36 protein-coding genes, 2 tRNA genes and 1 pseudogene are annotated in these 47141 nt (G+C 39.1%); 23 read left to right on the top strand and 16 right to left on the bottom strand.

Translation table 11 applies throughout. From position 1 onward, the window contains the following. A pseudogene (locus tag NK987_RS21435) lies at positions 1 to 60 on the bottom strand (GIY-YIG nuclease family protein); the annotation flags it as partial. Positions 61 to 164: 104 nt separating this feature from the next. After that, a tRNA-Met gene (locus NK987_RS00190) sits at positions 165 to 238 on the bottom strand. Positions 239 to 433: 195 nt separating this feature from the next. Between NK987_RS00190 and NK987_RS00185 the strand changes: the two genes are divergently transcribed. The 8 genes from NK987_RS00185 to bshB1 all read left to right on the top strand — a co-directional run bounded on the left by NK987_RS00185 (position 434) and on the right by bshB1 (position 9258). Then, a complete protein-coding gene (locus NK987_RS00185; protein ID WP_259262221.1) occupies positions 434 to 829 on the top strand; it encodes an START-like domain-containing protein in 396 nt (131 codons plus the stop codon). 76 nt (positions 830 to 905) lie between these two features. Next, the gene (locus tag NK987_RS00180) at positions 906 to 2774 is read left to right on the top strand and encodes an LptF/LptG family permease (RefSeq protein WP_259262220.1); all 1869 of its coding nucleotides are present in this window, start codon (positions 906 to 908) and stop codon (positions 2772 to 2774) included. Between the two features lie 65 nt (positions 2775 to 2839). Beyond that, entirely contained in the window at positions 2840 to 3115 is a 276-nt protein-coding gene (rpsO, locus tag NK987_RS00175) for a 30S ribosomal protein S15 (RefSeq protein ID WP_113922163.1), read from the top strand. A 109-nt stretch (positions 3116 to 3224) separates the two neighbouring features. After that, positions 3225 to 5366: a polyribonucleotide nucleotidyltransferase gene (gene pnp / locus NK987_RS00170; RefSeq protein WP_259262219.1), complete on the top strand. Its 2142-nt coding sequence runs from the start codon at positions 3225 to 3227 to the stop codon at positions 5364 to 5366. 85 nt (positions 5367 to 5451) lie between these two features. Then, a complete protein-coding gene (locus NK987_RS00165; protein ID WP_113922161.1) occupies positions 5452 to 6315 on the top strand; it encodes a sigma-70 family RNA polymerase sigma factor in 864 nt (287 codons plus the stop codon). Between the two features lie 195 nt (positions 6316 to 6510). Beyond that, on the top strand, positions 6511 to 7455 hold the full coding sequence (gene trxB / locus NK987_RS00160) for a thioredoxin-disulfide reductase (RefSeq protein WP_259262218.1): 945 nt from the start codon (positions 6511 to 6513) through the stop codon (positions 7453 to 7455). A gap of 9 nt (positions 7456 to 7464) precedes the next feature. Then, positions 7465 to 8499, top strand: coding sequence for a M23 family metallopeptidase (locus NK987_RS00155; protein WP_258424478.1), 1035 nt, complete (start codon positions 7465 to 7467; stop codon positions 8497 to 8499). 42 nt (positions 8500 to 8541) lie between these two features. Continuing rightward, on the top strand, positions 8542 to 9258 hold the full coding sequence (gene bshB1 / locus NK987_RS00150; protein ID WP_259262217.1) for a bacillithiol biosynthesis deacetylase BshB1: 717 nt from the start codon (positions 8542 to 8544) through the stop codon (positions 9256 to 9258). Between the two features lie 21 nt (positions 9259 to 9279). Here bshB1 and pdxH read toward each other — a convergent pair whose 3' ends face one another. Then, the gene (gene pdxH / locus NK987_RS00145) at positions 9280 to 9915 is read right to left on the bottom strand and encodes a pyridoxamine 5'-phosphate oxidase (RefSeq protein WP_258424476.1); all 636 of its coding nucleotides are present in this window, start codon (positions 9913 to 9915) and stop codon (positions 9280 to 9282) included. 90 nt (positions 9916 to 10005) lie between these two features. Between pdxH and NK987_RS00140 the strand changes: the two genes are divergently transcribed. The 6 genes from NK987_RS00140 (at position 10006) to NK987_RS00115 (ending at position 15384) form a co-directional block, all read left to right on the top strand. Further along, on the top strand, positions 10006 to 10575 hold the full coding sequence (locus NK987_RS00140) for a YqgE/AlgH family protein (RefSeq protein ID WP_259262216.1): 570 nt from the start codon (positions 10006 to 10008) through the stop codon (positions 10573 to 10575). Between the two features lie 54 nt (positions 10576 to 10629). Continuing rightward, entirely contained in the window at positions 10630 to 12483 is a 1854-nt protein-coding gene (locus tag NK987_RS00135) for a DUF349 domain-containing protein (protein ID WP_259262215.1), read from the top strand. Positions 12484 to 12610: 127 nt separating this feature from the next. Next, a tRNA-Thr gene (locus NK987_RS00130) sits at positions 12611 to 12683 on the top strand. A 127-nt stretch (positions 12684 to 12810) separates the two neighbouring features. Next, positions 12811 to 14358: a phage tail sheath family protein gene (locus NK987_RS00125; protein WP_275982491.1), complete on the top strand. Its 1548-nt coding sequence runs from the start codon at positions 12811 to 12813 to the stop codon at positions 14356 to 14358. A gap of 79 nt (positions 14359 to 14437) precedes the next feature. Further along, positions 14438 to 14890 carry a phage tail protein gene (locus NK987_RS00120; RefSeq protein ID WP_259262213.1) on the top strand — a complete coding sequence of 151 codons (453 nt, stop codon included), beginning with the start codon at positions 14438 to 14440 and terminating at the stop codon, positions 14888 to 14890. A 5-nt stretch (positions 14891 to 14895) separates the two neighbouring features. Continuing rightward, positions 14896 to 15384, top strand: coding sequence for a phage tail protein (locus NK987_RS00115; RefSeq protein WP_259262212.1), 489 nt, complete (start codon positions 14896 to 14898; stop codon positions 15382 to 15384). Between the two features lie 34 nt (positions 15385 to 15418). On the opposite strand, the gene NK987_RS00110 is transcribed toward NK987_RS00115, so the two are convergent. Then, positions 15419 to 16885 carry an SLC13 family permease gene (locus NK987_RS00110; RefSeq protein WP_259262211.1) on the bottom strand — a complete coding sequence of 489 codons (1467 nt, stop codon included), beginning with the start codon at positions 16883 to 16885 and terminating at the stop codon, positions 15419 to 15421. A gap of 384 nt (positions 16886 to 17269) precedes the next feature. On the opposite strand from NK987_RS00110, the gene NK987_RS00105 reads away from it, so the two are divergent. The 6 genes from NK987_RS00105 (at position 17270) to greB (ending at position 27941) form a co-directional block, all read left to right on the top strand. Next, a complete protein-coding gene (locus tag NK987_RS00105; protein ID WP_259262210.1) occupies positions 17270 to 20710 on the top strand; it encodes a hypothetical protein in 3441 nt (1146 codons plus the stop codon). Between the two features lie 60 nt (positions 20711 to 20770). After that, on the top strand, positions 20771 to 22516 hold the full coding sequence (locus NK987_RS00100) for a glycoside hydrolase family 3 protein (protein WP_259262209.1): 1746 nt from the start codon (positions 20771 to 20773) through the stop codon (positions 22514 to 22516). Positions 22517 to 22560: 44 nt separating this feature from the next. Then, the gene (locus tag NK987_RS00095; RefSeq protein WP_259262208.1) at positions 22561 to 23826 is read left to right on the top strand and encodes a glycosyl hydrolase family 17 protein; all 1266 of its coding nucleotides are present in this window, start codon (positions 22561 to 22563) and stop codon (positions 23824 to 23826) included. Positions 23827 to 23888: 62 nt separating this feature from the next. Continuing rightward, complete coding sequence (locus NK987_RS00090; protein WP_259262207.1) at positions 23889 to 26231, top strand: MFS transporter; 2343 nt, start codon at positions 23889 to 23891, stop codon at positions 26229 to 26231. A gap of 2 nt (positions 26232 to 26233) precedes the next feature. Further along, complete coding sequence (locus NK987_RS00085; protein WP_259262206.1) at positions 26234 to 27118, top strand: glycoside hydrolase family 17 protein; 885 nt, start codon at positions 26234 to 26236, stop codon at positions 27116 to 27118. 307 nt (positions 27119 to 27425) lie between these two features. After that, positions 27426 to 27941 carry a transcription elongation factor GreB gene (greB, locus tag NK987_RS00080; RefSeq protein ID WP_259262205.1) on the top strand — a complete coding sequence of 172 codons (516 nt, stop codon included), beginning with the start codon at positions 27426 to 27428 and terminating at the stop codon, positions 27939 to 27941. An 18-nt stretch (positions 27942 to 27959) separates the two neighbouring features. Here greB and NK987_RS00075 read toward each other — a convergent pair whose 3' ends face one another. Then, positions 27960 to 28844, bottom strand: coding sequence for a sulfite exporter TauE/SafE family protein (locus NK987_RS00075; protein WP_258424463.1), 885 nt, complete (start codon positions 28842 to 28844; stop codon positions 27960 to 27962). A gap of 77 nt (positions 28845 to 28921) precedes the next feature. Here NK987_RS00075 and NK987_RS00070 point away from each other — a divergent pair, with 77 nt between their 5' ends. Next, positions 28922 to 31585 carry a VPS10 domain-containing protein gene (locus NK987_RS00070; protein WP_259262204.1) on the top strand — a complete coding sequence of 888 codons (2664 nt, stop codon included), beginning with the start codon at positions 28922 to 28924 and terminating at the stop codon, positions 31583 to 31585. A gap of 94 nt (positions 31586 to 31679) precedes the next feature. Here NK987_RS00070 and NK987_RS00065 read toward each other — a convergent pair whose 3' ends face one another. From NK987_RS00065 to NK987_RS00015, 11 genes are all read right to left on the bottom strand, one after another. After that, entirely contained in the window at positions 31680 to 33317 is a 1638-nt protein-coding gene (locus NK987_RS00065; protein WP_259262203.1) for a M1 family metallopeptidase, read from the bottom strand. Between the two features lie 165 nt (positions 33318 to 33482). Further along, the gene (locus tag NK987_RS00060) at positions 33483 to 33950 is read right to left on the bottom strand and encodes a GAF domain-containing protein (protein ID WP_259262202.1); all 468 of its coding nucleotides are present in this window, start codon (positions 33948 to 33950) and stop codon (positions 33483 to 33485) included. 175 nt (positions 33951 to 34125) lie between these two features. Beyond that, positions 34126 to 34701 (bottom strand): hypothetical protein, encoded by a 576-nt coding sequence (locus tag NK987_RS00055; RefSeq protein WP_259262201.1) that lies wholly within the window; start codon positions 34699 to 34701, stop codon positions 34126 to 34128. Positions 34702 to 34788: 87 nt separating this feature from the next. After that, positions 34789 to 36306: a serine hydrolase domain-containing protein gene (locus NK987_RS00050; RefSeq protein ID WP_259262200.1), complete on the bottom strand. Its 1518-nt coding sequence runs from the start codon at positions 36304 to 36306 to the stop codon at positions 34789 to 34791. A gap of 143 nt (positions 36307 to 36449) precedes the next feature. After that, positions 36450 to 37448 carry a DUF922 domain-containing protein gene (locus NK987_RS00045; RefSeq protein ID WP_259262199.1) on the bottom strand — a complete coding sequence of 333 codons (999 nt, stop codon included), beginning with the start codon at positions 37446 to 37448 and terminating at the stop codon, positions 36450 to 36452. 243 nt (positions 37449 to 37691) lie between these two features. Then, positions 37692 to 38678 (bottom strand): SAM-dependent methyltransferase, encoded by a 987-nt coding sequence (locus NK987_RS00040; RefSeq protein WP_259262198.1) that lies wholly within the window; start codon positions 38676 to 38678, stop codon positions 37692 to 37694. 150 nt (positions 38679 to 38828) lie between these two features. After that, positions 38829 to 39665, bottom strand: coding sequence for an amidohydrolase family protein (locus NK987_RS00035; protein ID WP_259262197.1), 837 nt, complete (start codon positions 39663 to 39665; stop codon positions 38829 to 38831). 174 nt (positions 39666 to 39839) lie between these two features. Then, on the bottom strand, positions 39840 to 40295 hold the full coding sequence (locus tag NK987_RS00030) for a hypothetical protein (RefSeq protein WP_258424453.1): 456 nt from the start codon (positions 40293 to 40295) through the stop codon (positions 39840 to 39842). 90 nt (positions 40296 to 40385) lie between these two features. After that, on the bottom strand, positions 40386 to 43790 hold the full coding sequence (locus NK987_RS00025; RefSeq protein WP_259262196.1) for a T9SS type A sorting domain-containing protein: 3405 nt from the start codon (positions 43788 to 43790) through the stop codon (positions 40386 to 40388). Positions 43791 to 44093: 303 nt separating this feature from the next. Continuing rightward, positions 44094 to 44579 carry a hypothetical protein gene (locus NK987_RS00020; RefSeq protein WP_259262195.1) on the bottom strand — a complete coding sequence of 162 codons (486 nt, stop codon included), beginning with the start codon at positions 44577 to 44579 and terminating at the stop codon, positions 44094 to 44096. A 35-nt stretch (positions 44580 to 44614) separates the two neighbouring features. Next, a complete protein-coding gene (locus NK987_RS00015; RefSeq protein WP_259262194.1) occupies positions 44615 to 45076 on the bottom strand; it encodes a cold-shock protein in 462 nt (153 codons plus the stop codon). 270 nt (positions 45077 to 45346) lie between these two features. On the opposite strand from NK987_RS00015, the gene NK987_RS00010 reads away from it, so the two are divergent. Both NK987_RS00010 and NK987_RS00005 read left to right on the top strand, forming a co-directional pair. After that, the gene (locus tag NK987_RS00010) at positions 45347 to 46465 is read left to right on the top strand and encodes an XdhC family protein (protein ID WP_259262193.1); all 1119 of its coding nucleotides are present in this window, start codon (positions 45347 to 45349) and stop codon (positions 46463 to 46465) included. Then, entirely contained in the window at positions 46462 to 47061 is a 600-nt protein-coding gene (locus NK987_RS00005) for a nucleotidyltransferase family protein (RefSeq protein WP_259262192.1), read from the top strand. Before NK987_RS00010 ends, NK987_RS00005 begins: the two co-directional genes overlap by 4 nt. Positions 47062 to 47141 lie beyond the last annotated feature (80 nt).

The raw sequence follows: 47141 nt of genomic DNA, 5'->3' as shown, positions 1-47141 counted from the left end.
GAAACCTTTGATTCCTTTCTCGTTGTGAAACTTGAAACGGGTTATGAGATCTGAGGTCATTCCGGTGTAAAATCGGGAGGCCGAAAAAGAATATAGGACGTATACAGTATACATATTTAAAAATAATAGAAATAAAAAAAGCCTCTCAAAGGAGAAGCTTTATGTAGCGAGGAGGGGAGTTGAACCCCTGACCTCAGGGTTATGAATCCTGCGCTCTAACCAACTGAGCTACCTCGCCAGGTAATGAAATCGAAAAGAACAGGTACAATTAGTTAGATCGAAACCCCTGTCCGCCGCGGCGGATATGAATCCTGCGCTCTAACCAACTGAGCTACCTCGCCAAATCGGATTGCAAATATGAGGTCTTAAGTCTTGAATTGCAAACAAAATGCTCCAAAAAAAGTGACTTTTTGTTAACTAAATTAATGTAATAATGGTAAAAAATAAGTTTGTTGCTGATTATCAAATCAATACTTCAAGGAAAATTTTATTTCCATATTTAAGTACAGCAAGTGGATTGGCTGAATGGTTTGCGGATGATGTAAACATCAATGAGGATAAGACTTATAAGTTTCATTTTGATGGCGAAGATCATTATGCCAGAATCACAGCACTTAGGACAAATATTCATGTGAAGTTTGAATTTTTTGATCCTACAAATCCGGAGGAAAAGGACAATTCTTTTATCGAATTTAAAGTGGATGAAAATGAACTGACCCAAACCATGTTTTTGAAAGTCATAGATTACAGTGATTCTTATGATGATGAGGAGTTGGAGTCAATTTGGGAAAGTCTAATCCATACGCTCAAAGAAATTATCGGGGGTTAATTGGAGTATTTTCTTTTCTTTTGAAAATATTTTTAACCTTTGCCGTTAGAATCCTTTGTAGAGGACTTAATTGTTAATGAAAAAAATAGATAAATTGATTTTGGGGTCTTTTATAGGCCCCTTCTTTTTGACCTTTGTGGTGGTGGATTTTATTCTACTCACAGTAAATATGCTCAAATATTTTGACGAAATCTTTGGCAAGGGCTTAAGTTTTTGGATTTACATGGAGCTTTTTTCTTATTTTGTTATTAGTATTTCCCCTATGGCTTTACCATTAGCGGTTCTCCTTTCCGCTCTGATGACTTTTGGTAATCTTGGAGAACATTTTGAACTTACTGCTTTGAAGAGTGCAGGCATATCCTTGGTCAGGGCGCTATTGCCGATAGGTGTTTTTGTATTGTTCCTTACTGTTGCTGCTTTCCTTTCCAATAATTATCTGGTACCAAAAGTAAATCTTAAAACATTTGGATTGCTGTATGATATCAGGATGAAGTCACCTGCCCTTGATATTAAAGAGGGTGTTTTTTACAATGGAATTCCAAATTACAGCATCAAAGTGAATAAAAAACTTGATGAAGTAAGGCTTAATGATATCATCATTTACAACCATTCTGAAGGACAAGGAAATATAAATGTGATAATGGCGGATTCAGGAAGGATGGAACCATTTTTTAATGACAACTATATGAAATTGACTTTATATCATGGAGTCAGTTATGAAGAATCAAGATCCCAAAGAGGTATCAATGAAAAACCTGTAGACCTTAGCAGGACAACTTTTTCAGAGAATCAGATTGTATTTGACCTTGCCTCTTTTCAGTTAAATAGGACTCCCGAGGATTTATGGTCAACCAACCGATCAATAAAAAACATAGCACAACTCAAACTCGGGCTTGATTCCATGAATTCTGAAATCAACCAAATTGTCTATTATAATTTCCTGAATACTGAGTCCTCTTATCCGTATTTTACGAGGGACAGGAAATTAACACCTCCTGCGGAAATTGTAAGAAGAAAAGAAAGAGATGATTCTCTCAAAATAGCCAAGGCAGCTTTACAAAATAAAGCAGATCTCAGTATGAATTTGACTGCTTCTAAACCGCAGGATTCATTAAATCAACAAGCTTTTAATGGTGGATTTGATTCAGTTAATGTAATTGAAAGAGAATTGGTTTTTGAAAAAGATTCCATTCCTAACCTTTCTGATCCAAATCAATTACTTGCAGATGTTAATATTCCTACTTCAATGGAATCATTGGCAAATGATGCAGTCGTTCCAAATAAGAAGATCAATAGAAAAGTTTTAAAATTGAATAAACAGATCAGCAATGTAGATTCAATCCTCCAAAAATCTGAAAATGACAGCTTGGTTTCAAGAGAGGAAAACATTGAAACCTCAAATTCTCCCCAATTAACTTCCACTTTTACCATTGAAAAAAAGGCTGCTTTGGATTCAATAATCCTCAAAGGAGATTACAAATCAAAAGCAGCTACAGTCGGAATGAACAATGCCCGGACTATAAAGAATAACTTCAGTACCAAACTGACTCAAATTGATGCTTTGGAAAGGGAATTCAGAAGGTTTGAGATTGCCTGGTATCAAAAATACACTACCGCTTTTGCGTGTATTGTGATGTTTATGATTGGAGCACCTTTGGGAGCTATTATTAAAAAGGGAGGATTGGGTATGCCTGTTTTGATGTCAATCATTTTCTTCATTTTGTTTTACATGCTTACAATTACAGGAGAGAAATGGGCTAAAGAAGGAGTGACCAACTCTGTATTTGGAACATGGTTTTCCAATTTGGTATTGTTGCCTTTTGGCTTCTTTTTTCTCAGACAGGCAAGGAAAGATGCGAGATTGTTTGAACCGGAGACATATATTGAATTTTTCAAAAAGATTAAAGCCAAATTTGGGTTTAAAACTGCTAAAACTCAGAACTGATTTTTGAAATTCGATTATAAGCTTTACCTTTGTACCTGTTTTAAAATATAATTAATTAACTAGGCATGTATTTAACATCAGAGAAAAAAGCGGAGTTGTTTAAAAATCATGGCAGGTTAAAAGCTGAAACCGATACAGGTTCTCCGGAATCGCAGATCGCGTTATTCACTTTCAGAATTCAGCATTTGACTGACCACTTGAAAACAAACAAAAAAGATCACTCATCAAGATTAGGTCTTTTGAAATTAGTAGGTAAAAGAAGAAGCCTTCTCAATTACCTTGTTAAAAACGATATCGAAAGATACAGAGCTATTATCACCGAATTAGGAATTAGAAAATAACTCGATTCATTGTAAGGTTCTCATGGGAGAACCTTACTTTTTTATTTACCCCTGATATTAAGCCTTACTTTTATAACTATTCTACACCTATTACTATTTACAAAATTGTATGTTACCAAACGTAATTTCTAAATCTATTGTCCTTGAAGATGGTAGAGAAATCATTATTGAAACAGGTGCATTGGCAAAACAAGCTGATGGAGCGGTGGTAGTCCGTATGGGTAAAGCCATGTTGCTAGCCACTGTTGTTTCCAAAAAAGAAGTAGGCGAGGGAGTTGACTTTCTCCCAATGTCAGTTGATTACCAAGAAAAATTTGCTGCATCCGGAAAGATTCCCGGAGGTTTTTTGAAAAGGGAAGGTAGACTTTCCGATTATGAAATATTGATCAGCCGAATAGTGGACAGGGCAATCAGACCTATTTTTCCTGATGATTATCATGCTGACACCCAAATTGGAATTACTTTGATGTCTGCAGATTCTGAAGTCCTTCCTGACTGTTTGGCCGGACTTGCAGCTTCTGCTGCATTAGCTGTTTCCGACATCCCGTTTAATGGCCCGATTTCTGAGGTTAGGGTCGGAAAAATTGATGGAAAGTTGATTATTAATCCTACACCTGCTCAGTTAGAATTAGCTTCATTGGAGTTTATAGTTGCAGGTTCTGAGGAATATATTTTGATGGTGGAAGGTGAAGCTAATGAAATATCTGAGGATGAAATGGTAGAAGCTCTTCAGTTTGCCCATGAGGAGATAAAGAAACACTGCAAAATCCAGAAAGAACTGACTATTGCCGTTGGAAAAGAAAAGAAAAGAGAATACAACCATGAAAAATCAGACCCTGCCTTGTACGAAAAAATGCATACTGAGCTTTATGGAAAGTGTTATGATGTTGTTGCCAAGCTAATTGCCAACAAATCTGAAAGATATGATCTCATCAAAGCTGTAAAGGAAGAGTTTGTTGCGTCATTGGGTGAAGAACATGGTTTTGAGGCAAGTTTGATCGGACCATATTTTTCAAAAATCCATAAAGAAGCTGCCAGAAATTTGACTTTGAATGAGAAAAAGAGATTAGACGGTAGAAAATTGGATGAAATCAGGCCTATTTGGTCGGTTATTGATTATTTACCTTCTGCTCATGGATCTGCAGTATTCACCAGAGGTGAGACCCAATCTATAACCACTTGTACCCTTGGTACCAAGATGGATGAGCAAATGATCGATGGCGCGATGATTTCAGGTTATAATAAGTTTTACCTTCATTATAACTTTCCTGGCTTCTCTACCGGTGAAGTTAAGCCGAATAGAGGTGTAGGAAGAAGAGAAGTGGGCCATGGCAACCTTGCCATGAGAGCTTTGAAAAAAGTTCTTCCTTCTGGAGACGAGAATCCTTATACAATCCGAATTGTATCTGATATTTTGGAATCAAACGGATCATCTTCTATGGCAACTGTTTGCGCAGGTTCATTGGCATTGATGGATGCAGGTATTCAGATTAAAGCTCCTGTAACGGGAATTGCGATGGGAATGATTTCTGATGCAAAGACAGGAAAATATTCTATTCTTTCTGACATTTTGGGTGACGAGGATCACTTGGGAGACATGGATTTCAAGGTTACAGGTACAGAAAAAGGGATTACTGCCTGTCAAATGGACTTGAAAGTCGAGGGTCTTGATTACAGTGTTTTGAAAGAAGCGTTGTACCAAGCCAAAGAAGGTCGATTACATATCATGAATGAAATCAAAAAGACCATTTCAGCACCTAAGCCGGACCTTAAACCTCATACACCTAGGTCATTCATGATGAGTATTCCTAAAGAACTTATCGGAGCAGTAATCGGGCCTGGAGGAAAAGTCATCCAAGAAATCCAAAAAGATACCGGAGCTACCATCATCATTGAAGAAAAAGATAATATGGGAAAAATCAACATTTTCTCAAACAATCAAGAATCGATGAATGCTGCTATTTCAAGAATCAGGGCGATTGTTGCTCAACCTGAAATAGGAGAGACCTATACCGGCAAAGTGAAAAACATCATGCCTTTTGGAGCTTTTGTGGAATTCATGCCTGGAAAAGATGGTTTACTTCACATTTCTGAAATCAAATGGGAAAGACTTGAAAATATGGAAGGTGTCCTCGAACCAGGAGAAGAAATAATGGTTAAACTGATTGATGTAGATAAAAAAACAGGAAAGTTTAAACTTTCCAGAAAAGTATTATTGCCAAAACCAGAAAAATCTGATAAAAACGATTAAGTTCAATAGGGTATTTATTATTTTGAACTTTGTTTAATTGGATTCCTGTTATTAATTGAATCTTAACTGAAAATTGTATTCTTGAATGAGGCAGCTAAAAATTAGCAAACAGATCACCAACAGGGAGAGTCAGTCCCTTGATAAATATCTACAGGAGATTGGAAAAGTAGATCTATTGACAGCCGATGAGGAAGTGGTTCTTGCAAAAAGGATCAGAGAAGGCGATCAATTGGCTTTAGAAAAACTTACAAAAGCCAACCTCCGATTTGTTGTTTCTGTAGCCAAGCAATATCAAAACCAAGGCCTTTCGCTGGGTGACTTGATCAATGAGGGAAACCTCGGGCTGATCAAAGCAGCCCAACGATTTGATGAAACGCGAGGTTTTAAGTTTATTTCTTATGCGGTATGGTGGATCAGACAGTCTATCCTTCAGGCATTGGCTGAACAATCGAGGATAGTAAGGCTTCCATTGAACAGGGTTGGTTCATTGAATAAAATCAGTAAAACATTCAGTGAACTTGAGCAAAAGTTTGAAAGAGAGCCTTCACCTGAAGAATTGGCTGAGGTCCTTGAAGTTACCGCAGCTGAGGTCGTGGATACTATGAAAATTTCTGGAAGACATGTGTCTATGGACGCTCCTTTTGTACAGGGAGAAGAAAATAGTTTGTTGGACGTTCTTGAAAATGATGGAGATGAAAAGCCTGATGATGGCTTGATGACCGATTCATTGAGGAAAGAAGTACAAAGAGCACTTTCAACACTGACCCAAAGGGAAGCAGATGTGATTACACTTTATTTCGGTTTGAACGGAGAGCATGCGATGACTTTAGAGGAAATTGGTGAAAAATTTAATTTGACCAGAGAGAGGGTTAGACAAATTAAAGAGAAGGCTATCAGGAGATTAAGACATACTTCAAGAAGTAAAACATTAAAACCATATCTTGGCTAATTACTGAGGCTGAATAAGAATAATAATTAAAGGGGATTTGTCCCCTTTTTTTGTTTATTTACCACAATGAAGGGTTCGGAAAATTTAACTCACTGAACTTCATGGCATAGACCACAATTAGGGAATTTTAACACCCATTAACTTTGTTGTGAAGGGTATTTTAACAAAATTTGCCAACTTCAAAATTTCAACCAAATGACTTCCGAAATTGAAAGAATCAAAGTCTTGATAATTGGTTCGGGACCCGCAGGATACACTGCGGCAATCTATGCATCAAGAGCCGGATTGAATCCAATACTATACACGGGGGGACAACCCGGTGGCCAACTGACTATCACCACAGACGTAGAAAATTACCCCGGGTATCCTGAAGGGATTCAGGGACCTGAGATGATGGAGGATTTTAGAAAACAAGCTGAAAGATTTGGGACTAAAGTTAGGTATGGAGTAGTGACTTCAGTAGACTTCGATACCATTCCGCATAAAGTTATTGTCGATAACCAGTCCGAAATTCATGCGGATACAGTGATTATTTCTACTGGCGCCTCTGCAAAATGGCTTGGTTTAGAAAGTGAAACAAGATTGAATGGGAGAGGGGTTTCAGCCTGTGCGGTTTGTGACGGGTTCTTTTTTAGAGGTCAGGATGTTGCAATAGTAGGAGCGGGTGATACCGCTTGTGAGGAGGCTTCATATCTGGCAAATATTTGTAACAAGGTCTACATGATTGTCCGAAAAAGTGAAATGAGGGCATCGCTGATAATGCAGAGAAGGGTATTAAATAATCCTAAAATCGAAGTACTTTGGAATACCGAAACGGATGAAATCCTAGGTGAAGAAGAAGTCACCGGAGTAAGAATATTTAACAACCTAACCAAAGAAACCAAAGAACTTAAAGTATCTGGTTTTTTTGTGGCAATTGGTCACCATCCCAATACAGATATTTTTAGAAATGTTATTGATATGGATGAGAACGGATATATCAAGACAATCCCGGGAAGTACATGGACCAATAAGGAAGGTGTTTTTGCCTGTGGCGATGCCCAAGATCATATTTATAGACAGGCGGTAACTGCCGCAGGAACCGGTTGCATGGCGGCTTTAGATGCAGAGAGATACCTAGCGGCTAAAGAATCTGCTTAATTTGGAAAAATGAAAATAAAAGGTCTTTGGATATTGATAGCTTTACTTTTGGGCATGGGATCTATTCAATCCCATGCCCAAATTTTTCCAAAGATCATTAAGAAAAAGTCTATCGATCAGCCCAAATCCAATCCTTTATTAAGAGATTTAAGACTTTTTGATCCTGATAAATACCTACAGGATATTACCAAAACCACGGATTCTCTTCTTTTCAAAGATTATGTGGAATTAAAGAAAAGGCTGAGTATCGTAGCCGAGGATACAATTTCGCTTGATTGGGCTCCGACAAACCAATTGGTTCAGGTTTCTGAACAGGTTTTGATTGACAGCATCTGGGTGACTGCTTTTGAATATTATTCCTCTTGGGACAGCAAGAAAATTAATATATACGATTTTAACCCAAAGGAATTTAAGGATACAGTCCAAATTAAGTTATTCGATCCATTTTTTGGGACTGATTGGAAAATGCCTTTGGATGAGACCCGAATTACATCAGAGTTTGGATTTAGGAGATATAGGTGGCATCATGGTACAGACCTGAAGTTGAATGTGGGCGACCCTGTTTATAGTGCATTTGACGGGATAGTCAGAATTAGGTCTTATGATAGAAACGGGTATGGATACTATGTGGTAGTCAGGCATAAAAATGGGCTTGAGACACTTTATGGCCACTTATCTAAGTTTAGGGTAGAAGTTGGTCAGGAAGTAAAAGCAGGTGAATTAATCGGCTTAGGTGGAAATACGGGAAGAAGTACCGGCCCCCATTTGCATTTTGAGATCAGGTTCCAAGGACTTTCTATCAATCCTACAGAAGTATTTGATTTTAATATCGGAAGTATCAAAGGCCAATATTATGATGTTACTTCCTCAAGTTTTGATCATGTAATCAAAACGCAGGAAGCGATTTATCATCGGGTGAGGAGCGGGGAGACATTGAGTTCCATAGCCCGAAGATATGGGGTAAGGGTAAGCACCCTCACAAGATTGAACGGAATTTCAACAAATACCATTCTTAAGGTTGGCAGAAGATTAAGAGTGAAATAATCATTTGGTATTTTGCCTACAATACAATTAAATTCTGAAGTTATGAAATTGGATATCCTTGTTATTGCAGCACATCCCGATGATGCTGAATTGGCTTGCTCGGGTACTATTGCCGCACAGGTTGCCAAAGGGTATAAGGTTGGAATTTTAGACCTTACCAAAGGAGAAATGGGGACAAGGGGTACTCCTGAAATCCGGATGCAGGAATCTGAGGAGGCTTCTAAAATTTTAGGTGTTTCAATAAGAGAAAACCTTGGGTTTAAAGATATTTTTTACAGAGACGATGATAGCCACAGACTTGAAATAGTAAAAATAATAAGAAAATATAAGCCCGAGATAGTATTGGCAAATGCCGTAACGGACAGGCATCCGGATCATGGGAAAGGTGGTGCTGTGGCTTCCAATGCTTGTTTTATGAGTGGGTTAAGGAAAATTGAGACCCATTTTGATGGGATCGATCAAGCTCCTTGGCGACCAAAATATGTCTATCATTACATCCAAAACAATTACATAAAGCCCGATTTCGTCGTGGATATTACTGATTTTTGGGGTATAAAAATAGAAAGTATCAAAGCTTTCAGGTCCCAGTTTTATGATCCAAATAACAAGGAACCTCAAAGTTTTATTTCATCTGCCGAATTTTTAGACTTTGTAGAGGCCCGTTCTAGGGAGTTTGGTCACAGTATAATGGTCAAATACGGAGAAGGCTTCACAGTTGAAAGAACTTTGGGAATCACAGATTTATTTGACCTAAAATAAATCCGTGATTCTTTGTTGAATTTAAGGAGCAAGTCTTTCGATTTTCCACGAGGCTTCACCTTCTCTTTGATAGTGGATCCTGTCATGAAGCCTGCTTGACCTACCTTGCCAAAATTCCACTTCCTCAGGAACCAGCCTATAACCTCCCCAATGCTCTGGTCTTTTGATTGTATTTTCATCGGTTTTCTTCAGAAGCGCAGCTTCTTTTTCCTCCAGAAATGCACGGTTAGGTATTACCTGACTTTGAGGAGATGCCAATGCTCCAATCTGACTGGCGAAAGGCCTTGAAAAGAAATAGGCATCAGATTCCTCTATTTTGATTTTTTCTACTTCCCCGATAAATCTGACCTGCCTTTCCAAAACCGGCCAAAAAAAAGTAATCGCTGCAAATGGATTGTTTTCGAGTTCCTTTCCTTTGGCACTATTATAGTTGGTAAAAAAAACCAAACCTGTATCCACCTCTTTCAAGAGAACGATTCTTGAATTTGGCTTTCCATCAGGTCTTACTGTTGAAAGGTTCATTGCATTCCACTCATGAACTTTGGATTGATGCGCTTCCTCAACCCAGATTTTAAATTGATCTATAGGGGACGGTTTTACATCTTTTTCATCGAGGGATTTTAATGTATAGTCAATACGGATATCTGCCAGTTTCATAGGGTTTTTAAATTTTATTCTAAAATTACCAGACTTATTGCATTTATAAAATTTAGATATAACTTAAGAAAATTATCAAAGACATTTTTTATGAGCCAAAGTTTAAAAAAAACGCCTTCCGCCGGTCAGCTATTGATATCTGAGCCATTTTTACAGGATGAGAATTTTGTAAGATCTGTCATTCTTATTTGTGAAAATAATGAGAAGGGGTCTTTTGGACTTGTATTGAATAAGCTTTCGATATTAAAAATCAGTGAGCTTGTTGAAGATTTGTTTTTTTTAGACCTTGATGTTTACGTGGGAGGGCCCGTCGAACAGAATACCCTTCATTTTGTTTACTCAGGAGAAGAAGCCCTTACCGGCAGTATCCAACTTGGAGAAGGTTTGTGGTGGGGAGGAGACTTTGAAGCATTGACTCAAAAACTCAAAAATGGGGAGTTAAACGATGGCAATATCCGGTTTTTTATTGGGTATTCAGGGTGGACTGAAGGACAGCTTGATGAGGAATTAGAGGATAAAACATGGATCATTTGTGAAAAAATTGAACCCGAGAATATTTTCAATAATTCACCTGTAGAATTATGGAGAAATATCTTAAAAAACATGGGAGGGGAATTTCAACTATTGGCAAATTATCCTATTGATCCGAGGCTAAATTGATCCAATTTTATTACTTTTGTTTTAGACGTCCTGCAAAAAAGTATCAGTTTTATTATGAGCAATGAAAAAGAAGTGTCTGAAGAAGACAAGGTGACCCAAACCAATGAAGTAATTCAAGAAGTTCAGGGTAGTGTAATTATCGATGATAAAGTTTCAGAGACTGAAACAACAGACCATGATTCTGAAGAGGAAATTTCAGAATCTGTCGATTACTCAAATTTCTCCAAATCCCAACTTTTAACTGCTTTAAAACAGCTTTTAGAAACAGGCAGATATCTAAAGATAGACAGTCAGATAGCAGAAATCAAATCACATTTTGAAGAGATTTTTCACAAGGAAAAAGATTCTGCCTTAGAAGAATTTACTTCTAATGGTGGTTCTCCTGATGATTTTGAGTATAGACCTTCAGAAGAAGACCGTTCTCTATTTGCTGGATTAAATGAATTCAGAGAAAAAAAATCTGAATTTCTTAGAGAACAGGAGAAAAATAAGGAAAAAAACCTTTTGGCAAAGAATGCGATTCTTGACAGACTCAGAGAACTTGTAGATGGCGAAGAGACTACCCACAGTATAAATACCATCAAGCATATACAAGAAGAATGGAAGAAAATAGGATCTGTTCCTGCGGCACAGAATAGAAACCTTTGGGCCTCCTTTAATGCCTTGATGGATAGGTTTTATGACAATAGAAGTATCTACTTTGAGTTAAAAGAACTTGACAGGAAGAAAAATCTTGAGCAAAAACTTGAAATATGTGAAAAAGCGGAAGCTTTGGTTGACATGGAAGACCTTAAGGATGCTATAAGAATCCTAAATGATCTTCATGAAGAATTCAAGCACATGGGGCCTGTTCCGCGTGAAGAACAGGAAAACCTTTGGAACAGATTCAAAACGGCTTCGGATGCAGTATATTCAAGACGAAAAGAGTTTTATGACGGGCAAAAAGAAAGCTTGAAAGAAAACCTTCAAAAGAAAGAGGCCCTGATTAAAAAACTTGAGGCTGATTCTGAATATAAAGGAACCAAAATCAAAGAATGGAATAGTAAAACGAAAGAAATTTTAGCCCTTCAAAAGGATTGGGAAGCTATTGGTCCTGTTCCAAGAGAAAATGGAAAAGAGATCAACAAACAGTTTTGGGGTCTTTTCAAACATTTCTTCCAAAACAAAAATCACTTCTTCAAAGAACTTGACGAAATCCGTCATAAAAATAAAATCAAAGCGGAAGAGCTTATAGCCAAAGCTGAATCCTTAAAGGAAAATACAGATTGGCAGCAAACTGCTAATCAGATGATCTCGCTTCAACAGGAATGGAAACAAATAGGACCTACACCTGAAAAAGTTAGGGACGAACTTTATCAAAGATTCAAATTAGCTTGCGATGCCTTCTTTGAGAACCGAAGAAACTCAAACAAGCAAGTAAATAAAGAGTTTGAGCAAAATCTTTCTGCAAAGGAAGAACTTATCAAAAAAATAAAAGAAGAGGCCAAGAGCAATTCTGTTTCTGAAAGTTCACTAGAAGGGTATATTTCGAAGTTTAATTCTTTAGGATTTGTCCCAAGAAAAAACATGAAGGAAATTCTCAGCAAATTCAATGAGGCAGTCGATGAATATGTCAAAAATCTTGGTTTTGCAGGTGGGGAAAAAGACGATTTTCTTTTCAGGTTGAATTTGAACAAACTTCAGTCTGACCCTAACAGTAACCGTGTCCTCAACAAAAAAGAGCATGGGATCAGAAAACAAATCACAGATTTGGAAAATAATGTGACTTTGTGGAAAAATAACATTCAATTTTTTGCGTCATCCAAGACTGCCGACAAGCTCAAAAACCAATTTGATGAGAAAATTCAAAAGGCAGAGAGTGAAATCGAGAAGCTAAAGAAAAAACTGACCATACTCAAAGAATTTTAATACACTCATAAATAAGGAGATAACAATTGTCTCCTTATTTTTTTTGAAATTCTTTTTGCTCGATTCCATGATAAATCTATATTTGCACCACGATTTGAGACAACGGTCTTGAAAAGTTAAATAAAAGGCCTCCTTAGCTCAGCTGGTAGAGCAACTGACTTGTAATCAGTAGGTCGCTGGTTCGATCCCGGCAGGGGGCTCAAAAGGGTAGCAATAGCTACCCTTTTTTCATTTTGGCCTATTTCATTTTTTGTAGATATTTGATATATTGAATACTGGTAAAAAATCAACCAAATTTTTTTTCAACCATCCAATTTCAAATCTGTGTTGCCTCAAAATCTTAAAACTCCGGGAATTTACATTGAAGAAAAAAACGTCTTCCCCGGTTCTGTTGTAGAAGTCGCCACAGCCATACCCGCATTTATCGGGTATACCGAAAAGGCCTCCCGCAACGGTAAATCGCTTTTAAATATCCCCATAAGGATTACTTCCTTTGCGGAATATGTAGAATTATTTGGTGGTGCTTTTAATCCATTATTCAAACTTGAAACGCCACAAGATGGAGATAGAAGTAAAATTAATATTGGAGATACTGAATTTGCTATAAAATATGCGGAGGACAACCATTTACTTTTTTATAACAGCATCAGGCTGTTTTATGCCAATGGGGGAGGAACTTGCTATATAGTCTCAGTTGGTACATATGAGGTCACAGGCTCTCTAAAAATCCGTAAAGATCAACTTTTGGGAAAGGGTTTGCGCTCATTGGAAAAGGAACAGGAAGTTACTCTGGTAGTTATACCGGAGGCGGTTTTATTGGGAAAGGAATGCTATGAGGTCTACAAGCAAGTCTTGATACATTGTGGGGAAATGCAAAACAGAATCGGGATTTTTGACCTTTATGATGGGTATAGAAGTAGAGGAGAAGGAGACGATCCGATAGATTTTTTCAGAGAGAATATAGGTACGGATTTTTTGAGTTATGCTGCCGCTTATTATCCTTGGCTTCATACCACATTGGTCCAAAAAGGTGAAGTGAGTTTTAGAAACCTTGATCCTGAAATAGATTTGGAATCAATTCTTCCTGAGCCAAATGCAAAAAAATTGATAATGGAATTTCCAAAGAATGAAGCTGAATTTAGAATTGCCTTTCAAAAGGAATTTCCCAATATTTCACAAATACCTGAGGTTTTTCTCAATGACTTTGTCAATCAGAGAAAAGACCACTTACACTTGGGCTTGATAGCAACAAGTCCAAACTATGCCTCTATTTTGGAAGAAATAAGAAGCATGATGAATTTATTGCCAGCTGCAGCTGCTTTGGCAGGTGTATATACGATGGTGGACAATAACAGAGGAGTGTGGAAATCGCCGGCAAATGTTTCCCTGAATGCCGTGATTAAGCCTGCTGTGGAGATATCCCATGAAGGGCAGGAGAACTTAAATGTACATGTTTCAGGAAAATCAATCAATGCCATCAGAACTTTTACGGGTGTAGGGACTTTGGTTTGGGGTGCAAGGACCCTAGATGGTAACAGCCTCGACTGGCGATATATCAATGTCAGAAGAACCATCATCATGCACGAGCAATCGATCAAGCTGGCACTTCGTTCTTACGTCTTTGAACCTAATGATGCCAATACCTGGACCGCTGTCAAGAGTATGATTGTCAGTTTCTTGACAGAAAAGTGGAAGCAGGGTGCATTGGCAGGAGCTTCGCCTGAGGATGCTTTTGATGTTCAAATCGGCTTGGGTGCTACGATGACAGGTTTGGATATTCTTCAAGGCAAAATGCTGGTTTCAGTCAAATTGGCCATTGTCAGACCGGCAGAATTCATCGTGGTCACTTTCCAACAACAAATGCAGAAATCTTAATTTTTGAAAAGTTGATATTATCAATTTTTCTTCAAAGCGAAATTTAAAAATTTAATCAAAACCTTAAAATACTAATATCATGGCAGGAGATAAACAAGACAGCAATTGGCCTTTACCCAAGTTTTACTTCAAAGTAGATTTGGGAAGTACCACAGACGTACCTTTTCAGGAAGTTAGTGGATTGGAAGTTACAGCACAGCCGATAGAATATAGACATGGCAATAGCCCGGTTTTTTCAACCATCAATATGCCCGGAATTGTCAAAAACAACAATGTGACATTGAAAAAGGGCGTGTTTGCAAAGGACAATAAGTTCTTTGATTGGTACACCAAGATCAAAATGAATACCATCGAACGTCAAAACATGGTCATCAAACTATGTGACGAAGGGGGCAACCCAACCATGACCTGGACATTAGCCAACGCATGGCCAACAAAAATCAGCTCAACGGATATGAAATCTGATGCTAATGAAGTGGCTGTGGAAACCATCGAGATTTCGCACGAAGGGCTTACTATTGCTAACGGTTAAAAAGGATGGATTCCACAAGTTTTTTTAAACAAGGTGATATTCCCCTAAATGTATTTTATTTTGAAGTTGTTTTCTTGGGGAAAGGCAACGAAAAGATGAAAAGTATTTTCCAGGAAGTATCCGGATTGAAAGTAACAGTGGAAAATCCGGAGAAGAGGGAAGGGGGTGACAATTTCTTTGCCCACCAACTTCCAAAATCCATCAATTATGAAAACTTAGTCCTCAAGAGATGCCTAACAAAAAGTACGGAACTTGAAAAATGGTGTAGGGATGCCATTGAGAATTTTGAATTCAAGCCATTCGATATCAATTTGAGATTGGTATCTTCCAAATCAGAAGCAAATGAAGGTGTAGCCAATTTTCCGCTGGCCGTATGGTCTTTTGAACAGGTATTTCCTATTTCTTGGGAACTTGCAGCCATAGGATCTGAGAAAAATGAATTTACGATAGAGACCTTGACTTTGAAATATAGAAAGTTTACTAAAACCTTTTAGATTATTTTTCAAATTTTCGAATGTTCTAAAAACCCTAAAAAGGAAAAACCTTCAAATCAATCCCCCAAATCAGTGGCAATAGATAATAAGTAAATAGGGTAATTAAAAGAATCGAAACCATATTCATCCACAACCCTGCTTTGACCATATCGGGAATCCTGAGGTAACCCGAACCAAAGACCACGGCATTGGGCGGTGTGGCAACAGGAAGCATAAAAGCACAGCTCGCTGCCATCGTCGCCCCGACCATCAATCCAAAAGGATGAACGCCCATAGAGTAGGAGACAGCCGCCAAAATCGGAAGGATCATCGAAGCTGTGGCGACATTGGAAGTGATCTCGGTCAGGAAATTGACTGCTGCTATGATTACCAACAAAAACAACCCAAAGGCTATAAAATCAAGGAATACAAACTGATTGCCGATCCAGGAAGCCAATCCGGTGGATTTGAATCCTTCTGCCAAAGACAAACCCCCACCAAAAAGCAACAAGATTCCCCAAGGAATGCTTTCGGCAGTTTTCCAATCTAGTAGTTTAGTTTTCGGTTTGGAAGAGGGGAGAACAAACAATATCAAAACACCGGCAATCGCAATAATCGTATCATCCAAGGCAGGAATCAAATCTTGAAGCAAAAATGTCCTGCTGATCCATGCAAAACTGACTGTTCCAAAAACCCAAGCAACCCGCTTTTCTTCCTTTGTCATTGGACCCAATAGGGCCAATTGACGTTGAATTTCTTCTTTACCGCCTTCAATCTTAAAGTTTTTTTCAAAAGGGAAGGCATATTTCACCAAATAAAACCAACAAAAGGCCAAAAGCAATACTGCAACCGGAAAACCGTACAACATCCATTGCGAAAAACTGATTTCATAACCGTACATATCTTTGATGACACCGGCCAAAATGATATTAGTAGGCGTGCCGATCAAAGTTGCCATGCCGCCTATAGAAGCGCTGTAGGCAATTCCCAACATCAGCGCTTTCCCGAGGTTGTTTGGAAGGACTTCCTTGATGGCCGCACCAGGAGTCAACTGTGTCACTACAGCCACGCCGATGGGCAACATCATCAGGGAAGTTGCGGTATTCGAAATCCACATGGAAAGGAAGGCAGTCGCTACCATAAAACCTAAAATAATCTTTTGGATATCGGTGCCGATAAATGAAATAATGCTCAACGCAATCCGCTTGTGCAAGTTCCATTTTTCGATGGCCATTGCAATCATAAATCCGCCCATATAGAGTAAGACCATGGGATGGGAATAAGATGCAGCTGTTTCAGCTATCGGCAATACATTTAAAGTCGGGAGCAGTACCAATGGCAACAATGCTGTAGCAGCAATTGGGATCGCTTCAGTGATCCACCAAGTCGCAATCCAAACTGTCACAGCCATCATTGCCAAAGCTTCAGCAGACATTGCCTCAGGTTGTACAAAAAATAAAATCAGTAGAAATAAAACCGGTCCAAGAATGATACCGATCCGTGAAGTAGTGTTCGGGTTCATGTCAGCAATTGAAACTTCTAATTACCAAAAAAATCAATGAATTCAAATCAGAATGATTGGGGAGGTGGATTCTGTTCAATATCCTTGGGAATAGTAGTTTAAGTTGGTCCTCAATCTTTATTTAACATAATGTAAATTATATAACAAATTAAATCATTATATTATTTCCTACAGCTACATCCTGAAACCTTTTGATTTTTTCCATTTCAAAAAAATAATGAAAGATTTAAAGTAGTCTTCTTTCGGCCTTACCAATACATCAAAAATACACAAACCACCTTTGCTCTTGATTTCATCTTTTTGAATTTATAAAATACAATTATCTTCGTAAAGAGCCGGAAATTACATTCCAACCAAGAATTAGAAAAAAGAAATCAAGATCAAATGCAGGCAGTTTCAAAAGAAAAATCTGAATTGAGAATGGTTGAAGTTGACAACCAAACATACTTTCAAATCCTGAATGTCGATCAAATGCGGCCATTCTTTATGAGTATTGTCAGCAGTTCCAATCATTGGCTTTTTATTAGCAGCAATGGCGGGATTAGTGCCGGAAGAAAAAATTCCGATTTTGCCTTATTTCCATACTATACAGATGATAAAATTACTGAGTCTGCCGATATCACAGGATCCAAATCTATTTTTCAGGTTAAAACCGAAGACGGATTTTTGGTATGGGAACCTTTTTCTATCAGAAATGGTGGCAAATACAAAACACAGAGAAATCTATATAAAAGCCCTTTTGGTAATTCAATAATCTTTGAGGAGATAAATCATGACCTGCATTTAACATTCCAATACCAATGGAATTCAAGCCATCTTTATGGTTTTGTCAAAAAAAGCAGGCTGATCAACCACAATACCAAAACGGTAGAGGTTTCTTTGGTAGACGGAATCCAAAACATTGTACCCTGCGGTGTGGGCAGTTCGGTCCAAAATTCATTAAGTAACCTGGTGGATGCATATAAGCGCAGTGAATTGGATAAGGAAAGTGGGCTGGGAATATTTGCACTCAGTGTGATAATCGTAGATAAACCTGAACCAAGTGAAGCTTTAAAGGCAAATATTGCCTGGTCTCTTGGATTGGAAAACTGTAAGTACCTGCTTTCTGCATTGCAAATTGAAAATTTCAGAAAAGGACTACCTGTCCATGAAGAAACCGATATCAAAGCTGAAAAAGGGGCTTACTTTTTAAATGCAGATTTATCAATTTCTTCAGGTAATCAAAAGGAATGGCTGATAGTAGCCAATGTAAATAACTCCGTATCCCAACTCATTGAAATAGCAGAAAACATAAAAAATGACAAGCAGTTTGGTCAAAAGGTAATCGCAGATATTGAAGCAGGGACCAAGCAGCTGATCAAGCTCAATGCCGCTGCCGATGGCATACAAATGACAAATGATTCTTTGAAAGATACCCGGCATTTCGCCAATTCCCTTTTTAATATCATGAGGGGTGGGATATTCGATGAAAATTATGTCTTGGAGAAAATTGATCTTCAAAATTATTTCTCCAAAACCAACATGCAGGTTTTATCCTATTGGCAAAAAATCAGTGACAGCTTACCGGCTAAACTGACGCTCAGCAGTTTTAAGGATTTGGTGAAAAAATCCGAACATCCTGATTTCAGAAGGTTGGGATTGGAGTATTTGCCCCTGAAGTTTAGCCGAAGGCACGGTGATCCTAGCAGACCATGGAATCAGTTTTCTATTAATACATACAATGAATCGGATGGTTCAAAAATTCTTGATTATCAGGGAAATTGGCGGGACATTTTTCAAAATTGGGAGGCATTGGTACACTCCTACCCTCTTTTCATAGATGGCATGATTTTCAAATTTTTGAATGCTTCCACTTTTGATGGGTATAATCCTTATCGTGTCACAAAAAACGGGATTGATTGGGAAAGGATAGAACCTGATGACCCTTGGTCTTACATTGGTTACTGGGGTGACCATCAAATCATCTACTTGTTGAAGTTCTTGGAATTCAGTGAAATGCATCATCCCGGAAAACTGGAGACTTATTTTGACATCCATGACTTTGTATACGCCAATGTCCCGTATAAAATCAAAGAATATCAGGAGATATTAAAAAATCCCAAAGATACCATTGATTTTGACCATGCCCTTGATACCAAAATCAAAGAAACCTGGACTTCCTTAGGGGCAGACAGCGCTTTGTTAAAAGATAAGCAAGGATCGATATACCATGTCAATTTCATGGAAAAGATTTTGGCTACAGTTTTGGCAAAAATATCGAATTTTATTCCTGAGGGCGGGATTTGGATGAACACCCAAAGACCTGAATGGAATGACGCAAACAATGCTTTGGTGGGCAATGGCTTATCTATGGTCACATTGTATTATCTCCGAAGGTTCCTCACATTTTTTGAAAATCTTCTTCAAAAGTCATCCATCCAAGAATTCAAGATTTCTGAGGAATTGTTGACCTTTTTTAAAGAAGTGTCCGATTTGCTTTTGGAAAATAAAGGAATTTTGACGCATTCATTCACCAACAAGGATAGGAAAAGGATTTTGGATGGCTTGGGATTGGCGGGAAGTAAATACAGGACCCAAATCTATTCACATTCATTTAGCAACAAGAAGGAAGTTGTATCAATAAAAGAGTTGCTGGATTTCACCCGATTGAGCCTAGGCTATTTGGAACATACCATACGTGCCAATAAAAGACAGGATAGCCTTTACCATGGATACAACCTGATGACGGTTGAAAATCAACAGGAGATTTCAGTCTCTTACCTGAGCGAAATGTTGGAAGGACAAGTAGCGGTTTTAAGTTCAGGATACTTGTCGTCCGCTGAGGTTTTAGAATTATTGGAGGGCATGCGAAATAGTGCTCTTTACAGACCTGATCAAAACAGCTACATTCTTTATCCAAATAAAAATTTAAAGGGATTCCTTGAAAAAAATAATATTCCAAAGGAAGCTATATCTAGTTCACTGATCCTAAAGACTCTTATCGATGAAGGTAACACCCAAATCGTGGAAAGAGATGTCAAAGGTGCTTACCATTTCAATGGAAGTTTTAAAAATGGAAATGACCTGCGAAACGAATTGGATTTACTTTATCAAACCCGGTTCAAAGGGTTGAATGAGTCCGAAAAAATTAAAGTCTTGGAGATATTTGAGGATATTTTTAACCATAAATCCTTTACAGGAAGGTCAGGAACATTTTTTGGGTATGAAGGCTTGGGATCGATTTATTGGCACATGGTTTCCAAGCTGTTGTTGGCTGTGCAGGAATGTTGCCTCAGAGCAATCGAATCCAATGAAAATGAGGAATTGGTCAAAAAGCTCCTGAACCATTATTATGAAATCAACGAGGGGATCGGGATCCACAAGTCCCCTACCCTTTACGGCGCTTTCCCGACCGACCCATATTCCCATACACCAATGGGCAAAGGAGTTCAGCAACCCGGTATGACAGGTCAAGTAAAAGAGGATATTTTAAGCCGATTCGGGGAGCTTGGAGTATTTGTAAAAGATGGTAAACTCGGTTTTTATCCTTCTATGTTGAGAAAGGGCGAATTTCTTACAGAACCGAAAGCTTTTAGCTATGTAGATGTCAATTCTGAATTTCAGCACCTGAATTTGGAACCCGGATCACTTGCATTTTCATATTGTCAGGTACCGGTCATTTATAAACTTGGGGATATCACCCAATTAGATGTAGTGATGAGAAATGGCTCCATTTCGAAAAATGAAAGTCTTAGCCTTGACCTAGAAATGAGCAAAAATGTATTTGGACGAACCGGAGAAATTGTCCAAATAATTGCCCAGTTCAATAAAAATATTTTCGATTGATAGAAAACACCTAATCCCTGAATTGTTCTTGGCTTTTTGCTTGTCCTTTTGAAAAAACTGATGGATAAAAAATTGAAAAATGTTCAAATCATTGAGGAAAAAATCGAATCATTGATCGCAATGATGTCGGTTGATGAAATGATCGGCCAAATGACCCAAGTAAGGCATTTTGATGATATTTCAGGAGATGATGTGAGGACAAAATTCATCGGGTCCGTTATCCATACTCAGGGTCCGGTCCCGGGGCAGCATGCTTCTGAATGGCAAGCCAAATTTTTCGAATTACAAAAGCAGGCTTTGTCAACGCGTTTGGGAATTCCTTTGCTGTTTGGCGTAGATGCCATTCATGGCCAGAACACATTTGAAGGTGCCACGATTTTTCCACATAATATTGGTTTGGGGGCTACAGCAAATCCCGGCTTGGTCAGGCAAATTGCCGAAATTACAGCATTGGAGGCGCAGGCAACCGGTTTTAACTGGGTTTTTTCACCATGTGTGGCCATTCCATACAATGAAAAATGGGGCAGAGTTTACGAAGCTTTTTCTGAAAGGACGGATATAACCGTGGAATTGACTAGAGCTTCGGTCCGTGGACATCAAGGTGATCTCAGCAAAAGTGAAAATGTATTGGCAACAGCAAAACACTTCATTGGTGATGGTTCTACAGATTTTGGTGTCGAAGGAGGAAACTCCTCCTTATCCCTTGATGAGGTTAAAATAAGACTCCTCCCCCCCTATCAGGCTGCAGTTGATGAAGGAGTGGGTGCGGTTATGGCCTCTTTTAACAAAATGGATGGCATTTCGATGCACGCGCATAAAGCGTTGATCACAGATCTATTAAAGGGCGAAATGAAATTTGATGGAATCGTTGTTTCAGACTGGAAGGGGTATTCAAGGTTTGGGGAAAATGATATCATCAATGCGGGCATTGACATGGTAATGGCTGTAGATGGTGATTTGGAAGGATTTCAAAACGGACTGAAAGATGCTGTTGCAAATGAAGTTGTTCCTTTAGAAAGAGTAAAGGATGCCGTTCGCAGAATTTTGCGACAAAAATTCCGATTGGGATTATTTGACAATCCTTTTCCGGATAATAAACAAACCAAAAAAATCGGTATTAAAGCACACCGCGAAGTAGCTAGGCAAGCAGTGCGCGAATCTTTGGTTTTACTAAAAAACAGAGAAAATATCTTACCCCTTGGGAAGGATACCAAAATAGTAGTAGTTGGCGAGTTTGCAGACAATTCAGGCTTACAATCAGGTGGTTGGACCGTTAATTGGCAAGGAACCAAAGAAAATTACAAAGGAACGACTACCATTTTGGAAGGTTTTAGGAAAATTTCAAACGTAGAAGTTGCCTATGATAGGGACGGGAGCGAAAATCATGAAGCAGATGTTGCGGTTGTGGTAGTTGGCGAAACTCCCTACGCTGAGTTTTTTGGGGATATCGGTGGTGAAATGAACGCTTATCAATTGACTCTTACGGAAGCACACATGCAGCTGATTAATAATTATGTTCAGAAAGGGAAAAAAGTTATAACCATCTTAATTTCAGGGAGGCCATTGGTTGTCACCTCAGAAATAGCACATTCAGATGCCTTCGTAGTTGCATGGTTGCCGGGGTCTGAGGGTGATGGTATAGCAGAGGTCCTTTACGGTGAACACGATTTTAAAGGGAAACTTCCCCACACATGGCCTAAATCAGAAGATGATTATGCAGGAAAGTATGGTCCCAATTTTTGGGATAATGAAGTCCAACTGCTTTTTCCAATCGGTTTTGGATTGAAGTATGCTGGCAATAAATAGGTCAATAAATAAAATTGGTGAAACCATAAACAACTTATAATAAAATGGATAAATCATTGAAATTAATCCTGGTAGGTATAGTATTAACTACCTGTTTTTATTGTAGCCCAAAACCAAAAGAAGAGACAAATCAACTAACCAAAAAAGAAGTGACAGCAAAAGAAATCTTAGGCAATCCCAATTACATGGCTATATCTTATGAAGGGTATCGCCAAAAATCAAGAGAGCAACAGCCAACCGTAGCTGAACTTAAAGAGGACGTAAAGATATTATCTGCAATGGGCATCAGAATATTGAGAACCTACAATGTCCAACTTCCCCACGCTTCAAATTTGCTCAAGGCAATCCGAGAACTTCAAACCGAAAACCCGGATTTTGAAATGTATGTGATGTTGGGTGCTTGGATAGATTGTAAAAATGCGTGGACGGATCAAACACCTGACCATGATGCGGAAAGCGAACAAAATGAGGGAGAAATCGAAAGGGCTGTAGCACTTGCCAATCAATACCCTGAGATTGTAAAGATCCTTGCAGTAGGCAATGAAGCTATGGTCAGATGGGCGACCAGTTATTTTGTGCAGCCTTCAGTCATACTCAAATGGGTAAACCACCTGCAATCTTTAAAATCCGAAGGCAAACTTCCAAAGGAATTATGGATTACCTGTTCCGATGATTTTTCATCCTGGGGAGGTGCTGACTCGAGCTACCATACCGAAGATCTTGCAAAACTGGTCAAAGCAGTGGATTATATTTCCCTACACACCTATCCTTACCATAATACCCATTATAATCCTGCTTTTTGGTTTGTTCCTGAAGACCAAAGCCAAAAGTCGGATATTGAAAAAATAGATGCAGCCATGTTGAGGGCAAAAGACTTTGCCAAAATGCAGTATGATTCTGTCGCCAATTATGTAAAAAGTCTGGGGGTTGAAAAACCGATCCATATCGGTGAGACCGGTTGGGCTTCTGAATCTAATGGATTTTATGGATCAGAAGGATCTAGGGCAACGGACGAATACAAGCAAGGGCTCTATTACAAACACATGCGTGATTGGACTTCGACATCAGGAATTTCCTGTTTTTATTTTGAAGCTTTCAATGAGCAATGGAAAGATGCCGGAAATCCTAACGGTTCAGAAAATCATTTCGGGCTTTTCACCCTCAAAGGTGAAGCAAAATTTGCCCTTTGGGAATTGGTAGACAAAGGTGTTTTTGAGGGTTTGGGCAGAGATGGTAACCCAATTACAAAAACATATGGTGGAGACATGGAAGCACTTTTTAAGGAAGTATTGGTGCCACCGGCAAAGTAAAATTTTACCGTAAATACTCACTTTATTTTCGATCAAAAAGTCACTAATAAACCCTAACAACTATGTCAACCACCTCGAGTAAAGTCCCGATGGGCCAAAAAATTGCCTTCGGCGTTGGTATGTTAGCCAACCAAATGTTTCCTGCTTCCCTAGGGATATTTATGGTGGTGCTAGTGCAAAACCTGGGATTCCCAGGCTGGATGTGGGGAATCGTTTACTTCCTTCCGCGTGTATTCGATGCTGTAACAGATCCTATCATGGGCTTTGTCTCAGATAATACCAAATCCAGATGGGGAAGGCGAAGACAATATGTATTTATCGGCGCTATTTTAATGGGGATTACCTTTTCGGTAATGTGGCAGCTTTATGGGGATAACAGCGTGAATTATAACTTCACCTATTTTCTATTTGGGTCTTTTGCCTTTTACCTCGGGCTTACTATTTTCAGTGTGCCTTATGTAGCCATGGGCTATGAAATGAGTGAGGATTTCCATGAGCGTACCCAAATTATGGCCATAGCCCAATGGATTGGGCAGTGGGCATGGGTGATTGCACCTTGGTTTTGGGTCATCATGTACGACCCTAGCTGGTTCCCATCCCCGGAAGCTGCTACACGAGAACTTGCCATTTGGGTTGGGGTTATTTTTGCCGTTTGTGCCATGGTTCCTGCCATTTTTATTCCAAGTAAATCCACCAAAAATGAAAATTTCTCACCGCTGACATTCAATGCAATTGGAGATAGTATTTCCCAAATCATCAGAGGCTTCAAAGAAGCCTTTTCCTCAACACCATTTAGAAAATTGTGTATTTCCACATTTTTCATCTTCAATGCTTTTAATACAGTAGCAGGCTTTGTCTTTTTTATAGTGGTTTGGCATTTGTTTAATGGCGATGCCGGGGCAGCCGGCTATTGGACGCCCTTATTCGGAAGTATCGGTGCATTGGTCACTACCTTTATTGTCATTCCTGTAGTAGCTAGGATGTCCAAAAAGATTGGTAAGAAAAATGCCTTCATGGTATCCCAAGGCATTGCCTTAGTCGGATATCTTTCTTTGTGGTTTCTTTTTGTGCCGGGCAAGCCTTGGATGTTCATCTTTTCCCTTCCATTACACTCTTTTGGAATCGGGAGTCTTTTTGTGTTGATGATGTCAATGACTGCCGATGTGATCGACTTAGACGAATTGAATTACGGAAAACGAAGGGAAGGAGTATTCGGTGCAATTTATTGGTATATGGTGAAGTTCGGATTTGCCATAGCAGGCGGTTTGAGTGGATTGATTCTGACGGTAGTAGGTTTTGATGGAAATGCAGCGGTTCAGCCTGAAGGTGCTGTGGATGGTCTGAGGATTTTCTTCTCGGGGCTTCCGATGTTGGGAACCATAGCAGCCATGTACCTCATGCATGACTATGATGTGGATGAAAAAAGGGCCAACGAAATCCGTGAAGAATTAAAAAAGCGGGCAGAGGCCAAAAAAAACCTTGAAAACCCATATTCGCAAAATGAAAATTCAGCGGTATTGGCCAAAGTGCAAAATGAATTTTCTTCTAATACAGACATTGATTTTTCAAATAAATCAAACTCCGAAATAAAGCAACTCTTTTCCAAAACATTTGATTCGGGCATTCATGGCCTATGCTTTAGCCCCTATTTGGAAGGTCAGAATGTAGGTGATCAGTTATCCGAAAATCAAATTCGGAGGAGAATGGACTTGGTTTCAAAACATGTCAAATGGGTTCGCTCTTTTTCATGTACAGACGGAAATGAATACATTCCTAAAGCAGCCCATGAAAAAGGACTCAAGACGATGGTGGGCGCTTGGATAGGAGTCGATAAAGCGAAAAATGAACAGGAGATTAAAAACCTGATCAGCTTGGCACAACAGGGATTTGTGGATATCGCCGTGGTTGGCAATGAGGTTTTACTTCGAAATGAATTGACGGAGCAGGAAATAATAGATTACATCAAGGAAGTGAAAGAATCCCTACCCAATACGCCTGTCAGCTACGTCGATACCTATTTTCAGCACCAAAAGCATCCCTTACTGGTGGATGCCTGTGATATCTTATTAGCAAACTGTTATCCTTTTTGGGAAGGAAAAAGTATTGAAGAAGCATCTTCCCATTTGCAGCAAATGTATGAGTCTACAAAAAGCATTGCAAATGGTAAAAAAATCATCATTACAGAAACAGGTTGGCCGAATCAGGGAGATAAAGTCCAAGACGCCGAACCTTCTGAAGAGAACGCAATGAAGTACTTTATTAATGCTAACAATTGGTCCCAACAAGAGAAGGTAGACATGTACTATTTTTCCTCATTCGATGAGTCATGGAAAATACACCATGAAGGTGATGTCGGTCAACGTTGGGGAATTTGGGATAAAAATGAAAACTTAAAATACATCTAGGAATGTCTTCAAAAGCTGAAAAATTATTATCCTTGGCAGGTGTTTCATTTGAGGGTGCTTCTTTTGAAACCTTGAAGGAATTGTATAGAAAAGTTCTGGATTTTGGGATGCATGGGATTGGCTTCAGCCCTTACACAGAAGGACAAAAACCCGGAGACATCATTTCAGAGGAACAGATAAGAAGGAGATTGGAAATCATCCGGCCCTATACATCTTGGGTTCGCTCTTTCTCCTGTACGGATGGCAATGAGCTGATTCCAAAAATCGCCAAGGAATATGGGTTGAAAACTTTAGTAGGCGCATGGCTGGGTAAGGATGACAAAATCAATCAGCTGGAGATAGAAAATCTGATCAAGATCTCCAATGAAGGATATGTCGACATTGCCGCAGTTGGAAATGAAGTCATGTACCGTGGTGACCTCACCGAGGACGAGCTTTTAACCTTCATGCAAAAAGTAAAATCCGCAATTAATGGGATTCCTGTTGGTTATGTAGATGCCTATTATGAATTTGAGGATTATCCAAAAATTGCTGAAGCCTGTGATATTATCCTGGCCAATTGCTATCCTTATTGGGAAGGATGTCATATAGACTATTCATTGTTATACATGAAGGAAATGTATAACAGGGCAAAACGTGCTACCAAAGGAAAACCTGTTATCATCAGTGAAACCGGTTGGCCGAGTCAGGGAACCAACTTAGGAGCTGCCATGCCCTCTGATGAAAATTTTATCAAATATTTCATCAATACACAGAAGTGGTCTAAAGAGGAGAATATTGAAATTTTTTATTTTTCATCATTTGATGAGTCATGGAAAGTCGGTGCTGAAGGAGATGTGGGCGCCTATTGGGGGCTTTGGGATAAAGAGGAAAAGCTTAAATATTAATCAAATTTGGAATTGAAAATATCCCTGTAATTTTTAGGAATGGTAAAGATTTCACTATAAATGCAGCCATCAATTCGGCCACTACACCCGGAATTGCAATAGCCATGGCTGCTTTTCAATTGTATGCACCAGCACGAATAAATCGTATTGAGGCAGGCGGCATCAAAAAAGCACATGAACGCATCATGATCGGAAAGGCAACCTGAGGTGACATTCCAAGTGTAAAACCAAGGCCATACAAGGAGCATACAAACCTATCCCATCATTATATTATCTTGTGAAAATTTTCAAAGTAAGATCATTTATCATGAGGCGAAAAATCCCAGAATCAACTCTTCCAAAACTCAATCGCTCACAATTTATTACTTCCGAAGGTTTACAAAAATTAAAGGAAGAACATGATCATTTATGGCGAGTTGAACGTCCAGACGTTACCGCTAAGGTTGCATGGGCCGCAAGTTTGGGAGATCGTTCAGAAAATGCCGATTACCATTATAACAAAAAACGTCTTCGAGAAATTGATAATCGCCTACGTTATTTGCGAAAGTGTATTGATGACTTTAAAGTTATTGACTATCACCCCAACCAAGAAGGAATAGTGAATTTTGGTGCTTGGGTAGAAATTAAAAACGAAAAGAAAGGTCTTCAAAATCGTTTTCGTATTGTTGGTTACGAGGAGTTAATAGGTAACAAGGATTATATCTCTATGGACTCTCCCATGGCTAAATCGCTTCTTGGTAAAGCTGTTGGAGATGAGGTGATAGTGAATACAAAAATGGGTGATTTTGTATGGAAAATTCTTAAAATAGAGTATCAAAAGTAGTTTCAAAATAATTCCAATTCACTTTTTCTCCAAATCCATACTCAATTCCTTTTGAACCAATCCAGCTCTCAGCATCACTGTGGAAGTGTAAAGAATAACGACAATCACAAGCCATCTGAGAATATCCAATGGCAACGATTTCACAATGAATGCAGCAATCAGCACGGCCACCACACCCGGAATGGCCATGGCTACTGCAGCTTTTCTATTATAGGCTCCTTCACGGATAAAACGAATGGATGCGGGCGGCATCAAAAAAGCACATGATCCCATCATGATCGGAAAAGCCACCTGCGGCGACATCCCAAGCGCAAAAACCAAAGCCATACAAGGGGCATACAAACCAATACCGGCAGTCATTAACGCACCCAGAAAAAAGTTGGCAACGATCGCAATCAGAAGTTTACCTCCTTCAAGGCCTATAGCCTCGCCACCTCCTTGGATCCAATCCAAGTTGCGGGCAAGCATAAAACCGGCTGTAATGAGCAAAGCAAATCCCATAGTCAGCCTGATTTTACGTTCGGAAAGTTTTGAAATTACTCCTGCACCAACGATGGCCCCGATTGCAGCCGAGACAAGCATCAGAATAAGTGTTTTTGGCTCGACTTCAATGATCGTGATAAAAATCAGTGCCTGTAACAATACAGGAAGCGTATTGGCAACATTCATTGTACCGGGAATAAGCTTGTCCTCGGTTTGTTTGGTGAATTTTAACAACGCTGTTTGAGGAGCAAAGGCACCAATACCCAACACATCAAAAAAATTGACCACAAATCCGATCACGGAAGTTTTTCTCCAACTGCTAGGTTCCAACCTTTTTTTATGTCTGAGAAAATCCCTCGTCAATACAAGGGTAAACCAAACCGTAAGGATGGCGAGTGAAATCCAAATAAATGCCACCATGGAGTCTAGTTTCTTAGAAATAATTATATTGCTTAACGGGCGAATCCTTCATACCATTACCAAGAAAGAAATTTTCTATGAAATATATCAATAATTTGAAAAGAAATTCAGCTTTTGCAATAGCCCTAGTGGCTTGTTTTATGCTATTTTTCTTTTCTTCCAATAAGCTTTTTGCACAGCAGCCATTCTCCCCTTTGGAAGCTTCCTTTCAAGACTATAAAAAGATGAAGGAAGAAACCAGTTTCAAATTGGAATGGATATCCTTGGGGCCTACCGTCAACTCTGCCCGTGCTGATATTGTACAGGTGGATCACACAAATCCAGCAACAATGTATGCGGGATTTGGGTCAGGTGGATTGTGGAAAACAACCAATCATGGTCTGAGTTGGAATTCGGTCTTTGAAGAGCGGTCTTCCCTTGGGATCGGTGATGTTGAATTGGCACCTTCCGACCCCAATATCATATATCTAGGAACCGGAGAAAACCTAAAGAAGCCCAGAAACTTCACTTTGCCCGGAACAGGCATGTACCGATCTGACGACGCGGGTCTTACCTGGAACAAGATTGGTCTGGAGGATTCATGGTCAATCGCTGAGATTGAAATTCATCCTACTAATCCTGATATCGTTTTCGTGTGTGTTCTGGGACACCTTTGGTCCAAAAACCCAAACAGAGGATTATACAGAACGATGAACGGAGGAAAAACTTGGGAACATGTACTCTACAAAGACGAGATGACCGGGGCAAATGAAGTGGTCATCTCCCCTACCAATCCTCAAATCATGTATTCTTCTTTATGGGAAGTATATCCTGGAATAAGCGGAAAAAACAGCGGCATTTATAAAAGCATAGATGGAGGAACAACATGGACACAATGTACCAATGGATTACCTTCAGGTCCAAAAACAGGACGGATAGGTCTTGCCGTTTCCTCAACCAATCCTTACAAAGCTTACGCGCTGATAGACAATTTGAACAATGAAACTGAACATGCAGCAGAACTTTACAAAACTACCGATGGTGGGTTGAACTGGACCAAAACCCATTCTGAACCTTTCCAAATATTTTCCGTCATAGGTTGGTATTTTACCGATGTTTATGTCAACCCCAAAAATGACGAAGAAGTATTTTGTCTAGGAGTCAGACTTGCACATAGTCTCGATGGCGGCAAGACTTTTTCTTTAATAGGGGGGCAGGTTACCCGCATGACACCAAGCTTAGCCCAAGGCTTACATCTGGACCAATGCGAATTATGGATAAACCCAACCAATCCCAACCATTTGGCATTGGGCAATGATGGAGGATACTATGTGAGCTATGACAAAGGATTATCTTGGATTCATTATAATAACATTCCAACAGGTGAATTTTATGATATCACCATTGACCAATCAGATTTTACCATCTATGGGGGAACACAGGATGATGCTACTGTTTCTGGACCAGCAAAGGAATTGAATACCAAATTTCCTGATCCATGGAAATATGTCTGGATCGATGCATGGGATGGTGGGGATGGCTGCGTTACCCAAATTGACCCTATTGACAAATCAATTATTTATTACAGCCGCCAACATGGAGATGCGATGAGGTTGGACAAATCCAAAGACGTGGCAGTCTCCATAAGGCCAACACTTCCCAAGGAAATGAAGGATACACTGGTCTTTAACTACATGACTCCTTACTTTTTGTCTGCTTATGATAGTAAAACACTATACCATGGAGGAAATTTCATGTTAAAAAGTACTGACCGTGGTGATACTTGGAAAGTAATCAGTCCAAATCTTAGTAATTCTTCAAAGAAAGAGAAGAAATCATTTGCCACCGGGGCAATCGTAGAATCCCCTTTACAAAAAGGATTGCTTTACGCTGGTACCGATCACGGGGCTTTTTGGGTTTCAAAAAACGATGGTGAGAGTTGGGAAGAGCATTCAACGGGTATCGCCAACAACTACATTCGGAGCATATCCCCCTCCAATCACAAAGTGCAACGTGTTTACATGGCTATGACCGGAATTAATTATGATGATTTGAAAAGTTATCTCTATGCTTCTGATGACTTCGGAATTACCTGGAAAACCATTGCCGCAGGCCTACCCGATGAACCAATTAATATGGTCAAGGAAGATCCTTCAAATGAAAATATCTTATATGCCGGCACTGTACGTGGAGTATATGTAACTATAGACCGGGGAAATAACTGGTCCTACCTTGGAACCAATATGCCTGCAACGGCCGTAGCTGACTTGGAAATATATTTACCTACAATGGACTTGGTGGTTGGTACTCATGGACGGGGTATTTATAAAACAAGCCTTCTTCCCATTCAGAAAATGGTAAGCGAAAACCTTCCTGAAGACAAAGATTATTTTTTTGAAATCGGTAAAACAGCGAGACCTTGGTTTAATTCATCACACGGTGAACCTGATTATCGAACTGTTGAAAAAACAACATTTTCTTTTTGGCTAAGCCAATCAAAACCAGTTACTATTTCAGTGGTTGATCAGTCAAATACGGAAATATGGAAAACCAATCTAACCGGTTTTAAAGGTTTTAACCAATACCGATGGGATTTGATTGTGAAAAAGGAAACAAGTGGCAACCCATATTTCATTCACTATGATCAATTTATAAAAGCGGGAATTTACAAAGTAATTATTACTTCGGGAGAAGATCATATGGAACAAAATTTAGAGGTAATCGATGGAAAATCACCTTATATCGTTAGTGACAATTTCTGATTAGGCGGGATTTGAAACTCAATTTTCTCCGTTAAATGTAAATAACTATCCAACATTGCTGTTCCTCCTTCATCCAAAATTTTAATCAGAGGCATTATCTTAACCGAAAACTTCCCACGTAATAATCCAAATCGACTTTGACATCGGTTTGCTTGGATACTTTCAGTTCACTCCATTTGGTATTTGGAACTACGCGGACTTTGTTTTCTCCCAATTCCAAATCAATAGGCATGTCAAAAGATGCAATGCAATTGCTCCATCTGTATTGGAGTGTCTGCTCATCTGAGTAAAAGTATTCGAGCACAGGCAAAGAACTGTTTCTGAGGTATTGGTCAAAGAAGCTGGAAAGGTCAATACCCGTTTCCACGGAAAGGTAATCTTCCACCTGTGCCGTCGTGACTGTCTGATGGTAAAACTCGCTGTTTAATCCGCGGAGGATATTTCTCCATTTTTCATCGTCATTGACGATTTCACGGAGCGTATTCAGGATATTCCCACCTTTGTAATACATATCTCCTGAACCGCGGCTATTGACGCTGTACCTTCCGATAATAGGAAGTTTGTTATCTATACGGGTTCTCGTACCCCGCACATATTCCTGTCCGGCTTCTTTGCCATAAAAATAATCGAGATACAGGCTCTCGGAGTAGTTGGTGAAGCTCTCGTGGATCCACATATCTGCGACATCCTTGTAAGTGATGTTGTTGGCAAACCACTCATGACCGGATTCATGGATGATGATAAAGTCAAATTTCATCCCCCAACCTGTTCCGCTAAGGTCCGTGCCGCGATAACCGTTTTGGTAGCCGTTGCCATAAGTAACCGAACTCTGATGTTCCATACCGAGATAAGGCGCTTCTACGAGTTTGTAGCTGTCTTCATAAAAAGGATAAGGCCCAAACCAATGCTCAAAAGCCTCCATCATCCGTCCTGCATCCATAAATTGTTTTTCGGCTTTCTCCAGATTGTCCCGCATCACATAATATTCCATGTCGAGAACGCCTTTTTCGCCCTGATATTTCTCTGAAAAATGGACATAGTCGCCAATGTTGATGTTCACCCCATAATCATTGATGGGGTTACTGACAAACCAATGGTAAGTTTTGGTTTGCCCTTTTGTTTCTGTTTTTCGCAACCGGCCATTGGAAATGTTCATCAGGTTATTGGGGACCGTCACGCTGATCAGCATGCTGTCTACCTCATCTGCAGGATGGTCTTTGCTTGGCCACCAGATACTCGAACCGATTCCCTGATTGGATGATGCGATGAAATGGTTTCCATTTTCATCTTTTTGCCAAGTAATCCCTCCGTCCCATGGCGGACGTACAGCTTCTTTAGGTTGGCCTTCATAAGAGATGATGACTTCTTCAAATGAACCCACAACCTGTTTTTTGGGTAGGCTAATGAAATGGGCGGCTCCCTCCTTTCGGATTTCAAGTTTTTGCCCGTTTTGCTTTGCATCGATAATCCGTAAAGGTTCTTGCAGGTCTATCTGCAAGACTTGATGTGCTTTCTTTACTTGGTACCGGACAGTATTCGTTCCTTTGATGGATTTGGTTTCAGGGAATACTTCCACAGCAAGATGGTAATAATTCAGGTCCCACCATTCCCTTTCCGGCGTGATGCTTCCCCGCAAAGTATCTGCTCTTGTAAATTTTTGCTCTTGGGAATAAGCAGTTGTAACAAACAGAATAAGCAATATGGCGGGAAGTAGTTTTTGGTATAGGTTCATGAGGTTGCTATAAACAATTCTTTTGATTGGATTTTCGGTATGATTTAATTCTGCAAAAAATCTAAATAATCACGCTTTATTCCGGTACAATATCCATCAATATCCGGTATCAACTAATATCAAATTTTGGAGCTTAGACTTCAAAGATCAATTGAAAACCCAAAATTAGGACTTGATAAATCTTGATATTTCCATCCCAATCTTTAATAATGCCTCACTCTCTTCTTTGGTAAAGTCATAAGGCACAGGTTTGGCGATGCCCAAGGTTCCATACAATTCCCCATCAAGTAACATCGGTGCTGCAATGGAACCTTCGACTTTGGTTTCCTTTGCGGCAGGCCTTGCCACTCCGGATGAATCTGTCTGCAGGTTACACATTTCGACAGGCTGTTTTCTTTCTGCAGCGATTCCTGCCATTCCTTTGCCGATCGGAATCACCGACATCTTGGGCAACAAAAAATCAGGAATGCCTTTCTGTGATTTCAGCATCAGCAAATTGGTCGATTTGTCAAGGGTGTGGATAGTTCCTGTAATACAATCAAAAGCTGCGATGATGTTTTCCAACAATTGCTGCCAATTGATTTCGCCTTTTGTTTCTTTTATGGATTCGATGATTGATTCTGTCTTGTTCATTTGATTATTTTTCAAATTATATCATTAATTCCTTTACCGTATTGCCGCTTTGCTAATGCGGGGTTTTTCAGCACTAAACTTCAATGGATGCACAAAACTTGAATTTGGCATTTCACTATCTTAGAATTACACCCTCCTCCCCGCTTTTGCAATACTGCTGTCAGCGGTAGAACTTCTATTCAAAATTAAGTATTTCTGTCTTCTCTCTAACTGTTGTTGTTTGTCCATAATTATCTAATTCGTACTTATAAATAATCGTGGTATTTTTAAAACTAAACTCGTCCTTGTCAGCTTCAATAGGCTTTTCAATATTTATGTAACCTAAATGTTTTTCAAAAATATAGAGTTTAGGTTCTACAACTTCATATGAACAACAACTAGCCATAAAACCTTGAAATCTGTTATAGATTTTAATTGTCTCGGTTTTATACTCAGTTTGTTTTGGAACAATTGGAATTAATACAAGTGAAGATATTATTGCAGGTAAAATACCACCAAACAAAAAGAAAAGTCCTGTCAAAACGCCCGAAATAGCATAAAAAGAATAATAAATGGCTGTTTTCTTAAATGGTCTAAGTGTCGTCAAGAACAAAATTAGTCCTGTCAGGTATAAAATTATCTTTAGAATGAATGTCAGGTTTTGATTTAGTTTATACCCTGATACTAGTCCTATGCAAAAATTTATAAGCAAAAATCCAAGCAAATAGAAATGCCATTTTTCAAGTCTAATTTTTTTTATAAAGTCTTTCATTTTAATTCACTTTATTTCGCTTGGAGTCGTCCTATAGAATTACTGGTAACTCTCAATTTCACCTTTTACCACCTACTTCCGTCCCGTTCAGTAAACTTTCGCCTCAAAATTCACCTTCTTACCTTCCCCTTCAAAGCTGTTGATAAATGTAAGCTTTGCATTTTCTCCTTCAAATGTGATCCTGATGATTTCAGTGTGGGGACTTTCGATATACCTGAGCTGAAGTTCGATAGTATTCACATCTATCCAAGCATAACTTCCTGCGATTTTGAATGGAGCCAAGCCTACCTGTTGGTTCTGAGCAAAAGTAAAAAGATTTGGTCCTACCCTATCGGTTTCATCCTTGATCCATCTTCCCGATCCAAAAATCAACCTGTAAGTATTAGGCCCTTGAACATAATTCAAAAGACAGACTCCTTCCTGAAAATTCAGAGAAAAATTGCTGATTTTTTCCACATTAGAGGTGATGGTATAATTTTTCCCATTCAATCTTTTTTCCATTTCAGGATTGCTTTCGCTTTGCAAAGGAGGCAATGAAAGCTTCTCCAATCTTTCTTTTAAAGTTGAATCTTGATCAGAAGTAGTATCAAATGCAGGCAGGAGATTTTCCCAGACCAAGTCAAGTAAACCTTGCAGGTCGTTGGTCTCTGAGGTAAGGATAATGACCGCATCTTTTTCAGGCAAAATCAAAATATATTGTCCAAAAGCACCGTCAGCACGGTAGGAATTGTGCCGGCTTCTCCACATCTGATAGGCATATCCTTGAATCCAATCATTAGAAGCCATTTTTTCTGGGGAAGAATTGGGTTCTTGCAAGATTTTCAAAGTACTGGCTTCATCGATCCAAGACTCCGGCAATACCTGCTTTCCGTTCCATTTCCCTTTTTGTAGGAACAATTGACCGAATTTGGCCATGTCCTCGGTTTTGACACGGATACCCCAGCCTCCTGTTTGGATACCTTGTAAATCCGTCTCCCAGTCCAAGTCTGAAATGCCCAAAGGTTTCAATAACCTTGGTTCCAAATAGTCCAAGAGCGTTTGTCCGGTAACCTTTTGGATGATAGCAGACATCATGTAGCTCGCCGAAGTATTGTACAGGAATTTGGTTCCCGGTTCATTGGCAATCGGCATTTTCAGAAAAGCTTCCACCCAATTTTCGGTAGTAAAAACTTCTTGATTAAAGCTTTTGTCATGGCCCACACTCATAGTGAGTAAATCCTTGATTTCTAATTTGGCAAGGTTTGGACTGATTGTTTTGGGCAAAGATTCAGGAAAAAATGAAATGACTTTATCTGTTACTTTGAGTTTGTTTTCAACTACTGCGAAGCCAATAGCTGTGGCAGTAAAACTCTTGCTGACCGAATACATGGTATGCTTAAGTTCTGGCTTGTATGGATCCCACCATCCCTCTGCAATTACCTTTCCATGTCTCAGCATCATTAAGCTGTGGACTTCATGGTTACTTTTCTCTACAGCTTCGATAAAATTCAAAATCCCTCCGGAGGAAACTTGTTGGGCTTTTGGAGTACTTCTGGGAAGAGAACTTTGGGCAATTGCTGGAAGGTAAATCAGAAAAAGTATAAGGAAGAACGTGGTTATTTTCATTGTCAAGTTTGAGCGGTTTTTAATGGATTTTGAAGTATTGGAGATAAAAATACGCATATTTTCTTCAATGGGAATGAATAAGGTAATCAAACCATATCTCATCCACAATTTGATTTTGATTATTAGTTTAAATTTATATTTCCTTACTTTCCTTTTTCTAATTCTCTTTCAATTTCTTCCATATCACCTTTTAAAGCTTGACCGATGATGTCATTCCACCGGGATTGAACCTCCTTATCCAAGCCGTGTCTTGTCCTTGCATCATAGATTTCCTGCAGCTTGTTCATTTCTCTGTAAGAGTCAAAAAAAGCCTCATTCACTTCAGCTTCATAATTTTCAGGAGTAACTTCGAGGTTTTTCAACTTGTTGACCAACCTGTTGCCAACCACTCGGGTGATGTCAAAATGCTTTTGTTCGTGGTTCAATGAATAATCATTTTTCCCTTGGGTTTTTACCCAAGAAGATTCGGGTAACATATAAACTTTAACTTCTACAGGAAGTACCAAAACTCCATCCTCCATGAAGGGCGAACCTTCCATAGCCAAACTTGTAAAAATAGTAGCGTTGTATCCTGAGTTCCGATTGGGACTTTCCCTGAAGTCACTCCAAGTAAGTCTACGACCGGGATGATAAAAAACTGTATCCCTGTCACTTCTGTTCATTTTTTCCACTATTTCCAACCGGACAGTTTTTGCAAGTTTTCTATTGTGTGTAGCATGTTCATTTATCCAATCATTGATAAACACAATTGAATTTGAAATCCCCCTGCTTAAGATCTGATTTACTAAATCAGTTCGATGAATGGACCTTTGGTAAGTAATCCCAGCTTCATAATCCACCAAATGGACAGGTTCAAATGATGTTTTCAGGAAATATCCAAATTTGACTTTCAACTCCCCTGATGCAACCTTACTGCTTTGCAGTTTCTCATTAATGGTAAATTCCAGAACTTTCAATTGGATGGTTCTATCATTATCAGTTTTTTGGATTGAGTTTTTGTAAAAAATGCTGATTCCTCCTGCCAATCCATTTTTAATGATTGCTTTATTGGGTTGATTTTGAGCGATATATATTTTCCCAATTGAAGCCGATTCATCCTGATCGTAAATGACATTAGACAAATTGAAACTTGAATTTTCCAATATGATCTTGTTGGTAGAGTTTAAATCAAAAATTTTCTCTTGGGCAATTGAATACCGGCATAAGGTAAAAAGTAAAAAAGCTAAGGCTGAGAATTTTCTAGACATAACAACTTAACGCAAAGCTAAAAACAACAGTTCTGATTTAGAAAAGTCCAATCACCACCTCACAAAATGAAGAAGTCAGCCAAGGATATTCTTGGATGACTTCCACAATTTCTTGTTATTTAACTATCTAAACACCAATCACTTCTTTTCAAAAATCAATCTTGCATGGCCCATAATCTCCCTTTCGAAACAAACCCTATTCGGTCTGACCCTGAGAATTGCAAGTTGATGCCTGAATTCCTTGTCTGTGATCAGTTTCGGAACCAGGGATGCAAACCAGAGGTATTTCTTCAAATTGAATTTATAAAACAGCTTGGTCCATTCTCGGTTGGTTTTGATATAATCGAGCCTGCCGTCACTATAATAGGTATTTTTTAAAAACGGTTCAGCAGTTCTGATAATATGCTCATGCCCATATGCAATCCAAGAATCAGGATTATGCTTGAGAAGTAAAGCAAAAATATAGCTGTCGGAATCCTTGGGTGCATTGATATCGATTTTGTCAAAAGGAATCATGTTTTTTTCAAAAACCATGCTTTGCATGTAAAACTTACCTCCGGGATTGAGCAGGTTGGCTACATGTCTGAAATAATCTTCATACACTTCATCCTGTTTTCCATTTAGATAGTCTTTAACAGAAGCCACATGCTCAAAACTCCCAAAGGCAGTAACTGCATCGAAAGTCCCGAAATCCTCAGGCTTTACAAATCTTGCATCCTTGATAAAGGCTTTTAAGCCATTTTCCCGACAGGCCTTTACCTGACCGTCTGAGAGATTTACCCCAGTTCCTTCTGCACCGACGACATCACGCAAGTACTTCAGCCATCCGCCCCATCCGCATCCCAAGTCTAAGACTTTACTTCCCTTTTTAATTCCCAGCTCCTTGGTGACAAATTCGTACTTCTTAAGTTGTGCTTGTTCTAAGCTCATTGTATAATCCCCATTGTACATTGCATTGCTGAAATGGGCATTTTCCCCAAGACTTGTCCTTATGAATTTGTCTATGTTGGTATAGGTAAAATCCATTTCCTTTTTCTTATCCCACTCTTGACCTTCGCGCTCGGCGACACTTGATCCGATCCATTTTTTCTTTAAAATTTCCGGAGATACCTCTTTTGTTTCCATGTTGCTATAATTTTGGTGAAGAATCATTTGAAAAATAAAGTATTGGGAATCAATACTTTCCTTAATTTAAGGATAAAAAAATCACTCTGCAAAAAGCAGAAATTTAAAATAGTTTGGTTAAAGAAAGTAATCCGGGATTTCAGCAAAAAATCAGGTAATATCCAGATTATAAAATGAGGTTGCGTTGCCTCCAAAAAATTTCTGCTGCTCGGTTAAAGACAGCTTTGAAAAGTATTCCCTAACAATTTTAAGAGTATTTTGATATGAAGAAGATAAAGTACAAACTGGCCAATCTGATCCATACATCAGTCTTTCTATCCCAAAAGCGTCTAAAACTATATCCAGATAAGGTTTGAAGTTTGCTTCTTTCCAATTATTCCAATCCGACTCTGTCACCATGCCTGAAACCTTACAGTATACATTTTCAAGTGCCGCAATTTTTTTTATCTGCTTACTCCAGTTTGCAATTTCTTGTTTTTTGATTTTGGGTTTGGCGAGATGATCAATCACAAAAAGTTGATTGGGGAAAGATTTGGCTAAAGTAAAAGCATTTGGAAGGTGATCGGGATATATCAAAATATCATATGTAAAACCATATTGATTCAATTTGCTAATTCCATCAATGAAAGAAGGGTGAAGCATAAAATCAATATCAGGTTCATCTTGTAGAATATGCCTGAACCCCTTGATTTTTTGGAACTGACTATAATGACCCAAACGATCAATAATGTTATTTGACTGCAAGTCAACCCATCCGACAATACCTTTGATGAAATTATTTTGATGAGCAAGAGAGAGAAGAAATGAGTTTTCAGTTTCCGTTTGGCTAGCCTGAACAGCAATGCAACCATCAAATCCCGTTTCCTCCAAAATTGGTTTAAGATCGCAGGGTAGAAAATCTCTTTGGATTGATTTCATTGAATCATCCATCCAAGAATGAACCATTGGATCATATTTCCAAAAATGTTGGTGGCTGTCTATTCGCATTATGATTGTTAAAGCAGAATTATTACGGTCGTATAATTACTTCAAAATCCTCGGTTAAACAATGGTGGACATATTTTTATATAAAAAGCAAAAAGTTTGAATAGGCAAACTTTCAAAAAAAACAAAAAAAGAAGCCGAAGAAAATCTCCGGCTTCTATGCATTACAAATAAACCCTACTTTCCAAATTCAAAAACATGTTGGCCTCCTATAGCCAAAACTCTTCCTGTACCGATGGATGTTGATTCCCAATCCAATCCTAACCTCAAAGAAGTATCTGTCAGGTTTTGAATGGAAATTTCCAATCCGTCATTTCGTTTCATTTCTGTTGCCTGATCATTGTTGAATAACCATGTGCCGCTTGCAGGCCAAATAACCTTCCCGTTTGTCGAACTATAAGCGGTATTGGTGAAAGTCAGTGTCAAATTTTGGTAAACACTGGTCTGGTCTACTCCATCCACTGTTACTTTTGTAAGTTTCCAGGTCGTTGCTGTTAGTTTTTCCCTAGCAACATCCTGAGCGGAAGGTTGAGGGGTGGGATCATCTCCACAACCCGAAAGTGACAAGGCAATCAAAAACATCATGGATAAAACCATGTTGCTTATCTTTTTTTGAAAATATTGTTTCTTCATTTTTTCTTTGATTAGGTTGAAATTTGAGACTTTGTTTTCACCCAATCAAAGCCATCAATGGGCGATGATTGGGCAAAAACAGCTTGTCACTTATTTTTTGATGACTCTTAAAGGATAACTCTTATTTCCTTGCTGGATCCAAAGGACATAAATACCCGGTGAAAGATTCTGAACATTGGCTGAATAGATTTCATCATACAATTCAAATTCTATCGGGTTTGATCTTCCTGCCATATCGATCATTTCTGCACTTCGGATAGGACCATTAATTCCTTTTAGGTAGATATAATTTTCTGCAGGATTAGGATATACGGTCATTTCTTGGATTTTACCGATTTCTGCGCTATTGATGATCAAAGAAACCTCATCTGAAATTGTGCTTAGACAATCATCCACTTTAACCTGTACGGAATAATTTCCAAATGTGGTTACTACCAAAGTTTGACTAACAGCACCTGTGATTGCATTTCCATTCAAGAACCACTGATTGCCTGCAGCTGCACTTGAAGTTAATGTGACAGATTCAGTATTGGTACCTGAAACACTTATGGTCGGCTTAGCAGGATTGATACAGAAGCTTTGAGAAACAGGCTCTGCTGGTAAAAATTCATTGTTACCAGCTTGAGAAGCAGTGATAGTAGCCCTACCTGCTTTTGTCATAGTTGCCATGTTTCCATCCATAGTAATTTTGTCATCAGAGCTAGAATATGTTATTTCTAAGCCGGATGTGGATGATGCATTCATTGCAACAGGGGCATCACCTAGAGTTTTGGATGCAATTGCAGGAAATGTAATAACCTGAGATTTTAATTCCACTGCTGCACCAAAAGCCATGTCATCGAAGTAATATGTTTTTTCACCAGCCACAGCACCTGTAGTTCCAAAGTTGAAGAAGATAGAAGCTTTGTTGTAGTTGAATGCGAGGTTGATGGCTGCGGTTTCCGGTACCTGAGCGCCAAAGTCAAAAGTCAAAGTTTCCCATGCAGCCGCGACAGTGGTAGTCGCTTCAGTCTCTACTGATTTGGTAGGATCAAGATGGTCTTCCACTTTGAGGCGGACTTTAATGCCTGCATCCGGTGACCAAACCCTGACGGTCATTTTCTTATCAGCTTCTGTAAAAGGAATTTTTGTGCTGAATCCTGTCTGAACTCCGCCTGTGACGGCTGTGACAGTGGTACCTGCCCAAAGTTCCGCACCAGCAGATTTAATAACCTTGGCTACTTTGTTGCTGGCCAAAGTCGGATCTTCTACTATAGAAGAAGCTTCTGCTCCTCCAAAACCAACCAAGCCATAGTTGACATCAGTTTCGTCGAAGGTAACTGGAAGGTTCATTTGATTGGGATCTCCGCCGCCTGTTCCTTCTCCTGAAGTCAATTCGATGTCGTCAATGAGGTATGTGAAGTTGGCAGATCCGTCACCCATTGTACCAAGGTCGAAAATCAATACTACCTTTTGGTAAGTGTTTGCTGTATTGATATCCGAATAATCAAAGGTGATTTCTTCCCATTCGTTTGCTTTGGTTCCTGTCGCCTCTTTTTCAAAAGCAATCCCCGCATTGGTCTGATTTTCTACTTTAAGGAGAAGCTTTGCTCCCACTCTTGGCATAAATACTTTTGCTTTGAAGATTTTTCCTACAGAAAAATCAATCGGAGAAGCCAAAGGAATGACTGAACCTGCATAAACCTGACCGTTTCCTTTTACCATCTGGGCTACATGGGTGCTGGTATTGATACCTGATTTCTGGCTGTTAGCGATTCTGGTCAATTCACCACCTTCGAAGTTTATAAAATCATAATTGAGTTCTTCTGATTCGAAATCCAAAGGAACAGTTGGCAGTGGATTGTCTCCTCCACCACCTGAGCCTCCAGTGACAAAAGCCATGTCATCGAAGTAATATGTTTTTTCACCAGCCACAGCACCTGTAGTTCCAAAGTTGAAGAAGATAGAAGCTTTGTTGTAGTTGAATGCGAGGTTGATGGCTGCGGTTTCCGGTACCTGAGCGCCAAAGTCAAAAGTCAAAGTTTCCCATGCAGCTGCGACAGTGGTAGTCGCTTCAGTCTCTACTGATTTGGTAGGATCAAGATGGTCTTCCACTTTGAGGCGGACTTTAATGCCTGCATCCGGTGACCAAACCCTGACGGTCATTTTCTTATCAGCTTCTGTAAAAGGAATTTTTGTGCTGAATCCTGTCTGAACTCCGCCTGTGACGGCTGTGACCGTTGTACCTGCCCAAAGTTCCGCACCTGCAGATTTGATAACCTTGGCTACTTTGTTGCTGGCCAAAGTCGGATCTTCTACTATAGAAGAAGCTTCTGCTCCTCCAAAACCAACCAAGCCATAGTTGACATCGGTTTCGTCGAAGGTTACGGGAAGATTCATCTGATTGGGATCTCCGCCGCCTGTTCCTTCTCCTGAGGTCAATTCGATGTCGTCAATGAGGTATGTGAAGTTGGCAGATCCGTCACCCATTGTACCAAGGTCGAAAATCAATACTACCTTTTGGTAAGTGTTTGCTGTATTGATATCCGAATAATCAAAGGTGATTTCTTCCCATTCGTTTGCTTTGGTTCCTGTCGCCTCTTTTTCAAAAGCAATCCCCGCATTGGTCTGATTTTCTACTTTAAGGAGAAGCTTTGCTCCCACTCTTGGCATAAATACTTTTGCTTTGAAGATTTTTCCTACAGAAAAATCAATCGGAGAAGCCAAAGGAATAACTGAACCTGCATAAACCTGACCGTTTCCTTTTACCATCTGGGCTACATGGTTGCTGGTATTGATACCTGATTTCTGGCTGTTAGCGATTCTGGTCAGTTCACCACCTTCGAAGTTTATAAAGTCATAATTGAGTTCTTCTGATTCGAAATCCAAAGGAACAGTAGGCAATGGATTGTCTCCACCTCCACCTGAGCCTCCAGTGACAAAAGCCATGTCATCAAAGTAATAAGTTTTTTCACCAGCTACAGCACCTGTAGTTCCAAAGTTGAAGAAGATGGAAGCTTTGTTGTAGTTGAATGCGAGGTTGATTGCAGCTGTTTCCGGTACCTGAGCACCAAAGTCAAAAGTCAAAGTTTCCCATGCCGCTGCAACAGTGGTAGTCGCTTCTGTCTCTACGCTTTTGGTAGGATCAAGATGGTCTTCCACCTTGAGGCGGACTTTGATGCCTGCATCCGGTGACCAAACCCTGACAGTCATTTTCTTATCAGCTTCTGTAAATGGAATTTTTGTGCTGAATCCTGTCTGAACCCCACCGGTGACGGCTGTGACAGTGGTACCTGCCCAGAGTTCTGCACCTGCTGATTTGATCACTTTCGCAACTTTGTTGGTAGCCAAAGTCGGATCTTCCACGATGGAGGATGCTTCAGCACCTCCAAAACCCACCAAACCATAGTTGACATTAGTTTCGTCGAAGGTTACGGGAAGGTTCATTTGTGTCTGTCCAATTGCTTGGAAAAAAACAACAAATGAAATAAACATGATAATTGTAAAATTTTTCATAGGCACTTATTTCTTTTTGGGAAAATTGTTATGAATTGATTTATAGCATTTTGATAAAAATAAAATTACCTATTGCACTTCACATGAATAGGATTTGATGCTACATCATAACTACATCAGGTATTAAAAAAAAATACATCATATATACATCTGGAAAGCTAAAAAAAGGAAAAAAGAGTTTCAGAACGCTAAGAATGAACAAAAAGTATAATGGAACGAATTTCACATCATTCATCCTTTTTTAAAAAATCAATAACGTACTTTTTATTTTTGCCAAGTTAGAACCAGTCAAGTAATCTGAATTTATTTTGACGAATTTCTCAATTCAAGGATTTTTTCTGTGTAGTCATATTGGAGGTCTTCGTGCAAACCTGAAACGAGCTTCTCTATTTTACCAACTTGTACTTTATAAAGATTGTCGATAACTGGATGTCGGAAATCCAAAAAACCATAGTGTCTCAACTTCTCACAAAAATATATAATCAACTCTACAAGCGTTTCTTTGTCCTTGGTAAGTTTTAATCTTTTGTTTAGCTTTCTACGGATGCTTTGCGCCGACTTTTTTGCAAAGTGATAATTCCGCGTATTGGATTTCTGAAATTCTAAATCAATTTCTTCTTGGACAAATTCTACAAACAACCTGGGATTTTCCCTTTCAAAAAGTTTGAAATATAAAAAGGCCTTGTTGTCCGTACTGAACTTGGCTAAATCCAACAACAGGACGGACAATTCTTTTATGTCAAAGAAGGTTAATTCTTTTTTAATTTCTGCAAGGCTGCCGATTTTCATTCTGATTTAACCGTTTATTCAGCTAGTTGCTCCAATCAAGGAGCCTTAAAAAGCTTAACATCTACAGCACTTAATCCTTTGGGAGACTTTTCAGTTTCAAAAGTAACTTTATCATTTTCCTGAATGGGATCAATGCACTTATTGATGTGAACAAAAATGCTTTCTTGGGATACTTCATCTTTTATGAATCCATAACCCTTTGAGCCATTGAAAAATGTTACTTTTCCTTTTCGTAAGTTCTCACCTGGAAGTGGTTCTGCATGCTTAGAAACACCGATTTCAATGGTGTCAGCATCAAATACTCTTTTTTTGGATGGATCGGGAGGAGTAGAAGTAATGTTTCCAAACTCATCCACGTAAGCAATCATATTTTCGAAATCCGTTACTTTGGCAGTGTTGGACTTTCTATCATCTTTTTTTTGCTGCTTCTCCTGTTTTTTTTTCTGTCTTAATTTTTCTTTTTCCTTCTTGTCGAAAGTATCTCTTGATTTTGCCATATGTTACAAAAATCCGGGAATTTTTGTGTATTTCCTATTTTATGAAAAAAGTATTTTAACAAATATTAACTCCTTCTAAGCCACAGGCTATTAAATGATTAAAATCTTACTTTACATAACTTATTTTTTGCTACAAACAATATATGACCTCCACTCTTCAAAAATATTCAAAAGGAAGATATATACCCGACAGTTTTATTTAAGGTATAGGTTCTAAAAAAGAAAATTTTATCAAATTTGATCTCTCTACGATTGTCAGCCTAATTTCAAATGAAAGACCTGCAACAGATTTTACTAGCTTATCAAAAATGTAAGGACCGTAACCAAAAAGCAGCTTTGGCAACAGTCGTAAAAGTCGATGGATCTGCCTACAGAAGGCCTGGGGCAAGAATGCTTGTCACAGAAGATGGTGAATTGACAGGAGCAATCAGTGGCGGTTGCCTTGAAGGTGATGCACTCCGAAAGGCCCAAACGGTCATTTTTCAACAAAAGTCAATGCTTGTGACCTATGATACCACAGACGAGGATGACCAAAAGTTCGGAGTAGGTTTGGGTTGTAACGGGATCATACAGGTTCTGATTGAACCCCTTGAATTTGAAGATGAATCCAATCCTGCCGAATTGTTGAAAGTTGCACTGAGTGACAGGCTCCCAAGTATTTTGATAACTGCTTTTTCTTTGAAAAATGCCCGCGGAGAGCAAATAGGCACCCGAGTGCTATCTAAAGGAGGAAACACATTCGGTAAAATCGAAACTTTAGATTCCGGATTGTCGGAGAAAATTCACCTTGAAATCCATACCAACACTGAAAACCGTGTTAGCACCATAAAACAATATCCCGACCCGGAAGAAATTTGGGTGTTTTATGAAGCTATCAACCCTCCTATCCGGATTTTATTGTTTGGGGCAGGAAATGACACCATTCCTGTTACCAAATTGGCTTTTTTGATGGGATGGGAATTGACTTTGATTGACGGAAGAAAAAACCATGCGACAACGGAAAGATTTCCCTCAGCTTCAAAGATTATCATCGAGCCGGCAGACAGGGCTGTTTCGGGTTTAAATCCTGACAAAAATACGGTTGCCTTACTGATGACCCATAATTTTGAATATGAGGCTGTGGTACTGAAGGACCTGATACCTTATGCACTTCCCTACATCGGGATTTTGGGGCCAAAAAAGAAAACCGACAAATTAATAGCAAGGTTGGAATCAGAAGGAACCAAAGTCCCCACCGAAAACATCTATGCACCAATAGGTTTGGATATCGGGGCTGAAGGATCTGAAGAAATTGCATTATCAGCCTTGGCTGAGATCAAAGCCGTTTTGGCAAAGAAAAATCCGGATTTTCTTAAAAACAAACTTGGCCCCATCCATGGAGAAAGATGAAAAAGGAAATTAGAACCGGTGTCATCATCCTAGCCGCCGGTAGTTCTTCCCGATTGGGACAACCGAAACAATTGCTTGAATTCAAGGGAAAAACTCTCCTTGAAATTGCGGTCGAAGCTGCACAAAATTCACTAGCCCAATCCTGCGTATTGGTCTTGGGTGCAAATGCGGATTTAATTGTTGAAAAAATCCGCCATGCCAAAGTAGATCGAGTCGTCAATGAAAATTGGGAAAAAGGGATGGCCTCTTCTATGCAAAAAGGACTGAAGTATCTAATGGAAAATTCAGACCCTGATCAGGTAATTTTGATGCTATCAGACCAACCTTTTGTAAATAAAAAAATTCTTAACTTACTGATTAAAAATAAAATAAATACGAATAGTGAAATTATTGCTTGCAGATATAAGGAGACGTTTGGTGTTCCGGTATTGTTCAGCAAAAAGTATTTTCCTGAACTACTTTCCCTAATCGGAAATGAAGGTGCCAAAAAATTGGTAATGGCGCACCAAAATGATTTATACGCTATTGATTTTCCAAAAGGAGAAATTGACATCGACACTAGGGAAGATTACCTCAAACTGAGACTGTTCAATTAACTGTGTCAATGTTTAATTTATTAAATTTTGACTATGAAAGAAAACGGAGATGAATTTGATTTCAAGGCATTTGCCAGACA

Origin of the sequence: Aquiflexum gelatinilyticum (assembly GCF_024813435.1) — a bacterium.
In the GTDB taxonomy this organism is placed as follows: Bacteria; Bacteroidota; Bacteroidia; order Cytophagales; family Cyclobacteriaceae; genus Cognataquiflexum; species Cognataquiflexum gelatinilyticum.
The sequence above is the reverse complement of the archived record's forward strand: the minus strand, read 5'-3'. Positions and strand labels throughout refer to the sequence as shown.

Excerpts from the sequence above, each read along its gene's own strand:
- NK987_RS00185 (WP_259262221.1), top strand. The coding sequence starts at position 434 with ATGGTAAAAAATAAGTTTGTTGCTGATTATCAAATCAATACTTCAAGG.
- NK987_RS00180 (WP_259262220.1), top strand. The coding sequence starts at position 906 with ATGAAAAAAATAGATAAATTGATTTTGGGGTCTTTTATAGGCCCCTTC.
- rpsO (WP_113922163.1), top strand. The coding sequence starts at position 2,840 with ATGTATTTAACATCAGAGAAAAAAGCGGAGTTGTTTAAAAATCATGGC.
- pnp (WP_259262219.1), top strand. The coding sequence starts at position 3,225 with ATGTTACCAAACGTAATTTCTAAATCTATTGTCCTTGAAGATGGTAGA.
- NK987_RS00165 (WP_113922161.1), top strand. The coding sequence starts at position 5,452 with ATGAGGCAGCTAAAAATTAGCAAACAGATCACCAACAGGGAGAGTCAG.
- trxB (WP_259262218.1), top strand. The coding sequence starts at position 6,511 with ATGACTTCCGAAATTGAAAGAATCAAAGTCTTGATAATTGGTTCGGGA.
- NK987_RS00155 (WP_258424478.1), top strand. The coding sequence starts at position 7,465 with ATGAAAATAAAAGGTCTTTGGATATTGATAGCTTTACTTTTGGGCATG.
- bshB1 (WP_259262217.1), top strand. The coding sequence starts at position 8,542 with ATGAAATTGGATATCCTTGTTATTGCAGCACATCCCGATGATGCTGAA.
- pdxH (WP_258424476.1), bottom strand. The coding sequence starts at position 9,915 with ATGAAACTGGCAGATATCCGTATTGACTATACATTAAAATCCCTCGAT.
- NK987_RS00140 (WP_259262216.1), top strand. The coding sequence starts at position 10,006 with ATGAGCCAAAGTTTAAAAAAAACGCCTTCCGCCGGTCAGCTATTGATA.
- NK987_RS00135 (WP_259262215.1), top strand. The coding sequence starts at position 10,630 with ATGAGCAATGAAAAAGAAGTGTCTGAAGAAGACAAGGTGACCCAAACC.
- NK987_RS00120 (WP_259262213.1), top strand. The coding sequence starts at position 14,438 with ATGGCAGGAGATAAACAAGACAGCAATTGGCCTTTACCCAAGTTTTAC.
- NK987_RS00115 (WP_259262212.1), top strand. The coding sequence starts at position 14,896 with ATGGATTCCACAAGTTTTTTTAAACAAGGTGATATTCCCCTAAATGTA.
- NK987_RS00110 (WP_259262211.1), bottom strand. The coding sequence starts at position 16,885 with ATGAACCCGAACACTACTTCACGGATCGGTATCATTCTTGGACCGGTT.
- NK987_RS00105 (WP_259262210.1), top strand. The coding sequence starts at position 17,270 with ATGCAGGCAGTTTCAAAAGAAAAATCTGAATTGAGAATGGTTGAAGTT.
- NK987_RS00100 (WP_259262209.1), top strand. The coding sequence starts at position 20,771 with ATGGATAAAAAATTGAAAAATGTTCAAATCATTGAGGAAAAAATCGAA.
- NK987_RS00095 (WP_259262208.1), top strand. The coding sequence starts at position 22,561 with ATGGATAAATCATTGAAATTAATCCTGGTAGGTATAGTATTAACTACC.
- NK987_RS00090 (WP_259262207.1), top strand. The coding sequence starts at position 23,889 with ATGTCAACCACCTCGAGTAAAGTCCCGATGGGCCAAAAAATTGCCTTC.
- NK987_RS00085 (WP_259262206.1), top strand. The coding sequence starts at position 26,234 with ATGTCTTCAAAAGCTGAAAAATTATTATCCTTGGCAGGTGTTTCATTT.
- greB (WP_259262205.1), top strand. The coding sequence starts at position 27,426 with ATGAGGCGAAAAATCCCAGAATCAACTCTTCCAAAACTCAATCGCTCA.
- NK987_RS00075 (WP_258424463.1), bottom strand. The coding sequence starts at position 28,844 with ATGGTGGCATTTATTTGGATTTCACTCGCCATCCTTACGGTTTGGTTT.
- NK987_RS00070 (WP_259262204.1), top strand. The coding sequence starts at position 28,922 with ATGAAATATATCAATAATTTGAAAAGAAATTCAGCTTTTGCAATAGCC.
- NK987_RS00065 (WP_259262203.1), bottom strand. The coding sequence starts at position 33,317 with ATGAACCTATACCAAAAACTACTTCCCGCCATATTGCTTATTCTGTTT.
- NK987_RS00060 (WP_259262202.1), bottom strand. The coding sequence starts at position 33,950 with ATGAACAAGACAGAATCAATCATCGAATCCATAAAAGAAACAAAAGGC.
- NK987_RS00055 (WP_259262201.1), bottom strand. The coding sequence starts at position 34,701 with ATGAAAGACTTTATAAAAAAAATTAGACTTGAAAAATGGCATTTCTAT.
- NK987_RS00050 (WP_259262200.1), bottom strand. The coding sequence starts at position 36,306 with ATGAAAATAACCACGTTCTTCCTTATACTTTTTCTGATTTACCTTCCA.
- NK987_RS00040 (WP_259262198.1), bottom strand. The coding sequence starts at position 38,678 with ATGGAAACAAAAGAGGTATCTCCGGAAATTTTAAAGAAAAAATGGATC.
- NK987_RS00035 (WP_259262197.1), bottom strand. The coding sequence starts at position 39,665 with ATGCGAATAGACAGCCACCAACATTTTTGGAAATATGATCCAATGGTT.
- NK987_RS00030 (WP_258424453.1), bottom strand. The coding sequence starts at position 40,295 with ATGAAGAAACAATATTTTCAAAAAAAGATAAGCAACATGGTTTTATCC.
- NK987_RS00025 (WP_259262196.1), bottom strand. The coding sequence starts at position 43,790 with ATGAAAAATTTTACAATTATCATGTTTATTTCATTTGTTGTTTTTTTC.
- NK987_RS00020 (WP_259262195.1), bottom strand. The coding sequence starts at position 44,579 with ATGAAAATCGGCAGCCTTGCAGAAATTAAAAAAGAATTAACCTTCTTT.
- NK987_RS00015 (WP_259262194.1), bottom strand. The coding sequence starts at position 45,076 with ATGGCAAAATCAAGAGATACTTTCGACAAGAAGGAAAAAGAAAAATTA.
- NK987_RS00010 (WP_259262193.1), top strand. The coding sequence starts at position 45,347 with ATGAAAGACCTGCAACAGATTTTACTAGCTTATCAAAAATGTAAGGAC.
- NK987_RS00005 (WP_259262192.1), top strand. The coding sequence starts at position 46,462 with ATGAAAAAGGAAATTAGAACCGGTGTCATCATCCTAGCCGCCGGTAGT.